Annotated in this window: 37 protein-coding genes (2 of these 37 cut by a window edge); 21 read left to right on the top strand and 16 right to left on the bottom strand. The window is 35.7% G+C overall.

Translation table 11 applies throughout. The features are described from left to right. The 4 genes from ACFSC2_RS01705 to ACFSC2_RS01690 all read left to right on the top strand — a co-directional run. On the top strand, window positions 1-368 hold the 3' end of the coding sequence (locus ACFSC2_RS01705) for an SGNH/GDSL hydrolase family protein (RefSeq protein ID WP_379817525.1). The gene continues 1,207 nt to the left of window position 1, outside the view; 368 of the gene's 1,575 nt are visible here — the last part of the coding sequence; its start codon lies beyond the left edge, outside the window; it ends in the stop codon at window positions 366-368. 236 nt (window positions 369-604) lie between these two features. Continuing rightward, window positions 605-2,116 carry a F0F1 ATP synthase subunit beta gene (atpD, locus tag ACFSC2_RS01700; RefSeq protein WP_379817524.1) on the top strand — a complete coding sequence of 504 codons (1,512 nt, stop codon included), beginning with the start codon at window positions 605-607 and terminating at the stop codon, window positions 2,114-2,116. Between the two features lie 92 nt (window positions 2,117-2,208). Further along, window positions 2,209-2,490, top strand: a complete 282-nt coding sequence (locus tag ACFSC2_RS01695; protein ID WP_379817523.1) for a FoF1 ATP synthase subunit delta/epsilon — start codon at window positions 2,209-2,211, stop codon at window positions 2,488-2,490. 191 nt (window positions 2,491-2,681) lie between these two features. Beyond that, window positions 2,682-3,320 carry an NAD(P)-dependent oxidoreductase gene (locus ACFSC2_RS01690; protein ID WP_379817522.1) on the top strand — a complete coding sequence of 213 codons (639 nt, stop codon included), beginning with the start codon at window positions 2,682-2,684 and terminating at the stop codon, window positions 3,318-3,320. A gap of 64 nt (window positions 3,321-3,384) precedes the next feature. Here the strand turns inward: ACFSC2_RS01690 and ACFSC2_RS01685 are convergent, their stop codons facing one another. Both ACFSC2_RS01685 and ACFSC2_RS01680 read right to left on the bottom strand, forming a co-directional pair. After that, the gene (locus tag ACFSC2_RS01685; protein WP_379817521.1) at window positions 3,385-3,597 is read right to left on the bottom strand and encodes a helix-turn-helix domain-containing protein; all 213 of its coding nucleotides are present in this window, start codon (window positions 3,595-3,597) and stop codon (window positions 3,385-3,387) included. A gap of 3 nt (window positions 3,598-3,600) precedes the next feature. Then, entirely contained in the window at window positions 3,601-4,428 is an 828-nt protein-coding gene (locus ACFSC2_RS01680; RefSeq protein ID WP_379817520.1) for a DUF2975 domain-containing protein, read from the bottom strand. A gap of 312 nt (window positions 4,429-4,740) precedes the next feature. On the opposite strand from ACFSC2_RS01680, the gene ACFSC2_RS01675 reads away from it, so the two are divergent. The 5 genes from ACFSC2_RS01675 to ACFSC2_RS01655 all read left to right on the top strand — a co-directional run bounded on the left by ACFSC2_RS01675 (window position 4,741) and on the right by ACFSC2_RS01655 (window position 7,000). Then, on the top strand, window positions 4,741-4,935 hold the full coding sequence (locus ACFSC2_RS01675; RefSeq protein ID WP_379817519.1) for a hypothetical protein: 195 nt from the start codon (window positions 4,741-4,743) through the stop codon (window positions 4,933-4,935). Between the two features lie 99 nt (window positions 4,936-5,034). Further along, complete coding sequence (locus tag ACFSC2_RS01670) at window positions 5,035-5,418, top strand: TraB/GumN family protein (RefSeq protein ID WP_379817518.1); 384 nt, start codon at window positions 5,035-5,037, stop codon at window positions 5,416-5,418. An 8-nt stretch (window positions 5,419-5,426) separates the two neighbouring features. After that, entirely contained in the window at window positions 5,427-5,882 is a 456-nt protein-coding gene (locus ACFSC2_RS01665) for a TraB/GumN family protein (RefSeq protein WP_379817517.1), read from the top strand. Between the two features lie 7 nt (window positions 5,883-5,889). After that, window positions 5,890-6,393, top strand: coding sequence for an RNA polymerase sigma factor (locus ACFSC2_RS01660; protein WP_379817516.1), 504 nt, complete (start codon window positions 5,890-5,892; stop codon window positions 6,391-6,393). Continuing rightward, complete coding sequence (locus tag ACFSC2_RS01655) at window positions 6,383-7,000, top strand: hypothetical protein (protein ID WP_379817515.1); 618 nt, start codon at window positions 6,383-6,385, stop codon at window positions 6,998-7,000. The genes ACFSC2_RS01660 and ACFSC2_RS01655 overlap by 11 nt, the downstream gene beginning before the upstream one ends. 80 nt (window positions 7,001-7,080) lie before the next feature. Here ACFSC2_RS01655 and ACFSC2_RS01650 read toward each other — a convergent pair whose 3' ends face one another. The 3 genes from ACFSC2_RS01650 to ACFSC2_RS01640 all read right to left on the bottom strand — a co-directional run bounded on the left by ACFSC2_RS01650 (window position 7,081) and on the right by ACFSC2_RS01640 (window position 15,527). After that, a complete protein-coding gene (locus ACFSC2_RS01650; protein WP_379817514.1) occupies window positions 7,081-10,149 on the bottom strand; it encodes a DUF7507 domain-containing protein in 3,069 nt (1,022 codons plus the stop codon). 152 nt (window positions 10,150-10,301) lie between these two features. Continuing rightward, on the bottom strand, window positions 10,302-14,645 hold the full coding sequence (locus tag ACFSC2_RS01645) for a T9SS sorting signal type C domain-containing protein (RefSeq protein ID WP_379817513.1): 4,344 nt from the start codon (window positions 14,643-14,645) through the stop codon (window positions 10,302-10,304). 405 nt (window positions 14,646-15,050) lie between these two features. Continuing rightward, window positions 15,051-15,527, bottom strand: a complete 477-nt coding sequence (locus tag ACFSC2_RS01640; RefSeq protein ID WP_379817512.1) for a regulatory protein RecX — start codon at window positions 15,525-15,527, stop codon at window positions 15,051-15,053. A gap of 264 nt (window positions 15,528-15,791) precedes the next feature. Here ACFSC2_RS01640 and ACFSC2_RS01635 point away from each other — a divergent pair, with 264 nt between their 5' ends. The 3 genes from ACFSC2_RS01635 to ACFSC2_RS01625 all read left to right on the top strand — a co-directional run bounded on the left by ACFSC2_RS01635 (window position 15,792) and on the right by ACFSC2_RS01625 (window position 32,422). Then, complete coding sequence (locus ACFSC2_RS01635) at window positions 15,792-21,032, top strand: T9SS sorting signal type C domain-containing protein (protein WP_379817511.1); 5,241 nt, start codon at window positions 15,792-15,794, stop codon at window positions 21,030-21,032. Window positions 21,033-21,185: 153 nt separating this feature from the next. After that, the gene (locus ACFSC2_RS01630) at window positions 21,186-25,046 is read left to right on the top strand and encodes a T9SS sorting signal type C domain-containing protein (protein WP_379817510.1); all 3,861 of its coding nucleotides are present in this window, start codon (window positions 21,186-21,188) and stop codon (window positions 25,044-25,046) included. A gap of 473 nt (window positions 25,047-25,519) precedes the next feature. Continuing rightward, window positions 25,520-32,422: a T9SS sorting signal type C domain-containing protein gene (locus tag ACFSC2_RS01625; RefSeq protein WP_379817509.1), complete on the top strand. Its 6,903-nt coding sequence runs from the start codon at window positions 25,520-25,522 to the stop codon at window positions 32,420-32,422. Window positions 32,423-32,488: 66 nt separating this feature from the next. Here the strand turns inward: ACFSC2_RS01625 and ACFSC2_RS01620 are convergent, their stop codons facing one another. The 4 genes from ACFSC2_RS01620 to ACFSC2_RS01605 all read right to left on the bottom strand — a co-directional run bounded on the left by ACFSC2_RS01620 (window position 32,489) and on the right by ACFSC2_RS01605 (window position 36,167). Then, window positions 32,489-33,343, bottom strand: a complete 855-nt coding sequence (locus tag ACFSC2_RS01620) for a cupin-like domain-containing protein (protein WP_379817508.1) — start codon at window positions 33,341-33,343, stop codon at window positions 32,489-32,491. An 80-nt stretch (window positions 33,344-33,423) separates the two neighbouring features. Then, window positions 33,424-34,512 carry a biotin synthase BioB gene (gene bioB, locus ACFSC2_RS01615; protein ID WP_379817507.1) on the bottom strand — a complete coding sequence of 363 codons (1,089 nt, stop codon included), beginning with the start codon at window positions 34,510-34,512 and terminating at the stop codon, window positions 33,424-33,426. Between the two features lie 169 nt (window positions 34,513-34,681). Continuing rightward, the gene (locus tag ACFSC2_RS01610; RefSeq protein WP_379817506.1) at window positions 34,682-35,119 is read right to left on the bottom strand and encodes a hypothetical protein; all 438 of its coding nucleotides are present in this window, start codon (window positions 35,117-35,119) and stop codon (window positions 34,682-34,684) included. Between the two features lie 115 nt (window positions 35,120-35,234). After that, the gene (locus ACFSC2_RS01605) at window positions 35,235-36,167 is read right to left on the bottom strand and encodes a bifunctional riboflavin kinase/FAD synthetase (RefSeq protein WP_379817505.1); all 933 of its coding nucleotides are present in this window, start codon (window positions 36,165-36,167) and stop codon (window positions 35,235-35,237) included. Window positions 36,168-36,360: 193 nt separating this feature from the next. Between ACFSC2_RS01605 and ACFSC2_RS01600 the strand changes: the two genes are divergently transcribed. After that, entirely contained in the window at window positions 36,361-39,039 is a 2,679-nt protein-coding gene (locus ACFSC2_RS01600) for a zinc-dependent metalloprotease (protein ID WP_379817504.1), read from the top strand. Window positions 39,040-39,121: 82 nt separating this feature from the next. Here the strand turns inward: ACFSC2_RS01600 and ACFSC2_RS01595 are convergent, their stop codons facing one another. Continuing rightward, on the bottom strand, window positions 39,122-39,739 hold the full coding sequence (locus tag ACFSC2_RS01595) for a ComF family protein (RefSeq protein ID WP_379817503.1): 618 nt from the start codon (window positions 39,737-39,739) through the stop codon (window positions 39,122-39,124). 161 nt (window positions 39,740-39,900) lie between these two features. Between ACFSC2_RS01595 and ACFSC2_RS01590 the strand changes: the two genes are divergently transcribed. From ACFSC2_RS01590 to ACFSC2_RS01570, 5 genes are all read left to right on the top strand, one after another. Then, window positions 39,901-41,439: a glycine--tRNA ligase gene (locus ACFSC2_RS01590; RefSeq protein ID WP_379817502.1), complete on the top strand. Its 1,539-nt coding sequence runs from the start codon at window positions 39,901-39,903 to the stop codon at window positions 41,437-41,439. A gap of 271 nt (window positions 41,440-41,710) precedes the next feature. Then, window positions 41,711-42,520 carry a LytR/AlgR family response regulator transcription factor gene (locus tag ACFSC2_RS01585; protein ID WP_379817501.1) on the top strand — a complete coding sequence of 270 codons (810 nt, stop codon included), beginning with the start codon at window positions 41,711-41,713 and terminating at the stop codon, window positions 42,518-42,520. 174 nt (window positions 42,521-42,694) lie between these two features. Further along, a complete protein-coding gene (locus tag ACFSC2_RS01580) occupies window positions 42,695-42,949 on the top strand; it encodes a hypothetical protein (protein ID WP_379817500.1) in 255 nt (84 codons plus the stop codon). A 94-nt stretch (window positions 42,950-43,043) separates the two neighbouring features. Beyond that, window positions 43,044-45,098 (top strand): tetratricopeptide repeat-containing sensor histidine kinase, encoded by a 2,055-nt coding sequence (locus tag ACFSC2_RS01575; protein ID WP_379817499.1) that lies wholly within the window; start codon window positions 43,044-43,046, stop codon window positions 45,096-45,098. Then, entirely contained in the window at window positions 45,088-45,783 is a 696-nt protein-coding gene (locus ACFSC2_RS01570) for a response regulator (protein ID WP_379817498.1), read from the top strand. The genes ACFSC2_RS01575 and ACFSC2_RS01570 overlap by 11 nt, the downstream gene beginning before the upstream one ends. Window positions 45,784-45,884: 101 nt before the next feature. Here the strand turns inward: ACFSC2_RS01570 and thiL are convergent, their stop codons facing one another. Then, window positions 45,885-46,931: a thiamine-phosphate kinase gene (gene thiL, locus ACFSC2_RS01565; RefSeq protein ID WP_379817497.1), complete on the bottom strand. Its 1,047-nt coding sequence runs from the start codon at window positions 46,929-46,931 to the stop codon at window positions 45,885-45,887. Between the two features lie 310 nt (window positions 46,932-47,241). After that, complete coding sequence (locus tag ACFSC2_RS01560; protein WP_379817496.1) at window positions 47,242-51,297, bottom strand: T9SS type B sorting domain-containing protein; 4,056 nt, start codon at window positions 51,295-51,297, stop codon at window positions 47,242-47,244. Between the two features lie 232 nt (window positions 51,298-51,529). Between ACFSC2_RS01560 and ACFSC2_RS01555 the strand changes: the two genes are divergently transcribed. Next, on the top strand, window positions 51,530-52,012 hold the full coding sequence (locus tag ACFSC2_RS01555; RefSeq protein ID WP_379817495.1) for a DinB family protein: 483 nt from the start codon (window positions 51,530-51,532) through the stop codon (window positions 52,010-52,012). Between the two features lie 53 nt (window positions 52,013-52,065). Continuing rightward, window positions 52,066-52,563, top strand: a complete 498-nt coding sequence (locus ACFSC2_RS01550) for a DinB family protein (protein ID WP_379817494.1) — start codon at window positions 52,066-52,068, stop codon at window positions 52,561-52,563. A gap of 34 nt (window positions 52,564-52,597) precedes the next feature. Here the strand turns inward: ACFSC2_RS01550 and ACFSC2_RS01545 are convergent, their stop codons facing one another. Together ACFSC2_RS01545 and lepA are read right to left on the bottom strand one after the other, a co-directional pair. Continuing rightward, a complete protein-coding gene (locus tag ACFSC2_RS01545) occupies window positions 52,598-53,560 on the bottom strand; it encodes a helix-turn-helix transcriptional regulator (RefSeq protein WP_379817493.1) in 963 nt (320 codons plus the stop codon). A 368-nt stretch (window positions 53,561-53,928) separates the two neighbouring features. Further along, window positions 53,929-55,725: a translation elongation factor 4 gene (gene lepA / locus ACFSC2_RS01540; RefSeq protein WP_379817492.1), complete on the bottom strand. Its 1,797-nt coding sequence runs from the start codon at window positions 55,723-55,725 to the stop codon at window positions 53,929-53,931. A gap of 469 nt (window positions 55,726-56,194) precedes the next feature. On the opposite strand from lepA, the gene ACFSC2_RS01535 reads away from it, so the two are divergent. Continuing rightward, the gene (locus ACFSC2_RS01535; RefSeq protein WP_379817491.1) at window positions 56,195-56,428 is read left to right on the top strand and encodes a hypothetical protein; all 234 of its coding nucleotides are present in this window, start codon (window positions 56,195-56,197) and stop codon (window positions 56,426-56,428) included. 41 nt (window positions 56,429-56,469) lie between these two features. Here ACFSC2_RS01535 and ACFSC2_RS01530 read toward each other — a convergent pair whose 3' ends face one another. Then, the gene (locus tag ACFSC2_RS01530) at window positions 56,470-57,168 is read right to left on the bottom strand and encodes an NUDIX hydrolase (protein WP_379817490.1); all 699 of its coding nucleotides are present in this window, start codon (window positions 57,166-57,168) and stop codon (window positions 56,470-56,472) included. Window positions 57,169-57,217: 49 nt separating this feature from the next. Then, on the bottom strand, window positions 57,218-57,671 hold the 3' portion of the coding sequence (locus tag ACFSC2_RS01525; RefSeq protein WP_379817489.1) for an NUDIX hydrolase. 263 nt of this gene lie beyond the right edge of the window; 454 of the gene's 717 nt are visible here — the last part of the coding sequence; its start codon lies beyond the right edge, outside the window; it ends in the stop codon at window positions 57,218-57,220.

Genomic DNA, 57,671 nt, shown 5'->3' with positions numbered 1-57,671 from the left:
GAATATCGTATCCGTTGCAAGATAAACATGTCTTAATTCCAACTGAAATTGACGAGATTAGAAAAGCAACTGATGCTTATAATGCAACAATCCAAGCCGTATCTAAAGAAAAAGGACTAGCATTTGTGGATACAAAAGCAACTTTGACACAATTGGCAAGCGGCGGAATTAGATTTGGAAATTTTACAATGAGTTCTTCTTTTGCAACTGGCGGAGCATTTTCTTTAGATGGAGTTCACCCAAGTGCAAGAGGTTATGGGTTGATTGCTAATATTTTTATAGATGCGATCAATGCACAATATGGTTCGACACTTCGTCATGTTGATTTAGGTTTGTACCCAATTCAATATCCAGCTACGCTTCAATAAAAAAAGATATTTTAACGTTATAAAAAACCGCTCATTTTCTAAAAATAAGCGGTTTTTTCTTTTCATAAAAAAATGCTGTTTTTGTTATTTTTTAGGCAAGTTTTATGAATCAAACAAAATCATGCTGTTTTTTATGAAAAAAAAGTTGATTTTATATTTTAAAAAATTATCTTTGCGCTCTGAAAAAAGAGGTATTTTCGATAAACCTAAATAGCTATTTAATAAATACATAAGTAATGTCAAAAGTAATAGGAAAAGTTGCTCAAATCATTGGACCAGTAGTTGACGTAGTTTTCAACGGTAAAGATGTTGAACTTCCAAAAATTTATGATTCTCTAGAAGTCAATAAAAAAGACGGAACTATCTTGGTTCTAGAAGTACAATCACATATTGGTGAAAACACTGTTCGTACCATTTCTATGGATTCAACAGATGGTTTAAGCAGAGGATATGAAGTAGTTGGTACTGGAAACCCAATCCAAATGCCAATCGGTCCAGATGTATATGGAAGATTATTTAATGTTGTAGGAGATGCAATTGATGGTTTAGGAAACTTGCCAAAAACTGGAGAAAATGGTCTGCCAATTCACAGACAAGCTCCTAAATTCGAAGATTTATCAACTTCATCTGAAGTTTTATTTACAGGTATTAAAGTAATCGATTTGATTGAGCCTTACGCAAAAGGAGGTAAAATTGGATTGTTTGGTGGTGCGGGTGTTGGTAAAACAGTATTGATTCAGGAGTTGATCAACAATATCGCAAAAGGTCACGGTGGACTTTCAGTATTCGCAGGAGTAGGTGAAAGAACACGTGAAGGAAATGACTTGCTTCGTGAGATGTTAGAGTCAGGAATTATTAAATACGGTGATGATTTCATGCACTCTATGGAAAATGGAGGATGGGATTTATCTAAAGTAGATATGCCAGGAATGAGAGAGTCTAAAGCTACTTTCGTTTTCGGACAAATGAATGAGCCACCTGGAGCTCGTGCACGTGTGGCACTTTCAGGATTATCTATCGCTGAGTATTTCCGTGATGGAGCTGGATCAGACCAAGGTAAAGATGTATTATTCTTCGTTGATAATATCTTCCGTTTTACACAAGCAGGTTCTGAGGTATCAGCACTTTTAGGACGTATGCCTTCTGCAGTAGGTTACCAGCCAACTCTAGCAACAGAGATGGGTGCTATGCAAGAGCGTATTACTTCTACAAACAAAGGATCTATTACATCTGTACAAGCGGTTTACGTTCCTGCGGATGACTTAACTGACCCGGCGCCGGCTACAACTTTCGCGCACTTAGATGCAACAACTGTATTGTCTCGTAAAATTGCTGAGTTAGGTATTTATCCTGCGGTTGACCCGTTAGATTCTACTTCAAGAATTTTGACTCCTCACATCTTAGGAGATGAGCACTACAACTGTGCACAAAGAGTAAAAGAAATTCTTCAAAAATACAAACAATTACAAGATATCATCGCTATCTTAGGTATGGAGGAGTTATCAGAAGATGATAAACTTGCAGTATCTAGAGCACGTCGTGTACAACGTTTCTTGTCTCAGCCATTCCACGTAGCAGAGCAGTTTACAGGTATTCCAGGTGTATTAGTTGATATTAAAGATACTATCAAAGGATTTAACATGATTATCGATGGTGAGTTAGATCACCTTCCAGAAGCTGCTTTCAACTTGAAAGGTTCTATTCAAGATGCAATCGAAGCTGGAGAGAAAATGTTAGCTGAAGCATAATCAAGCAAAGCTTGACAAACCTCAAAAAATAAAAATTCCAAATTCCAAAATTGGGATTTGGAATTTTATAATTTGAAATTTAAAAAGAAGATATGATTTTAGAAATAGTATCACCAGAAGCAAAATTATTTTCAGGAGAAGTAACTTCAGTTACTTTACCAGGAGTTGATGGAAGCTTTCAGATTTTGAATCATCACGCGCCGATTGTTTCTATTTTAGAAAAAGGAACAATTAAAATTGCAGCTCCAAGCTTCAGTTTTTCTAAAGAGGCAGGCGATAAGTTCACGAAAGTAAATGACCAAACTTATACTTTAGAGATTAAGTCAGGAACTATCGAGATGAAAAACAATAAAATAATTGTTTTAGTTGACTAAGACAATTTTAGAATAAGTTAAAAAGCCAGGCAGTATTTGTCTGGCTTTTTTTATTTGTCTATTTTTGGAGTATTAAAATCTCTTTGTAAAATATTGATACAGTGATAAAAGCTCAGTAAGCTTTTTTCTTTTCCGCTTTGTTTGTTTGATAAAGCGAGAGTTGTTTATGTCAAATTTTATGAAGAATATTTATGAAAAATAAATTAAAAATTGCCGTTCTTGGCGGTGGCGGAAAAACTGGAAATTATCTTGTAAACCAGTTATTAAAAGAAGGGTTCAGTATAAAACTTCTGCTTAGAAATCCTAAAAAATTCGAAATTCAAAATGATAAAATTGAAATCATCAAAGGTGATGCCCTCCATTTTGACAACATAAAAGCGTTATTAAAAGATTGTGATGCTGTCTTGAGTACTATTGGGCAACGAAAGGATGAGCCTTTGGTTGCAAGTGAGGTAACAAAGCATGTTTTGAAGGCGATGAATGAATGCAAAATTGAACGCTATGTTCTTTTGGCTGGACTTAATATTGATACTCCATTCGATAAGAAAAGCCCTAAAACAGTTATGGCAACAGATTGGATGAAAAGTACTTTTCCGTTAATTCAGGAAGATCGTCAAAAAGCCTATAAACTTTTAGAAGAAAGCGATGTGAATTGGACGCAGGTTCGGGTTCCTTTTATTGACTTTACAGATAATAGCTCTGAAATAGCGGTAAATCTGGAAGATTGTTTAGGAGATAAAATCACCGCTTTGGATATTTCAAAGTTTATGATTAAAGAGATGATTGAATCTAAATACAGCAGGCAATCGCCCTTTATTAGTAACTTGTAAAAACTAAGTTAGAACAGCGGATTAATTAATCCGCTGTTTGTCTTTTTATGATTAAATGAAGATTCTACTCTTCTTCCTTTTCATATTCCATAATGTCACCAGGCTGGCATTCCAGAATTTCACAGATCAGTTCTAAGGTTGAAAATCGAATCGCTTTTGCTTTTCCTGTTTTCAAAATAGAAAGATTTGCCGTTGTAATGCCGATCCGTTCTGCTAATTCATTGGATCGCATTTTTCTTTTAGCAAGCATTACATCAAGATTTACAATGATTGGCATAGTTTATATCGTTAATTCGTTTTCGTTTTGAAGATCATATCCATAGCTTAATAATTTTGCTAAAACTACTAAACATAAACCTAGAAAAAGTATTTGCCAGTTATATTCAATATAAATACCAAGGCTCATATATCGAAATTCTGAATTTTCGACTGTTGGAATGTAATGATAATAGCTTATAATTGATAAATGTTGTGTTATTATAATACTAATCAGCAAAGTAATAACTTGAAATGAGATTAGTGAATATCCAATATTTCGAATTCTTTTGTTGAGTATTTGATCAAAAGCAAAGTTTGTTCTTAATTGTTTAAACAGCTTCATAAGTTGATAGCTGACAAATAATACTAAAATTAATGACAAATATGTTTTTATTGCTAAAATAGCTTTAAAAAGGTAATTTTTAGGATTAATGATAATATTTAAATCTGATGGGGAGCTTTGCTTTACGTCATAAAATTCCTTTTTAATATCAGAATCTTTATTGTTGAAATTATAGATGTCAAAATTATTGATCTGGTACATTTTAGTAAGTTTTTTATCATTTTTTATTTCATTAAAACGCTTATTAAGTTCTTTGCTTTTTGATTTTGAAATTGAGCCAGATATGTTCGTTCCCTTGTAAAAAATTAATGTGTCAGAAATGCTAGATTGGATTCGGGCATTTATTTCATACCCTCTAGAATGATGCACTGTAGAACTATAGCCTCCTATTGTGCCATCTGGAATGCATTCAAAAATTAGGGCAAATAATAAAATGAGCTCGCAGGCTCGAAAACTTAATCGCGAGATAATATAAAGTACAGTAACTAATTTGTTGTTGTTTTTCATGACGATTTAAATATTTATTGAGTGTAAATATATTAAAATTATCGAAAAACAATAATAAATAATTAAAAAACAATATTTTTTTGTTGCGCTATTGAATAATTTGGGATTAGAAGTTCGATTAGAATAATTGATTAATACTTTCAAGAAATAGAATAATATTTGTCGGTTTTAGATTTTTTATGAATTAAAAAACAAAATTTTTTGTCTCGGAGGTATTGATTTTACTAGCTTTTTGAAAAAAGTTCAATTTTTTTTGTAACGTTTTGGTTGTTTGATTACTTACAAGTCGTAATCAAATAAACCAAAACAATTATGAAAACCCAATCAACTTCATTTAACGGAAAAAAATCCGATTTCTTATTTATCTTTTTGACCAGTCTAGGACTTGGATACACCTTGACAAATCACTTTATTTTAAGTAAACCAAACGAGAGTGCGGTTCTCACGATGATCTGTTTATTTTTTGTATCGATTGCTTCTTGGCAGCGAAAAAAGGAAGGTAAATAAATTTATCAATCATCAATCAAAATCAATCAATCAAAATCATCAATTAATTAATCGAAATCAATCAAACTTTTAACTTTAATCAATCAATCAATCAATCAAATGAAAAATATAATCAAATCAATCGTAGTTGTTGTCGCACTTTTTTTAAATGTAAATGTTGAAGCACAAAATGCCCCAAAACTAGAAAATTCATTGTTGTGGGAAGTTTCAGGAAACGGCTTGTCAAAACCTTCTTATTTGTACGGAACCGTTCATATGATTTGTTCGGGAGATTATTTTCTTACTGAAAAGACCAAAAAAGCATTTGAAACATCTTCTAAATTAGTTTTAGAAATCAATTTTGCTGATCCAAAAGAAACATTAGAAATGCAAAAGCTGGCAATGGGTAAAGAAACTTTAAGCAAAAAGTTAAATCCGGAGCAATTGGCTAAATTGGATGTGATTTTAAAAAGAACTTCGGGAATGACGGTACAGCAAGTCTAATGACAGTAATGAGTCTAATCGCCATGAAAAGTTTTGGCTGTACAGATTTGAAGTTTTATGAAATGGATTTTATTGAACAGGCAAAAAAGAAAAACATGACTTTTGGCGGTTTAGAAACTGTAAAATCCCAGTTTTCAATTTTAGAAGGTGCTTATTCTAATGAAGAAATGCTTACTATGCTGGAAGAATCCAGCAAAGAGGAAACTTCTAAATTGGTTTCAGAATATAAAAAGGAGAATATTGAAGCTGTGTACGATATTATTACAGATAAAAAAGTAACAAGCGAAAAGACCAAAAAAGAGATTCTAGATTATAGAAACTTAAATTGGATCAAAATTATGCCAGAATTGATGCAAAAAGAAAGTGTATTTTTTGCAGTTGGTTCAGGGCATTTAGGAGGAGAGTTTGGAGTGATTAATTTGTTAAGAAAAGCAGGATATAGTGTAAAACCAGTATTGAACTAAACTTATTTTGAAAGAGAAAGAACAAGAATTTTTAAAAAGAATAGAAAGTCATAAAGGGATTCTCTACAAAGTCTCGAAGATGTACATGGACAATCATGATGATCAGCAGGATTTGTTTCAGGAAATTGTCTGCCAGTTATGGAAATCATATGATACTTTTAGAAACGAAAGCCAATTTTCGACTTGGATGTATAGAGTGGCTGTAAACACGGCGATTGTCTTTTTGAAGAAAGAAAAAAGAAAGGTAGACAAATACGAAATAGCTTCAGAAAACATTAAAGATGATGAAGGCGATTCGGCAATAAAAGAAAGTCAGCTGGATCATTTTTATAAAGCGGTTCAGAAACTGGAAAAGATTGATAAGGCTATTATATTTTATCAGTTAGAGGGTTTTTCTCATAAAGAAATTGGCGAAAACCTTGGGATTTCCGAAGGTAACGCGAGGGTTAAGTTAAATAGAGCAAAAGAAAAATTAAAAGAAATTATTAAAAATCAAGGATATGGATTTTAACGATATACAAAACGCATGGAACAATGAAAATATAGAAAACGTTGTTCTTCCAAATAACTTAGAAAAAATTCAATCGGTAAATACTCCTTTGGAAAAAATTAGAAAAAATTTAAAAAGAGAAGTAATCGTTCAATTAGTTGCAATGATTTTTATAGGAATAGTTCCGCTTACTATTGATCTGAAATATAGTTTTTTAATTGCGTATTATTTGCTTTATGCCGTTTCAATAATAATTTCAATTTTTTTTACAATACGCTTGTATTTGTATTATAAGAACTTTACAGATGTTGCAGCAACAACGAAAGATAACCTTTATGAAATATATTACAATATAATGTTATTTATTGAATCCTATAAATCGTTTAGCTATGCTTTTTTTCCTTTTGGACTGTTTTATGGGTTTTTATTGCCTTTAGGTAAAAAATCTGGTAAGCTTTTAAATAAGGTTTTAAACGCAAATCCAGAAAATGTGGCCATAATAGTTGTATTAATAGTATTTGCATTTATGTTATTAATGTGGTTTATGACTGAAGGGCATACAAAATTATTTTACGGAAAATATGCTAAAGAAATTAGAAAAGTAATTGATGAGTTGAAAGAGGAATAAACTCAAACAAAAAACTAAAAAGAAAAAATCCATTCTGTTGTGAAACGGAATGGATTTTTTTATTTGAGAACTATTTAATCTTAGTGAAAGATTATTTTCTTAGTTACTGTGTGATCATTTTCTAAAGTCACTTTCACTAATAAAACTTGATTACTTGACTGTAGATTTTGAATGATTAATTCGGCGGTATTTACTTTCTTTTTGTTATATAACAAATGTCCACTAATATCATAAACGGAAACTTCTTTTATGTTTTCGTTTAACGAATTCACTTTAACAATCTTCTCTTTTACTGAAACCAAAAGAGCATTATCAGTACTTTCGAAATCCTCGTTTCCTAATGTTTTGTTGGTATAACGTAATACAAAACGATCTGTAAAAGTACCAATAGCACTAGAAAAAGTATAATTGGAAGTTCTTAAATCGTGAATTTTATCTAGGAGCTTGTCTTCAAGATATACTTCTTGTCCAGTAAAGAATCCGTCAGCATCATTGATAGAAATTGTGAAATCACTTGCAATGGTAGTTTTGTACCCTAACGGAATTGTTTCTGTATTATCAAAAGGCAATGCTCGTGCCTGAATAGTCAATTTCTTAGCATTACTGATACTGTAAAAATCAATATAACTATTCGCATTCATTGTTACAGCATCATAGTTGTCGTCGATATTATTGGTTGCACCATCCATGTAACCCAATAAAAGCTGTTTAAAAGCTCCTCCAGAATTGCTAAAGTTTAACCAGATACGATTTTTGCTTTCGGTATCTCCAGCAGTTTTAAAGAACTGTGTATTATTTCCAGTTCTTCTCATTGAGTTCGAGAATACAATTGGAGCAGCTGTACTAGATTTAACAAAGATTCCCTGCCCAGCGGCTATATAACCATTTGGACGGTCTGCTCCAGTAGTTGTTCCAGTACCGCCAGCTAAAGTATATGCGGCATAATCGTCACTTGTATAATTGTATTTTGCATCTCCGGCTACGGCATCATTTGGAGGTGAATTGTGAGTCCAGAAATACAATGCACCGAGATGAAGATTGCTGTTTATAAAAGCATCTGCTGATATCGCTGATGGATAAGGATTTCCGACTAAATGCCATTTTCCGATAGTTGTTGCAACAGAATAATTACCATTGTTTGGAACGCCGGTAAAAGTAGCCAGATAAGTTGCACCAGACGTAATGCTGTAAGTTTGCGGCGCACGTACACTATAGGCAATTCCTGGTTTCATAACCGTAATTCCGTTATAATCTATTTTCCAAGCACTAGTTGCTGAATCATAATAATAATATTTATCTGCCAGAGTTGCTGTAGATAATGTTTTTAGGGTATAAGAACTGCTGTAAATAGGAGATGACCAATAAGTGAAATCATAACGGCGTACTGGTTTTGAAATTCTTCTATAAACTATATTTCCTGTATTGGTTACATTGTTTGTTTGTACAAGACTTGAATTATTTTCGAAAGTTAAAGATCCAGTGCTGGAAACCGAAACTGCGTTTAATACATTCAATGTAACATTGGTTGGAACAACTAAGTTAACGCCTGCATTAACTGTAAGTGCACAAGCATTTATATCGCTGGTAATAGTATAAGGGCCAGAGAAAACAACATTCTTAGTAAGATCCGGTGTGCCTTGACTCCATGCAGTACCGTTCCACGTTGTAGAAGATTGGTCTGTAATATTAAAAGCTGCAGAAGAAGGTGATTTACATCCTGAACTGTTTGTTACTCTAAATGAATATGATGTACCAACTGGAATATTAGTAACGGTTGCAGTTGTTCCTGAACCTGTAGTTGTAACACCTCCAGGTGTTCTTTCTAAGGTCCAGTTTCCTGAAGGAAGATTATTTAGAACTACACTTCCTAACGAAGAGCAAGATGCATTTGTTATTGTTCCAATAGTTGGTGGTGCCAGTAAATCGATTACTGTAGCTATGTTATCGGTATATGTTTGTCCCGAAATATCTTCGACGATGTTTAAAGAAGGATCGGTTCCAGTAACTTTTGCCGTATTAGTTATTCTACCAGCAGCAACGTCTGCTGCAGTAATAGTATAAGTTCCAGTAAGAGTTCTAGAAGCACCAGCGGCTAAACTTGGAATAGAGTTGCCAGTAATTGTTAAACCAGGCATAAGATCGGTAACCGAAATATTAGTAATCGGCACCTCTCCAGTATTTTTGATATCAAAGGTATAGGTAACCGTGTCGCCTAATTTACCGCAAGAGGATATTGAAGCTCTTTTAATCATACTCAATTCGGCTATTTTTAAAGAGCTGGTGTTAAAAGCGATAAAAGCACAATCTGAGTTTCCTGAAAATGTTACCACAAAACGATCAACCTGAGCTGCGTTTGCAGGTGTAATACCAAATGATTTCGTTTCTATTCCCACTATTCGAATATCTCGTGTAGCAGCTGCTGTAAATGCCATTGCACCATTATCAGCTCTAAATAAATCTAGACTGTAGGTTCCAATTGCTGTTACAGACCCGAACGAAACTGATAGCTGATTACCAACTGTAGCTCCAGAAGCATCAACAAATTTAAATGAATCTGGTGTACCTCCCGGTTCAGCAACTTGAGTGACAATCAGATCGGGAATATTATCTTCAATACCTGAAATGGTCAAGTTATTAGTTCCGATTTTAAATTCGGCTGTACCTGCTTTTATGTTCGCAATACCAGTTCCAAGTGTAAGTCCGTTTACACCATCAGTAAGTCGCGAAGCAAGTTCGGGACCAGTTGAAGTTGTTCCCGTTAAAGGCGGGGTTAAGGTTGCAGTTGAATTGGATCCGTCTATCATAGCACCTTGAAGAAAATAGGTGCTGCCTGGATCAAGTCCTAGAGTTTGAATTTTTAGAGCTCTGTATTTTTGAGCATTAAAAGTAATCCCTCTGGTTGTAAGATTGGCATCATTTACACCTGTAGAATAGGTCGTTCCATTCCATAAAAAAGCAAGCAGATTGTTTTCTGTATTTGGACGATTTCCTACACCCGTTGTAGAGTTAGATGTCCAATATCCATTCCAGTCTGTATGAATTCTGGTAACGGCTGTCTGGCCTATAGTTTTAAAAGATATTAAGAAAAGAAGTAATCCTAAACCTTTTAAAAAGTAATTATGAAGATTCAAAATTGGTTTTGATAACATGGGGTTTGGCTGGGTTAAAGTTTCGTAATATTTCTTTTTCGTGTTTGAATATTAAATCAGTTATTTTAATGTTTAGATCGATTTGATTTACATTTGTTTGGAACGCACAAAATCCGACAATGTTGATTGTCGGATTTTTGATGCTTTATTATTTAGTGAAAAATGACTTTCTTGGTTACCGTATAACCATTTTCCATCGTGACCTTGGCAAGTAAAACTTGTTCACCAGATTGCAGATTAGAAATCTGATGTTCGCTGCTGTTTATTTTGTTTTTAATATAAAGCTGCTGACCTGCTATGTTGTAAATAAGTACTTCTTTTATATTTTCTTGCGAAGAAGTAATGTTGATTACTTTGTCTTTCACAGAAATTAAAACACTCTCATTGCTGGTTTCGAAATCGCCGGTTCCTAATGTTTTGTTAGTATATTTTAATACAAAACGATCTGTGAAAGTTCCAACTGCTGAAGTGAAAGTATAATTTCCTGCACGCAGATCCTGAATTTTACCAGTAGTTTTATCTTCTAAATAAACCGCTTGATCAGTAAATAAACCATCAACGTGATCAATTGCAATCGTAAAATCGCCAGCAACAGTAGTTTTGTATCCTAACGGAATTTCTTCAGTATCGGTAAAAGGCAAAGCACGAGCTTGAATAGTCAATTTTTTTGCATTGCTGATCGTATAGAAATCGACATAACTGTTACCGCTCATTGTAGTAGCATCATAGTTTAAATCAATTCCGTTTGTAGCACCTTCCATGTAACCAAGTAATGCTTGTTTGAACGCACCTTGTTCGCTGCTGAAATTTAACCATAAACGATTTTTCTCAGTATCGGCTGTTTTTTCAGTTCCAGTCTTAAAGAATTGACCGTTTTTACCGCCAACACGCATATTATTATTGAAAATGATAGACTTAGTTCCTGTTGGTTTTACAAAGAAAGCTTGACCAGAAGCAATAAATCCGTCTCCGACAACTGTGCTATTATGAGTTACAACATGCCCAGTAAGATTGAATACTGCATAATCATCACTAGTGTAATTGTACTTAGCATCTCCTGCAACAGCACTACTTGGTAATGATTTATGCGTCCAGAAATACAGTGCTCCAGTTTCAACACCATTTAAAGTAAAGTTTTGTTTGATAAAAGTCTCAGCATCAACAGCAGATGGATATGGATTTCCAATTAAGTTCCATTTTGCATTTGTTGTAGCGGCATCAATATCTCCATTATTTGGAACTCCTTTAAAAGTAGCAGTATAAGTCTGTCCAGAACCGTTAATATCATAGGTCTGTGGTGCTCTTACACTATAACCTTGTGCAAGTGCCATAGTCTTTCCTCCGTTATAATCTATTTTCCAAGCAGCAGTAGCAGCATCGTAGTAGTAATACTTGTCACCCAAAGTGTTTGGAGATAAATCTTTAAGCTTGTAATTAGATTCAAACGTAACAGGGGCTGACCAATAAGTAAAATCATAACGACGAACTGGTTGAGTAGTTCTCTTGTAAGTCATATTACCGCTGTTTGTCGCATTGGTAGTCTGAATTAAGCTTGCATTGTTTTCGAAAATTAATTCACCGTCACCTACAACTTTTACAGCATTTGTTACTTGTAATGTATTGCTGGAACCAACAGTCAGCGACCCTTTGTCATTAATAGTTAATGAATAAGCATAATAAGTTCCAGTATTTGCAGCCAGATTTGGTTTAACTGCCACGTTCGGAATTTCAACACAATCTGTTGAAGAAGGCACACCTGATGGAGTCCAGTTTGAAGGGGTATTCCAAGAAGTGTTCGTGCTTCCGTTCCATACTTTTCCTGTTGGGGTATTTATAACGACTACTGTAGCTGGAGAGATACATCCTGTACTAGTATTTTTAACAGTAACATTAAATGATCCTGCTGTAAGTCCTGAAAATACACCTGTTGTATTAGTATAATCGGTTCCATTTATACTGTATGTAAATCCAGTAGATGCAGCTGGGCTTGTAACTGTAATCGTTCCTGTATTATCACCACAGCTTGGTTGTTTTGTTGCAGAGGCAGTTGGTGCATTTGCAGCATCACCAGAAGCTGTTGAAGCAATAAAATTAACATTCATAAGAGCATCACCCGCATCTTCTTGTAAGCGTACTTCTATTTCAGAATCTGCTCCAAGATCGTAAGTTGTGTTGTTTACCGCAGTAGTATTATTATTAATGTTTCCACCTGCTGTGTAAATCAAAGTACCGTTACGGTATATTTGAAGGTTATCATCGCAGTTTGCTACGACAATTCTATATCTTCCACAAGGGAAACCTTTTCTTTTATAGCTGATCGTGAAATTATCCACAGGAACAGGTGCTCCACTCCATCCAGTTGCTGAAGAAGGTGAAACTGCTTTATTCCAAAAAGCGGTAGTAGCGATGTTAAGATTATTGTCTACATAACTTCCAGCGTAGCTGTATGGCGGAAGAGCAAGATTTGCAAGTGTATAACCGTAAACATTCCATTTGTCAATACCTGGAGGATTAGTTGATCCTAAAACAGTACTGATAATTCCGTAAGAGATTGAAACCCTTCCTGAACCTCCAATTTCAAAATATTCTAAAACAAAATCGTGTGCTCCTGCATTTAATGTTACCTGTGCTGCATAAGAGTTGTAGCCATGACCAGTGTATGAATTTGTTGGAGCTACATTTACTAAAGTACCATCAATATACAAACGTACACCATCATCGGCACCAATTGTAAAGTTATAAACTCCAGCAGCAGTTGTAGTTCTCATTTTATAGCGAACAAAGAAATTATCTGTTGGAGGAGTGTCACAGTTGATATTTCGTGTAACGCCATTTACGGCACCATTTCCAATATTTCGGTCAAACAAAGCGTTTTCCGTTACAGTTCCAATGTAAGTTGAAGTTGCAGAAATAGGAAGTGTACTTGGCGTAGCTGGATTCGGATTTGCACCAGTCCAATTATAAACATATCCAATCCATGAATTTGTTCCAAAAGTTGTCTGGTCACCTGCTGGCGTACATGCTACTATTTCGTCGGCACCCATGTAAGGTTTTACTCTTGCTTCTCCATCGATATCTGTAGTAACTATTGAAATCGATTGACCTGCTAGTGAATTGTTTGCTGTATTTGTTGTGTTTAAGTGAAAATCAGATAAGAATACTGGTGCTGAATTTACCGAATTAGCATCTTTTCCGGTATTTGTTTTCCAGTCAGCGAAAGATGTAGTAGCTTGACCAGAAATTTTTGCGTTAAAATGCGAGGTATTATTTGTTACGTAATGACAGTTATAGTTTAAGGTTGTAATCCCAACAGCTGAAAAGAGTGTGTACTGTGTACCAGATGATTGTGAATTGTAAAATATATTGTTTCTGATATTATAATTAGAACCTCCCTCTAAATATAGACATGATGAATATGCTCCTGCATTTGCATAATTCATTACAATAGTATTGTGATAAATATTATAACCTGTGCCCGATTTTATATAAACTCCCTGTCCTTTATTATGATAGTTATAATCATTATTATCAGTTGTAGTGTTATAAACATTACTGATGATATTGTTGTAAATTGATATGTTTGTGTTATTATCTATAAATATCCCTGCTGTAGAACTTCCGTTGTTAAATAAATTATTAACAATATCACTAATCTTATTGTTCGAAATTGTTCCCGAAGTACTTCCCAATATTGTAATTCCTGAAGCAGTTCTACTGTTGTAATTCGAATTTTTTCTAATTCCAGATATTACATTTTTATTAATTGTGTATCCATTGACATTATTCAAATAAATACCCAATGAAGGTTTTGTAGCATCTGCGGTAGAGCCAATTGTATTTTCTGAGATAGTCCAATTGGTTGTATTGTTGCTGTTTTGACCCTCAACAAAAACCGCTTGGCTCACATTTGTAAAAGTTACTTTAGAAATGGTGTTGTTAGAGTTATTACCGCTATTGCCTAAAGAATTTCCACCTGCAAAAACTCCAACAGTATAGACATCTTTTGTTGTATCAACAACGTTGAGCTGAATTGTCAAATTTCTGACAATATTATTATTAGCATTATCATAGAGAGAGATTCCCGCTTTAGTTGTTTCGGGACTTGCATTATAGGTATTGTAAATTCTTAATCTATTATCTGTCGTTGAATCGTTTCCATCTATAATTATATTATCAGCTCCATTGAAAGCTATCATGGCACCTGCAACAGAACCAGAAATAATTACAGTGCTACCCGAGGCAGGTTTAATTGTTAATGTGTTAGTCGCGCTTGTACCACTAAATTGATTGATAGTAATAGTTGAAGTAATATTTTGATCTTGATTTAATAAAAATACAACAGGTCCAGATACTCCTACTGAATTAATTCGGGTAATTGCATTTTGTAAAGTATTGAATGGTGCAGCATTTCCAGAATTAATAGTATAAGTTCCATTTAAGGCTTGAGCAAATCCAAAAAAGGGCAGCAATAAAAGTAAAAGTAAAGTTTTCTTCATGTTAAATGTTTTCTATCAGGTTGTTATGCTGGCATAGCATTTACGCGGCCGTCGCAAAGATAGATACATCTACGTAGTGCAAATAGTTAGGGTTTGGAGAACACCCATAAAATCGATGAAATGTTAAAAAAATCGACAAAATGCACGTCGAAATTTCACTTTTGGCGTTATTTCCTATAAAATGTTAAAATTTATTATAGGAATAATCTCAAATAATTACGGTTTTTAGGTTGTTTTTTTGAACTTATAGGAATAAAAACGCGAGTTCGGGTATAAAATTATCAAATTTCGACTAATTTATAACCAAAAGGAGTAAGTGGTTTTGTCGGTAATTTAATACGATATTGAATTTTAAGAGTTAAATTTGTTAAAAAACGAAAATTTATTAAAAAGTTAAACAAGAAATTAGCTCTTATTTTCTTCAAATTCTTTCATTTTTTCATAAATCAGGTTACTTTCGTATCCACGTCGGAGCAAATAATCACAAAATTTTTTACGTTTTTTAAGTTGATTTTTTTCTGACAAATTTTCCCAACATCGCTCGGCGAGATTTTCGAAAGTTTCAAAGTATTCTTCTGGAGAAATTTCTTTCAAAGCTAGATTGATATTTACAGCCGAAATTTTTCTGGCTTTAAGTTCATTCGTAATTCTCAGCTTTCCCCAGTGTTTTATGCGGTGTTTGCCTCTTGCGAAGCTGCAGGCAAAGCGCGTTTCGTTAAGAAAATTGCCCTCTATAAGCTTCACAATAATCAAATCGATTTCGTCAGAATTCATTTTCAAGCTGTATAATTTTGTCACCACTTCTTCATGACAACGCTCTTGGTAAGCACAAAAATTCTCTAATTTTTGTAAAGCTTCTTCTGGTGTGAAAATGTCTTTCATCGGCTTTTTCTTTCTTTTTAACGATTAAATGTGATTTATTGCATTTGGTAGCAAAAATATTCTAAAATTTGTTAATATTTGTAAAAAGAAAAAAGACAAATTTTTGGCTAACCACCGAACTGGATTTTTTTATTGTCAAATTTTAACAAATGTTCAAGAAAATTTCACGACAATCTTGAATCTTAAAATTAGCAATAAACTCTCTCATTTTCATTTTTTCTTTTTACGCCCAAAAACAAATTTATCATTAAATGCCACATGCCTATGAAACGAAAATTACTTTACTCGTTTTTCTTCTTTATTTTTTTGTATACTTCAAGTTTTGCACAAAAGATATGGACTGGTGCAACAAATTCCGATTGGAATACAGCAACCAATTGGAACACAACCGGAGTACCTGCTCTTGGAGATGCAGTTCAGATACCTTCAGTTACTACTTATCCAGTAGTTACCGCTACGACATCTTGTGCCTCTATTACCTTTACAGGTAATGTTGGAGCATTAAGCGTAAACAATGGTGTTACGCTTACCACGGGTGGAATCGTAGCAAATTCATCTAATAGTAGTTCCCGAAATGTTAGTATTTCAGGATTAGGAACACTTTCAGCAACATCTGTGGCGGTGGGGCTAACATCTACAAATCCAAGTTCTAATATTATAACAGTTTTAACATCAACAATATCGCGTTTTAATGTTTCTAATAATTTGACCTTAAATAGTAGAAGCAATAATAGCGGTAACAGAGCTAATAATGCAGGATTTTTACTAGAAAGTGGTACATTAGATATTAACGGTCAAATTATAACGTCCAATGAGCTTGGTAATAATACTTCTACTTTCAGTATGGATTCAGGTGCTGGATCAGCCACTTTACTTTTAGGAAATGCAACACCCTTTAATTTATCAGGAACTGGAAATAATACAATAGATTTAAATGGATCAGGATCAACTGTAAATTACGATAGAGCTGGAAATCAGTCAGTTTTGGGGACTGCCTATCGTAATATTATATCATCAGAAAGTGGTGATAAAACTCTAAGCGCTACTATTACAGTAAATAATGATTTATTTGTAAGTGCTAATACCCGACTAATTGATAACGCATATCAAATAACAGGAAATACGAATGGAAACCTTACTGTCGAGGGCAATGCTGCATTAGTATTAGGGAGAGCAGCACTTGTACCAGGGACAAATTTCCCAACAGGATACACTAAACTAAAAATTGATTTGCAGACCAATAGTAAAGTTTTATATACCGGTGGTAGTGGTACGCAAACTATTTCCTACGTTCCAGATTATTACGATGTAGAATGTCAATATCCTGCTGGAAAAGCAACTAGCGGGGCAGGAGTATTAAATATTAATGGTGATTTTACAACTGCTTCAAACCTTAACTTAGGTAACGCTACTGTTAATGTTGGAAAAGATTTTCGTCTTTTAGGTGCTGGAGCATCAGTTACTTTAACAAGTGGTGTTTTTTCTATAAAAGGAAACTTTAGTAGAGATACACAAGGTTTGGGAGGAACTATATCGCCAAATGGAGGAACGGTTGTTTTTAACGGAAGTGTTCCCCAATCTATAACTGGTGCTGGTTCGGTAGGAATTTCATTTTATAATTTAAATATAAATAATACTTCTGGAGGAGTTACTCTTGCTATTACTTCTGGTTTGTCTGATGATGTTACTGTAGCAAATTCCTTAACTTTAACTAGTGGAATTTTAACTACATCGACGACTAACTTGCTAGATGTAACAGCAAATGCCACAACTGCAATTAGTGGTGGATCTAGTACTTCATTTGTAAATGGTCCATTAAAATGGAGTGCTTCTACTGCAAGTACATATATTTTTCCAATGGGAAAAGGAAATGTCTATTTGCCATTTACATTAACAAATAGTGCTGCACCAACATCAACACCAACAGCTCAAGTAGAAGCTTTTTTAGGAGATTGTGGTGGAACTCCGAACGGTACCAGTTTGGCAAGTCTGAGCAACACAGAATATTGGTCATTAATTACTACAGGAAATTTTTCAAACACAAGAATATCTTTATCTAGACCAACGGCAATAAGTCCATTAGATGCTATTGGAGGAAGTACTGCTGTTGGAGGAACTTATAATTCGTTGGGAGGAACAGTTGGAACGAATGGAGTAACAAGTTCATCGAATATTGGAAGCAATAGATTTTTTGCTTTAGCAAGAATTCGTGATATCGTTATTACATCTGTAAATTCGCCTTTATGTGCTGGATCAAGTTTTTCAATTGCATATACTTTAAGAGGTCCCGTGCCTCCATACGTGACTGGAAATACTTTTACGGCTCAATTGTCTAATGCTTCGGGTAGCTTTGCGTCACCAACCAATATTGGCTCTGTAACATCTACTGCATCTGGATCAATATCAGTAACGATTCCTTCAGGAACCACTACAGGGACAGGGTATAAAATTCGTATTGTTAGTTCTAATCCTGTAATAACAGGTAGTGAGTATTCAAGTAACTTGACAATATATTCAACTTTTAATGCGGGAGCAATAAATACAGTTGGCGAGACTATTTGTTATAATGGTAATCCATCATTAATAGGTAATTCAATTACTCCAGCTGGAGGAGATAGTTCATATACTTATAAATGGCAAGCAAATGGTAGTGATATTCCAGGTTCAAATTCGTCGACCTATGATCCCCCGGCTGGATTAATAGCAACGACAGTTTATAGAAGATTCGTAAATGACGGAACTTGTAATACAACACCGAGCTTATCTACTGGGACATGGACTGTTACTGTAAATCCTATAGTAGGAACTCCAGCATTTTCAGCGGGTTCAACTTCTTCACGTTGTCAAGGAGCGGGTCCAGTAACTTATGGAGCCACTGCAACAAATTCTACGGGAATTGCTTATACTCTTGATGCAACATCAAGTGCTGCAGGAAATACAATTAATGCTTCTTCAGGAGCGGTTACTTATACAGCATCTTGGAGCGGAACATCAACAATTACAGCAACTGCAGCAGGATGTGGCGGACCATTATCTTCAACACATACAGTAACTACAGCTGCGACTATATCAGCTCCAATATTTGCAGCGGGTTCAACTTCTTCTCGTTGTCAAGGAACGGGTTCAGTAACTTATGGAGCTGCTGCAACAAATTCAACAGGAATTACTTATACTCTTGATGCAACATCAAGTGCTGCAGGAAATACAATTAATGCTTCTTCGGGAGCGGTTACTTATACAGCATCTTGGAGCGGTACATCAACAATTACAGCAACTGCGGCAGGATGTGGTGGCCCGTTGTCTGGAACACATACAGTAACGACAGCTGCGACTATATCAGCTCCACTATTTGCAGGGGGTTCAACTTCTTCACGTTGTCAAGGAGCAGGTTCAGTAACTTATGGGGCTTCTGCAACAAATGCAACAGGAATTAATTATTCTCTTGATGCAACATCAAGTGCGGCAGGAAATACAATTAATGCTTCTACAGGAGCGGTTAGTTATGTGGCTTCTTGGAGCGGAACATCAACAATCACGGTAACTGCGACAGGATGCGGCGGACCTTTGTCTTCAACGCACACTGTAACAGTAAACGTCAACCCATCAACCCCAATAGCCTCAGTTACAACACAACCAAATTGCGGCGTGCCAACAGGAACCATTACAGTTACAAGTCCAGCTCCTGCAGCAGGAATCAACTATAGTATCGACGGATCAAATTATACGAATGCAGATGGTATATTTACTGGAGTAACTCCAGGATCTTATACTGTATCGGTTAGAAATAGTTCGGGTTGTATTACTCCAATGGCAGCACCTTTAGCAGTAGCAATGACAGGTTCTAAAGTTTGGAGCGGTGCAACAGACACAAATTGGTCTACGGCTACAAACTGGACTCCAAATGGAGTTCCAAACGATGGCGACTGTGTAGTAATACCAGATTTAACGTCAATTACAAATAAACCAGCTATTTCAGGAACAGGCACAGTGGCTCATGCCTATACTCTTTTGGTTGCTGATAAAAGTTCTTTAACCGTGAACACTCTTTCTGTTTTAAAAGTAGAAAATGAAGTAACTGTGTTAGGAAATGGATCTTTAGTTTTTGAAGATAAATCAAGCTTAGTTCAGACATCAAATAATTCAAATACAGGAAACATTACATACAAACGCCGTTCAAGACCAGTTCGTCGTTACGATTTCACGTATTGGAGTGCACCAATTTATAATATAGATTATAAACTTAAAACTTTGTCACCAGCTACATTAGGAGATAAATACTATTATTACGATGTAGCAAACGCGGCTTGGAAAATAGATTATAATGGAATAAAAACTATGGACCTTGCACAAGGTTACAGTGTGAGAGCACCACAGACTTATGATATTAATGGTGCTGGTCAAGTGTATGATGCTGTGTTTACTGGTGTGCCAAATAATGGTACTATAAGTGCAGGAACGGTAAGTGGAAAATGGAATTTAATTGGAAATCCATATCCGTCAGCATTTGATGCAGAAGATTTCATCAAGTTAAACTTGACGCTAAATGGTGTTGAAACTGGAGCATTGTATTTCTGGACGCATAAAGCGCTTCCAAGTGGTGCAGTTGCTGGAGATGCCAAGTACAATTATACAAGTGACGATTATGCCGTATTCAATCTATCAGGAGGTACAGTTACAATTCCTAGTGCAGAGCCAGTAGATAGTTTTATCGGGTCGGGACAAGCTTTTTTCCTTAAACCGACAGGAACTAATTCTGTTACTTTTACAAATGCTATGCGTGATCAAAACAATTCGCAGTTTTTCAAAACAGCAAAAACGAGCAAAATTGAAAAGAATCGTTTGTGGTTAAACTTCACCAACGCTCAAGGTGCTTTCAAACAAGCATTGGTAGGCTATATTGAAGGAGCAACAAATAGTATCGATCTTAACTACGATGCAACTACAATGAGCGGTAATACTTATGTAGATTTCTATAGTATCAGTAATGCTAAAAAGCTAACGATTCAGGCGCGTGCATTACCATTTGATAATACAGAAACAATTCCGTTAGGATACAAAACAACAATTGCGGGAGACTTCACTATTGCAATTGATCACGCAGATGGTTTCTTTGCAGATCAAGCGGTTTACTTAGAAGATAAAACAACAAGCAAAATTGTAGATCTTCGTACAGGTAACTACACTTTTACATCTGCAATCGGTACGTTTACAGATCGTTTTGTCCTTAGATATACCGACAAAATATTAGGAACTGGAGATTTCGAAAATCTTGATAACACAGTGTTCGTTTCTGTAAAAGATAAAAGTATCAAAGTGACTTCATCACAAGAAAATATTAAAGAAGTATGGATCTACAATATTGGTGGTCAGGATGTTTACAATAAGAAGAAAGTAAATGCAACTGAATTGCAAATTACTAATTTTGGAGTTGCTGATCAGGTATTGTTAGTGAAAGTAACATTAGAAAATGGATATACTGTTACAAAGAAAATTGTATTTCATTAAAAATAAATAAACAGAAGATTCTGTTCTTAAAGCCCATTCTAATCTATAGAATGGGCTTTTTAATTTTAATTAAATATCCCTAAATCTTGGTATTGCTTGTTAATTTTTAGCGTTTTAATTTTAAAGTTAATTCTTACAATAAAAATTAACTAAATGCTTTCACCTTTTAAAATTAAAAGACGTTCTCAATTTACTCTATCTCTAATATTATTTTGCTCGATGCTTTTCGCACAGCAAGGTAAACTCGATCTTACTTTTAATACCGTAGATGATGGTCTTAGCGGAGATGGTTTTAATGATGCAGTGCGAACTCTTGTTTTACAACCCGATGGAAATTTAATTGTAGGCGGTGACTATTTAAGTTTGAACGGAGTACCCGTGGCCTACTTAACAAGATTAAAACCAGACGGAACTATTGATGAAACTTTCAATACAGGAACCGGCTTTAACGGTAAGATTTATAAAGTGCATTTGCAAGCCGATGGAAAGCTTTTGGTTGGAGGCAGTTTTACCAATTATGATGGTCATATTGCAGGAAGATTAATTCGATTGAATACAGATGGTTCTTTTGACGCTTCTTTTAGTACAAGTCTTGGTGCCACGACTGGTATCGTATATGATATAGCGGAGCAACCAGATGGTAAAATCGTCATAGTGGGAAGTTTTGCAAAATATAATAATGTAACCGTAAACAGGATTGTTCGTTTACTTCCAACAGGTTCTATAGATGCTTCCTTTGCTACTGGAAGTGGATCAACAGTTAATATAACCAGTGCCAAAATAGTAGCTTCAGGTAAAATTTTGATTGCGGGTAATTTTATTTCTTTTAACGGAACTTCGGCCAATCGAATGGCTAGGCTAAATAATAACGGAAGTATTGATAACAGTTTTACTATCGGAACAGGTTTTAATGATGATGTAAATGCAGTTTCGATTCAACCAAACGGCAAGATATTGGCAGGAGGCAATTATACAACCTTTAATGGATTTCAGGCAAACAGAATTATTCGGTTGAACGAAGATGGGACACCAGATCCTAGTTTTGTTTCTGGATCTGGTTTTACTAAAGAAGGAATACAAGTCATCAAAACGGACAGTTTTGGAAACATAATGGCTGGTGGTTCTTTTACAGGATTTTATAATGGAAATGATGTTAACAGAGTAGTTTTCTTAAATGAAGATGGAAGTTTAAAAACAGATTTTGATCTTGGCAGTGGTCCCGGTTCTGCATCAGTCTTAGCGTTAGAGACAGATCAAGATGGATCTTGGTTTATTGGAGGATCATTTTCTGTTTTTGATGGACAAAATCAAGGAAGACTGGCAAAAGTTTCGGATAAAGGCGAACACGATATTGCTTATTTAGCTGCCGGTGTAGGTTTTGATAATTCAGTTCTTAGTCTTCTTCCACTTGAAGATAAAAAGACAATTGTGGTGGGGAGTTTTACAAAATTTAATGGCGAACCCGCACGTCGAATTACGCGTCTTTTAGATAATGGATTGTTAGACTCGTCTTTCAATTCAGGAAAATTTGGAGCAGATAATTTAGTTAAAACTGCCGTACTTCAAGATGACGGAAAGATTATTTTGGGAGGTAATTTTACAAAATACAATGAGGTACAAAACTATCGCATAGTTAGAATTTTATCTGACGGTTCAATTGACGATTCATTTTCAACAGGAAAAGGATTTAATAGTCAAGTTTACGCCATGCAATTACAGTCTGACGGCCGTTTGATCGCTGCTGGGAATTTTGCAACTTATAATGGTTTGGCTTCGGGCAAAATAGTGAGAATTCTTCCCGACGGTTCAAAAGACAACACTTTTAATCCAGGTATCGGCGCAAATGGAATTATCGAAGCAATTGCTATACAACCCGACGGAAAAATTTTGGCAGCAGGAAGATTTACTTCTTTTAATGATGTTCCTTGTGCAAAATTGGTCCGTTTAAATCCAGACGGAAGCATTGATAATACATTTTCGATCGGCGATGGTTTTGATAAATACGTATATACTATTGCATTGCAGTCAGATGGAAAAATAGTTTTGGGAGGTTCTTTTTTGGCCTTTAATAAAACCAAACAAAATCGATTGGTACGTTTAAATAGTAATGGAAGTTTAGATACCTCTTTTCAATCAGGGACTGGTTTTAATAAAGGAGATGTACGAACTCTTTTGATACAGCCTGATAATCGAATTATTGTTGGAGGGACTTTCTCAGGAACATACAAAAATATAACCGCTCTTCGATTAATCAGACTTTTTGAAAACGGAGATTTTGACAATTCATTCTCGGCATCACTAAACGACAAACTTTTTGCGATTGCTATTGGAGCCGATTTTAGGTTGTTAATTGGCGGTAATTTTAATTCAGTTTCAGGAATTTCCAAACATCGAATAGCTCGATTAAAACTTTGTTTATATTCCACAATTTGGAATGGTATTTCGTGGTCAAGAGGATTTCCGTCAGGCGGAAAGGAAGTGACTTTTAAAGCCGATTTTAATCATTTAACGAATGCAAATGTTTGTAGCTGCACTATCGAAAATCAAAAAACGGTCACTTTATTAAATGATAATACACTCGGAATTGAGTTTGATTATTCAGGTACAGGAACCTTGGTACTAGAAGAGGCGTCGAGTTTATATCAATCTGATGATGATATTATTAATACAGGAATTATACATCTGAAAAGAAAAACGCAGCCCATATTAAAATTTGATTTTACGTATTGGTCATCTCCAGTAGATCATCAAAAATTGATAGACCTCTCGCCAGAAACACTTTCAGATAAATATTATTCGTATAATGATCTTTTGAAGAATTGGAAAATCGAACAGCCTTCAGCAGTAATGCAGCTTGGAAAAGGATATACTATTCGAGGACCGCAAAGTTTTTCAACTACAGACAGAGCCATTTTTGAAGCTGTTTTCAAAGGAATCCCAAATAATGGTAAGGTAGAAATAGCTTTTGAAAAGGCAAATAACTTCAGCTTGATCGGAAACCCTTATCCTTCAGCAGTAGATGCTTCTCTTTTTTTAAAGAAAAATGCTCCTCAAACTAAAGGAGCGCTTTATTTCTGGACTCACAATACACCGATTACAAATCTTAATTATACAGCCGATGATTATGCGGTTTATAACTTATTGGGAGACACAGCAACAAGGCCGGCTTTATCAGTTGGGTCGAATAATTATAGACCAGATGGAACAATTACTTCTGGACAAGCCTTTTTTATAAAAAGCAATGCTGCAGGGACAATTGTATTTGATAATAGTATGCGTATTCCCAAACGAAATAATGTTTTTTTTAAATCGGCTGCAGATGATGAAAATCAAGAAGAAGAAAAACATAGACTTTGGCTGAATATAACTAATAGTGAAGGACTTTTTAAGCAGATTTTAGTTGGTTATGCAACAGAAGCTTCAAATGATTTTGATTTACTGTACGATGCAGAATATATGAGTGGGAGTCAAACAGTAGATTTTTATAGTTTGTGTAATAATACCAAATTAGTAATTCAAGGACGAGCTTTGCCGTTTTCTGATTCAGATACCGTAAAACTTGGCTTTAAAACAATTACCGCAGGTTCTTTTGTCGTCCAAATTGATCATGCAGATGAAAAATTGGCAGATAAAGGCATTTTTTTAGAAGATAAAGAAAACCAGCAAATGTTCGATCTTACAAAAGCAGATTATAAGTTTACTTCGCGCGAAGGAACATTTAACGATCGCTTTGTATTGCATTTTAATAATCAGACCTTAGGAATTTCTACTGTAGAAAATAAAGAGCAAAAAGTATATGTTGCAGTACACCATAAAATCATAAAGGTTTTTTCTTCTCAAAGCAATCTTCAAGACGTTTCAATTTATGATGTTTCAGGAAAATTGCTGTACGATAAGAAACAGATTAAGAATAAATCATTACAAATTTCAAATCTTCAATCGACAGATCAAGTGCTCTTTGTAAAAACAATCCTCGAAAATGATCAAAAATTTAACTCTAAAATCATTTTTTAACATAAAAATGATTCTGGTAGGAAAAAAAATCTATGAGATAATCCCATGTTTTCTGGATCAGTATTTTCTTAAACTTTTTTTAATTTTTTAAGAATTAACAAAACAGTCATACTTACGATGAATATTATTTATGTTAAAAAAATGTTTTTTATTTAAAATGCTGATTTATAAAATAATACATAAAAATTAACAGTTTTTTCTTATAATATGTTAAAATCGATTTTTCGCTGTTAAAGTTTGAATTAAATCAATTCACATTTTAACACAATGTAAATAAAATCGTACCTTGTAGTAAGCTTTGATCGACAAAAGTCTTATAAAGCCGTTTAAAAGCACACTCTAAGCCTTGCGTATATTTTCTTTTTTATTCAAAAATTCAGAGCTGAAATCCCAAGTTTCAGTTTTTTTATCCACCTAAATTTCAAAAATTTTCATGTAAGCCATAATCTGATTTTTAATTAAAATACCACAAAATGAAAAAAAAATTACTTTCGACGCCCCGTATTTTTCAACATTTTAATGGATCTTTAATAGCTTCTCAATTGAATTACCGGAAAGCTATATCTTATAAAATATTTCTTCCAATCTTCCTGTTCTTTATTTCTACTTTTATGTATGGACAGGCTGCAATCACTCACACATTTGACACAAACAATTCAGTCATAGTTCCAAATGGTCTGACTTTGATGAATATTCAGGCTTGGGGAGGTGGTGGATCTGGAGGAGGAGCTACGAACTTGCCCGCACTTCAAGGACGATCTGGATCTGGAGGTGGAGCAGGAGCACGTGCCACAGCTACTATTACGGTTACTCCAGGAGCTACTATATCTGCCTTAGTTGCGACTGCCGTTTCTGGATCGTCAGGAGGAGATGGTACTGCAGGAAATTTTTCAACGATTTCAGGATTTCAGTCATTTATTTATGCGTCTGGTGGTGCAGGAGGTTTAGCCAATACAGCAGGAAACGCCAGCTATTTAGGAGGAGCGGGTGGATCGACAGGTGCAGGTACAGTAACTGCTGGAGGAAATGGAGGACAAGGATTTACATCTGCATTAGCTGTAACATTTACATCTGGAGCAGGAGGAAATTCACCTGGCTTTACTAACGGAGGAGCAAGTCATACTAGTGTACTTGGGGGAGTAAACCAGAATGGAAACCCAGGTGGAGCAGCAGGCGGAGGCGGAAGTGGTGGAATAATTACTAATCAAGGAGAAGTTAGGGCAGGAGGCGCTGGTGGCGCTGGCCGCGTTATTATTGGCTATACATGTCCAACTTACGGTTTTACTTCTATAAGTGCTGCTCCAGCTTGTGTGACATCGGGAACAACCGTGGTGACATTGACAGGACCAGCAGTCAATCTGCCAGTTGGATCTTATGATATTACTTATAACCGTGCTAATCCAGCTGGTTCAAATCTTCCTGCGACCCTCACGGTAACTACTGCTGGAACAGGAACTTTTACCGCTTCAGGTTTTAATGTAGTGGGGACTAATAGTACAGTAACAGTAACTTCTATAAAGTCACAAGCTTGTACATCGACCATAAGTTCGGGTAATACATCTCCTGCCTTTGTGGTTTCGGCTGCAAGTGTGGGAGGTACCATTGCAGGTTCAAGTACAATTTGCAGCGGTGCTAATAGTGGTAATTTAACATTATCCGGACAGGTAGGTACGGTTCAAAAATGGCAGTATTCATTAACTCCTTTTACAAGTTGGGTAGATATTGCAAATACGGCAGGAACGGGTTTTGTTTTTGGACCATTAACACAGACAGTGCATTTTAGAGCTATTGTAACTAACGGAGCTTGTGCTGAGGCGATTTCATCGGTAGCAATTGTAACAGTAAATCCACTTCCACAAGGAAGTTTAACAGCCAGCGGACCGTTTTGTGTTACAGGTGCCGGCCAGCTGACTTTCACGGCAACTGCAGGAACGGGACCTTACACAGTAGTTTATAATGATGGAACCGCAGACCGTACCGTCACAGGTGTTGTGAGCGGTACACCTTTTAATACCTTTGCAACTCCGGTTACAGCTACAACGACCTATACACTGGTTTCAGTAACGGGAGCAAATACCTGTGTTAGGACTACAGGTTTTACAGGGCCTACAGCGACAATTACCGTAAATCCACTGCCGCAGGGGAGTTTGACCGCCAACGGACCATTTTGTGAAACAGGTGCCGGCCAGCTGACTTTCACTGCAAGTGCAGGAACCGGGCCGTACACAGTAGTTTATAATGACGGAACAGCCAATCGCACTGCTACAGGTGTTGTGAGCGGAACTCCATTCAATACCTTTACAACTCCGGTTACAGCTACTACGACTTACACATTAGTTTCAGTAACAGGATCAAATACCTGTGTTAGGACTACAAGTTTTACGGGAGCATCGGCAACAATTACCGTAAATCCACTTCCGCAGGGAAGTTTGACCGCCAACGGACCATTTTGTGCAACAGGCGCGGGTCAGCTAACTTTCACGGCAAGTGCAGGAACGGGTCCTTATACAGTAGTTTACAATGACGGAACCGCAGATCGTACGGCTACAGGTGTTGTAAGCGGTACTCCATTCAATACCTTTACAACTCCGGTTACAGCTACGACTACTTATACACTGGTCTCAGTAACGGGATCAAATACCTGTGTTAGAACTACAGGTTTTACAGGAGCTTCAGCAACAATTACGGTCAATCCTTTACCGCAGGGAAGTTTGACCGCCAACGGACCGTTTTGTGTAACAGGTGCCGGCCAGCTGACTTTCACGGCAAGTGCAGGAACGGGTCCTTATACAGTAGTTTATAATGACGGAACAGCCAATCGAACAGCATCTAATGTTACAAGCGGTACGCCATTTGCTGTGTTCACAACGCCAGTTACAGCTACAACAACTTATACATTAGTTTCAGTGACAGGAGTAAATACATGTGTTAGAACTACAGGTTTTACAGGAGCATCAGCAACGATTACTGTAAATCCACTTCCTCAGGGAAGTTTGACCGCCAACGGACCATTTTGTGCAACAGGCGCGGGTCAGCTGACCTTTACTGCAAGTGCCGGAACGGGACCTTATACAGTAGTTTATAATGATGGAACCGCAGATCGTACTGCTACAGGCGTTGTAAGCGGTACACCATTCAATACCTTTACAACTCCGGTTACAGGTACGACAACCTATACACTGGTTTCGGTAACGGGAGCAAATACCTGTGTTAGGACTACAGGTTTTACAGGAGCTTCAGCAACAATTACTGTAAATCCACTGCCGCAGGGAACTCTGACCGCCAACGGACCATTTTGTGTTACAGGCGCCGGACAGCTGACTTTCACGGCAAGTGCAGGAACAGGTCCTTTTACAGTAGTTTATAATGACGGAACAGCCAATCGAACTGCATCGAATGTTACAAGCGGTACGCCATTTGCTGTGTTCACAACTCCAGTTACAACTACAACAACTTATACATTAGTTTCGGTAACGGGAGCAAATACCTGTGTTAGAACTACAGGTTTTACAGGAGCTTCAGCAACAATTACCGTGAATCCACTGCCGCAGGGAAGTTTGACCGCCAACGGACCGTTTTGTGTGACTGGTGCCGGCCAGCTGACTTTCACGGCAACTGCAGGAACGGGACCTTACACAGTAGTTTATAATGATGGAACTGCAGACCGCACTGCCACAGGCGTTGTGAGCGGCACGCCATTCAATACCTTTACAACTCCGGTTACAGCTACGACCACATATACACTGGTTTCGGTGACAGGAGCAAATACCTGTGTTAGAACTACAGGTTTTACGGGAGCATCGGCAACAATTACTGTAAATCCGCTGCCACAGGGAACTTTAACCGCCAACGGACCATTTTGTGCAACAGGTGCCGGACAGCTGACTTTCACAGCAAGTGCAGGAACGGGACCTTATACAATAGTTTATAATGACGGAACCGCAGATCGTACGGCTACAGGTGTTGTTAGCGGCACGCCATTCAATACCTTTACAACTCCTGTTACAGGTACGACAACTTATACACTGGTTTCGGTGACAGGAGCAAATACTTGTGTTAGAACTACAGGTTTTACAGGAGCGTCGGCAACGATTACTGTAAATCCACTTCCTCAGGGAACTTTAACCGCCAACGGACCATTTTGTGTTACAGGTGCCGGCCAGCTGACTTTCACGGCAAGTGCAGGAACAGGTCCTTTTACAGTAGTTTATAATGACGGAACAGCCAATCGAACTGCATCGAATGTTACGAGCGGTACGCCATTTGCTGTGTTCACGACTCCAGTTACGGGTACAACGACATATACATTAGTTTCAGTTACGGGAGCAAATAGCTGTGTTAGAACTACAGGTTTTACAGCAGCATCGGCAACCATTACTGTGAATCCTTTACCGCAGGGAACTTTGACTGCCAACGGACCATTTTGTGCAACGGGTGCCGGTCAGCTGACTTTCACGGCAAGTGCAGGAACGGGACCTTATACAGTAGTTTATAATGACGGAACTGCCAATCGAACAGCATCGAATGTTATAAGCGGTACGTCATTCGCTGTATTTACGACTCCAGTTACAAGTACAACCACTTATACATTAGTTTCAGTTACGGGAGCAAATACCTGTGTTAGGACTACAGGTTTTACAGGAGCATCTGCAACCATTACTGTTAATCCTCTTCCTCAGGGAAGTTTGACCGCCAACGGACCATTTTGTGCAACGGGTGCCGGCCAGCTGACTTTCACGGCAAGTGCAGGAACGGGCCCTTATACAGTAGTTTATAATGACGGAACAGCCAACCGAACAGCATCGAATGTTACGAGCGGTACGCCATTCAATACCTTTACAACTCCGGTTACAGGTACGACTACTTATACATTAGTTTCGGTAACAGGAGCAAATACTTGTGTTAGAACTACAGGTTTTACAGGAGCTTCGGCAACAATCACTATAAATCCAACTCCTGCACCATCTTTTACCACGCAACCAGGATCTTCGGTTTGTGTGAATACATTTGTGACTTATACTACACAGGCGGGGCAGACCAATTATATTTGGACAGTGTCCGGAACCTTAGGAGCTGACTATAATGTCGTTTCAGGCAGTCTCGCTAATACAAGTAACTCTGTAACTTTGGAATGGTTTACACTTGGAAATAAAACAGTTACTGTTGGATATACTTCTCTCGGTTGTCCATCAAGTGTAAGCGCATCAAATACTACTGATGTAATTAGAACAGTGAGAGGAGTAGTTAATGGAGGTACACTGATTTGTAGTGGCAGTCCAAGTCCGCTGCTGACTTTGAACGGCTATACCGGTACTATTGTCAGATGGGAATATGCAGAAGCTATTCCGTACGTGTGGCAACCTATCAGCCACACTGGAAATACCTATCAGCCGGGAATTTTAACTACTAGTACCAGTTATCGTGCAGTAGTTAAAAATGGCTCTTGTACAGAAGAAGGTGCCATTGAAACCAGAATAGATATTGAACCAAAACCATCTACACCTAGTTTTGGAACGATTTTGCAGCCAACTTGTGTTACTGGAGTTGGAAGTGTTGTTTTAACAGGCCTGCCGTCAGCTTCTAATTGGACTATTACACAAACGGGAACTGTTAATCAGACTTATACATCTTCTGGAACGAGTTATACTATAAATAATCTTGCTCCGGGGAATTATACTTTTACTGTTTATAATATTGCAATTTGCAATTCTGATCCTACACCAAATCTTGAAATTATTGCTCCTATTACCAATATCTGGAACGGAACAAGCTGGTCAAAAGGTAGTGCACCTACTATTACTGATGCAATTCGATTTTCTGGAAATTATTCAACTACTGGAAATTTAAACGGTTGCTCTGTTGTTGTAGATCCTGGCGTAACCGTTACTGTAAACTCTAATCATACTTTAACAATTACGAATTCGGTGACCAATAGCGGCGGAAATTTCATATTCGAAAACAACGCAAGTTTGTACCAGACAACCGATGCTGTAAATACAGGGAACATTGTTTATAAGCGAAAAACAAACCCAGTTCGACGTTACGATTTTACTTATTGGTCTTCACCTGTTACACGTACACCAGGCTTTACTTTGAAAAATTTATCGCCGGCAACATTAGGAGATAAATATTATAAATACAATGCGTTAAGTGGTTGGGTAATATCGTACAATGGAATAGATGTTATGGGGAAAGGAATTGGATATTCTGTTAGAGCACCACAAACTTTTGATATAAATACACCTTCTGTTTATGATGCAGAATTTATAGGTATTCCTAACAACGGTCCAGCAAGCGTGCCTTTAATGGCAGCAGAGAAATGGTCTCTTATCGGAAATCCTTATCCTTCGGCTGTTTATGCAGATCAGTTTATTGTTGATAATCAAACTAATTTGTATGGAACCCTTTACTTCTGGACACATAATTCTCTTCCTACCACTGGGGTTCCAGGAGATGCACAATATAATTACACAGAAAGTGATTATGCCATTTATAATTTATCTGGAAGTACAGTTCCTGGCAACATGGAAGGAGACGGAGCCACAACACCCGGAAACCAAGCAGAACCTTTAGGCTATATAGCGGCCGGTCAGTCCTTTTTTGCAAAATCCAAAACAGCAGGATCAGCAGTATTTACGAACACGATGCGAGTTGCAGGAAATAACAGTCAATTTTACAAACCAGGAGCTGTTATAGAGCGACACAGAGTCTGGCTTAATTTACTGAATACGCAAGGAGCATTTAAACAGCTTTTAATTGGTTATGTTGAAGGAGCAACTAATTTTTGGGATAATAATTATGACGCTGTTACTATGGATGCCAATAAGTATCTGGATTTTTACAGTATTAATGAAAATAGAAAATTAGTAATTCAAGGACGTGCACTTCCATTCAATAATGAAGATATTATTCCGTTAGGATATAGAAGTGCCATTGTAGGTGAATTCAATATCGAAATCGATCATGCTGACGGACTTTTGAATAGTACTCCTATTTATCTAGAAGATAAAAAAATGGGCGTAGTACATAACCTGCAAAAAAGCAGTTACACATTTAAGACCGAAATAGGAACTTTTACTGATCGTTTTTTACTTCGCTTTGGCAGTGAAACTTTAGGAGAAGAAGAGTTTGAGAAAACAGGAAATAATGTTTATGTTTCTGTAAAAGACAATACCATTACGGTCAGCTCTGAAACCTTAAACGAAAATCTTAGAGATATTATGGTTTATGATGTTTCAGGAAAACTATTGTTTACAAAGAAAGCTATCGGAGAGACTCAGTTTTCGATAGAAAATTTTCAAGTAGCCAATCAGGTTTTGATACTTAAAATTATTTTGGAAAACGGAAGTATAAAAACAACCAAAGTCATATTCTAAAAAGAAAAAACCGCTGTAAATTTAATTTACAGCGGTTTTTTAAATTCATAAAATCTTTGATCAGATTTATAAATATTGATGCGTATTTGCCATTGCTTTTTCGTTTTTATAATCAATCCATTTCTGGCCTTTTATCTTTCGCATCATAATATCAAAATGACGCATAATAAAAACATTATAAGCGGCCTTAGATAAATTCGTAATGTTTTTAGGAAAAGAACGCAGACTCATAGAAAAACCAGGAGTCAAATATTTCATATAATGCCAATAACCTTCTGGCATATACATCATTTCACCATGTTTTAAATTGGTGATGTAACCTTGAACATTTTTAAGAGCCGGAAATTTCTCGTAATCCGGATTATCAAAGTCAATGTCTTCTCTAGATATCAAAGCATGCGGTACCTTGTACATAAACTTGGTTTGATCTGGAGCAAAAATCATACATTGTTTTTCTCCATGAAAATGAAAATGCAGTATGTTCGAATAATCAATATCATAATGCATGAAAACTTTCGAATTTTCTCCTCCGAAAAAAATCATCGGTAATTGCTTTACTAATTTCAAACCAATATCAGGCCATAAAAAATCGTTTTTAAGCGATGGCACCTGTTTCATTAAATTGTAAAGGAAAATGCGATAATTGGTTGGCTTTTCTTCTAATAGATCAATATAATCACTCATTTTCATTTGAGTATGAGCTTCATTAAAACCATCTTCGTGATTAACTGGACGATCATCGTACAAAGGAACAATAGCATGACCTGCTATTTCTTTCATATAAGATAATTTCCATTTGTTATAGGCCGGCCAATCTTCGGTCAACTCTTCAATAACAACTGGAGTTTGAGTTTTGACATATCGGGAAACAAAATCAGCTTTAGAGATTTTTTTTACCCTTTCTATTTGTTTTAAATTCATTTCTATAAATAAAAAATTGCTTATAGCATTGTGCTACAAGCAATTTAATACTGTTTCGTGAAACGAATGAACTCATTTGCTTAAATTTTTGACTTCATCGATGCTTCGATATTTCTTTCTATCGTATGTGCGGGTCTTGACCATTTTGGTTTTTCGCCTAAAGAAGAAAACTCAGAATCTATTGCTTCAACTGTTTTGGGCTGCGAAATTTTGATAAACGGTTTTTGCGGAATCAATCCTAACATTTCAAACATTTTCATATCTTCATTTACATCTGGATTTGGTGTAGTGAGTAGTTTGTCTCCTGCAAAAATAGAATTTGCTCCTGCAAAAAAGCACATTGCTTGTCCTTCTCGGCTCATGTTAGTTCTTCCGGCCGATAATCGAACTTGAGTTTCAGGCATTACAATTCGAGTTGTAGCAACCATTCGAATCATTTCCCAGATTTCAACTGGTTTTTCATCTTCCATCGGAGTTCCTTCAACTGCAACTAAAGCATTTATAGGCACCGATTCTGGCTGTGGATTTAAGGTTGAAAGTGCTACAAGCATTCCAGCTCTGTCTTCGATACTTTCGCCCATTCCGATAATTCCCCCGCTGCAAACCGTAACATTTGTTTTGCGAACATTTTCAATAGTTTCAAGACGATCTTCAAAACCGCGGGTAGAAATCACATCTTTATAATACTCTTCAGAAGTATCTAAGTTGTGGTTATAAGCGTACAAACCTGCTTCTGCCAAACGCTGTGCCTGGTTTTCAGTCAGCATTCCGAGTGTGCAGCAAACTTCCATGTCCAGTTTATTGATGGTACGAACCATTTCTAAAACCTGATCAAATTCTGCTCCGTCTTTTACGTTTCGCCAAGCGGCGCCCATGCACACGCGTGAAGATCCGCTGGATTTGGCTCGCAATGCCTGAGCTTTCACCTGACTTACAGTCATTAAATCATTTCCTTCGACTCCAGTATTGTATCTTGCCGCTTGCGGGCAATAACCACAATCTTCTGGGCATCCTCCTGTTTTGATTGATAAAAGCGTAGAAACCTGTACGACATTCGGATCGTGTTTTTCTCTATGAATAGTTGCTGCCTCATAAAGCAGATCCATTAAAGGCTTATTGTAAATTCCGATTATTTCGTCTTTTGTCCAGTTGTGTTTTGTCTTACTCATTAAATGTTGTTTTTTGGAAGATTAAAAGTAAGTAAATTATTATAATGGATGCTGCTGAAGTATATAAATGAATATTTCGAAATGTTTTTCAAAAAAGAAGCGCTCTAAAATCAAAGAATATTTATTTTCTCTGATTTTAGAGCGCTAAAATTTTAGTTTTATTGAAAGATTAATCAGCCGCGTATTTATTGTTCCAGTACAGCATCATCATTAAAGTGACAATAACCGAAGAAGCAATTCCTTCAAATAATAAACAAATACAGTAAGTGGGCACCGAAGGATTTCCTCCAAACATAAAAGTTTCTGATAATGTTCTTACGTAAGCGTCGCCGCCTCGTGCGTAGCTGTAAACCAATAATCCGAAAACACTCATTGATACACCGACTACAGAAGTCGTCATAGCGGAGACTGCGTTGAATACAAAATTGCTTTCACCTTCATGAAGGTTCATCTGCATAGTCCTGTTAACCCCGTAAAATATAAAAAACACATTGAGTGTTCTTAGATAAAACAAATCTGCTAAACCCAAGACATTCATCAATAAAAAATAAATGCCAATTCCGAGAAAGATCAGGAAACCGTTGGTAATTTCTTTAGGTAGTTTCATAGTGGTTATTTTTAAAGAAGTTAATAGTATATGTTTGAAAAACAGATCTCTATCAAATTTACTAAAAAAAGAACTACGATGATTTAAAAATGCAGAAAACTAGTTTACAGTTAGTTTAAGAAAGTTGGCCAATAAAAGATAATGCATCTAATTTATCCTGATTTAATTGACTTTTTAACAATTCTACAGAACCAAATTTTTGTTCCTCACGAAGATAATGAAGTAATGAAACTTCTATTTTTTCATCATAAATATCTTCATCAAAATCAAAAAGATGAATTTCGATGCTTTGTTTTTCGCCATTTACAGTTGGATTAAAACCGATATTCATCATTCCAAATACTTCTCGGTTTTTAATCAAAGCTTTTGCAGCATAAACGCCGTTTTTTGGAATAAGTTTATAATCCTCTTCAATTTGAATATTCGCTGTAGGAAAACCGATTGTTCTTCCTAACTGCTTTCCTTTAACAACGTTACCCGTTAAAAAATAATTATAACCAAGATATTCATTAGCGAGATTCATATTTCCTTCGTTCAAAGCATTTCTGATTTTAGTCGAACTAACGGAAACGTCCTGAATTTCTTGTGCTGTAATTTGTTCTACTTCAAATCCGTATTCGGCGCCAAATGCAATGAGATGATCAATATTAGCTGTTCTGTTTCTGCCGAAACGATGATCGTGGCCAATAATTATTTTATGAATATGAAACTGATCTACCAATATAGAATGAACAAATTCTTCGGCAGTTAATCTTGAGAAATTTTCGTTAAACGGATGAATAACAAGATTTTCGATTCCAGTATTTTCGAGAAGTTTTGTTTTTTCAGAGATAGTATTTAGTAACTTTATTTCTGATTTTTCCTGAAGCACCATTCTCGGATGCGGAAAAAACGTAAGTACTAAACTTTCATATTTTCCGTTTTCAGTCTGCTGTGTAATGCGTTCTAGAATTTTTTTATGGCCAATATGAACGCCGTCAAAGGTACCAAGAGTTAAAATGGTCTTTTTATCGGAATGAAAATCGTTTATAGAATGAAAGAGCTTCAAAACAAATTATTTAAAGATGCTGCAAATTTATACTATTCTATTTTAAATTTAATGTTAATGCGTTACTGAATTTTAAGCAAATCTTACATCTCTTTGTGAAAAATGACTGACTCGTCGATAAAAAAGCATTAATTGTCGTATAAATGTAAGAATTAAATTAAATTGAACTAATTTTGAAATTCAATCCCCAGATATGAGAAAAAAAATACTTTACATATTTTTTAGCCTTTGCTGTACAGTAGGTTATGCACAGAAAGAAGTTTTATGGAAACAAGTTAATGCTGTTTCAGTTTCAAGCAAAAAAGCAGAGACAACGGGTTCTGAGAAGTTGTATTTTACTTTGAATTCGGATTTACTGACTGCAAAACTGGGCGCGGTTTTAGATAAAACAACTTCTGTAAATGCAGTAGAAATTACGTTCCCAAATTCCGAAGGAGTTTTAGAACGTTTTTCGGTTTGGGAATCTTCTAATTTTGAACCAGAACTTCAAGCCAAATATCCTGAAATTAGATCGTATGAAGGAAAAGGGATAGATGATAAAGCGGCAAAAATACATTTTAGTGTTGCTCCAATCGGAGTACAGACAATGGTCTTTCGTCCAGAAAAACCAACCGAATATATTGAACAAAATACAGAAAATAAATCACAGTACGTTTTTTTCAAGTCAACAGATAATGCAGAATCAAAAATGCTTTTAGAATGTAAAACAGCAAATTTGATTTCAGAAAGTACTTCAAATTCTAAAACTGCTAAAACGGCTGCCAATACAAAACAGTTTCGAACATTTCGCTTGGCCTTATCTTGTACAGCTGAATATACCACTTACTTTGGAGGAACAAAAGCAGCTGCTTTGGCAGGAATGAATGCGACAATGACACGTGTTAATGGCGTTTTTAATAAAGACCTTGCTCTAAAATTGGTATTGATTGCAAATAATGATGCTGTTATTTATACAGATGCTTCTACAGATCCGTATTCTGTTGCTTCGACAGGAGCAAATGGGGCTTGGGGGCAAGAACTTCAGACAACTCTAACCAATACAATTGGAAATGCTAATTATGATATTGGCCATTTGTTTGGTGCTGCTGGCGGCGGTGGAAATGCTAATTGCATTGGCTGTGTTTGTGTTAACCCGACTACGAGTGTTCCTTTAGGGAAAGGTTCTGCTTTTACTTCACCCTCAAACCAAAGACCTCAAGGAGATACTTTTGATATTGATTATGTTGCACACGAAATGGGACATCAATTGGGCGCAACGCATACCTTCTCGTACGATTTGGAAGGATCAGGAACAAACGTTGAACCAGGAAGTGGTTCTACGATTATGGCATATGCCGGCGTTACTAGAAATTATGATGTACAAAGTAACTCGGATGATTATTTTGCATATGCCAGCATCATTCAAATTCAAAATAATCTGGCCAACAAGTCTTGTGCAGTTATTACATCTACTGTAAATAACCCGCCAGTTATAGATGCAGGTTTAAATTATACAATTCCAATCAGTACACCTTTTATTTTAACGGGAACTGGTTCAGATCCAGAAGGAAATACAATAACCTATACTTGGGAACAATACGATAATGCTACATCAACTTCTGGAGCAAACAGTATAGCTTATGCTACAAAGCCAAATGGACCGTTGTTTCGGTCTTTTGCACCAACAACATCTCCCGTTCGTTATATGCCAGCTTTGAGTTCGGTGCTTAATAACACGCTGACTACAAGATGGGAATCGGTTTCGTCTATTGCAAAAACAATGAATTTTACTTTGACAGGAAGAGATAATGCTGCAGACGGTACAGCGCAAACTCAAACAGACGCTATGATTGTAACTGTTAATGCTAGTGCAGGACCTTTTGCAGTAACATCACAAAATACAGAAAATATTGGCTGGGATAAAGGTTCGTCTCAAACCATAACTTGGAGCGTTAATAATACAACGAGTTTGTCTGGATCTGCTAATGTAAATATTAAGCTTTCAACAGACGGAGGTTTGACTTTTCCGATTATTTTAGCGGCTAACACGCCAAATGACGGTTCAGAAACAATTACAGTTCCGACAAGTGTTGATGTTTCAACAAACTGCCGCATTTGGATACAGCCGACAGATAATATTTATTATGCTGTAAACAGTAAACCTTTTGCAATCGGATATACTGTAACAACCAACTGTAATAGTTATAGTTTTGCAAGTTCATTTACCATACCATCCAGCAGTACATATGGAACACGAACAGTTTCAGTACCGGCTTCAACAGGAACAGTATCAGATGTAAATGTCTCAGTGAATGTTACACATGATCGAATGTCAGATGTTGATATACAGATTTTAAGCCCAAGCGGCACTATAGTTCAATTATTCAATAAAAACTGCAGCGGTAGTTCTAACACCAATTTAGTACTTCAGTACGATGATGATGGAGTTGCTTTAGACTGCAGCAAAACAACAACTCAAATTATAGTTCCAGTAGATTATTTGAGTGCTTTTATTGGGCAGAATCCACAAGGAACTTGGACTTTAAGAGCACGAGATACTGAAACAGGTCAATTCGGAACCATCAATTCAGCCTCAATAAATATCTGTAATAAAACCACTACACTCGGAACAGCTGATTTTGAAAATGTTGCTTTTGTGCTGTACCCAAACCCAAATCAAGGAAGTTTTACTATTTCTTTTGAAAGTGAATCTCAAAAAGGAGTACAGATTGTTGTGCATGATATTTTGGGCAAAAGAGTTTACGATAAGACTTTTGAAAACACGGGAACTTTTAATCAAAATATACAACTCCAAAATGCAGCTTCAGGAATTTACTTGGTAACTGTAATTGACGGAGAAAGAAGAACGGTAAAAAAAGTAGTAGTTAACTAAAGGGATTTTTTGATTTTTGATTTTAGAATTCAGATTTTAGATTTTAAAGTTTGGAATTTGGAATTTTAAAAATTGGAATTTACTAATGTGCCATCGCTATACAAACGATACTAATTTTTGCGCCTGGAATTTTCAATAAAGCACGAGAACAAGCTTCAAGGGTAGAGCCGGTCGTAAGAACATCATCAACAAGAAGATAATGTTTGTTGTGATCGGCTTCATCAAAATCAACATCAAAAATACGTTCAATATTTTCGGATCTTCCTAGTAGATTTTTTTTGGATTGTGTTTTAGAATACACTTTTCGAATTAATATTTTTTCGTTAAACGAAATAGTAAGCTCCGATGCAATAGCTTTTCCGAAATGGCTAACCTGGTTATAACCGCGTTCTCTAAGTTTACGCTTATGAAGCGGTACGGGAATAACAACATCAAACGGAATTTCTAATTGCAGTTCTTTTAATTCTTCGGCCTGCCAGCTTCCTAAAACGGTACCGATTTCTTCATGACCTTTGTATTTTAAGTTATGAATCAGCTCCTGAACCATTCCTTTTTTATTGAAATAAAGCAGTGTAGAAACATGCAGGGTATCAATTCGTCCATAAAACTTTTTGGAAGCTTCATTTTTAGGATCCAAATAATATTGAGTAAGAGGCATTTCGTGTCGACAGCTGGTGCAAAAAACAACTTCGTTTGACATTAAAATTACCCGACAGCCACTACAGACGTTTGGGAAAAAGAGGTTAATTAAAGATTTAATCACAAAACACAAGAATTTATTTACAAAAATAACAAAATAGGGATCTCAATCTTTATTATTTTTCTTTTTTTTACAGGTACTTTTTATATTTTTGCATCACTATGGCAAAACAAGAAGATATATTTAAGAATGTGGTTTCGCACGCAAAAGAGTACGGATTTATTTTTCCGTCAAGCGAAGTTTACGATGGATTGAGTGCAGTTTATGATTATGCACAAAATGGAGTCGAATTAAAAAAGAATATCCGTGAATATTGGTGGAAATCAATGGTTCAGATGAATGAAAATATTGTCGGCCTTGATGCTGCAATATTGATGCATCCAACAACTTGGAAAGCTTCTGGACACGTTGATGCTTTTAACGATCCATTAATTGATAATAAAGATTCTAAAAAAAGATATAGAGCCGACGTTTTGGTTGAAGATTATGCTGAAAAGTTAAATCAGAAAGCAGAAAAAGAAATCGAAAAAGCAAAAGCTCGTTTTGGTGATGCATTCAATAGAGAAGAATTTGTTACAACAAATGCTCGTGTTGTAGAATATCTTTCAAAAAAGAAAGAAATTTTAGAAAGACTTGCAAAAGGTATGAGCGAAGATCTTCAAGATGTAAAAGCTTTAATCGAAGAATTAGGAATTGCTGATCCAGAAACAGGTTCTAAAAACTGGACTGATGTTAAGCAATTCAACTTAATGTTTGGAACTAAATTAGGAGCATCTGCAGAATCTGCAATGGATTTATATTTACGTCCAGAAACGGCTCAAGGTATTTTTGTGAACTTCTTAAACGTTCAGAAATCAGGTCGTATGAAAGTTCCTTTTGGAATTGCTCAAACGGGTAAAGCGTTCAGAAACGAAATTGTTGCAAGACAATTTATTTTCCGTATGCGTGAATTCGAACAAATGGAAATGCAGTTTTTTGTACGTCCTGGAGAAGAAATGCAATGGTACCACCATTGGAAAGAAACACGTCTTAAATGGCATTTATCTTTAGGATTAGGAAAAGAAAATTACCGTTTCCATGATCACGAAAAATTAGCACATTACGCAAACGCAGCTGCAGATATCGAATTTAATTTCCCATTCGGTTTCAAAGAATTAGAAGGGATTCACTCGCGTACTGATTTTGACTTAAAAGCACATGAACAATATTCTGGAAGAAAATTACAATATTTCGATCCAGAATTAAACGAAAACTATGTTCCTTATGTAGTAGAAACTTCAGTTGGTTTAGATCGTATGTTCTTGGCTGTTTTTGCAACTTCATTACAAGAAGAAACATTAGAAGACGGTTCAGAAAGAACAGTTTTAAAATTGCCAGCAGTTTTAGCGCCGACAAAAGCAGCAGTTTTACCATTAATTAAAAGAGATGGATTGCCAGAGCTTTCTAAAAAAATCATCGAAGATTTGAAATGGGACTTTAATGTGGCTTATGATGAGAAAGATGCAGTAGGACGTCGTTACAGAAGACAAGATGCTCTTGGAACGCCTTTCTGTATTACTGTAGACCATCAAACGCTTGAAGACGAAACAGTAACCATTCGTCATAGAGATACAATGAAACAAGATCGTGTAAAAATTACTGAATTAAGAGGTATTATCGAAAACGAAGTTTCGATGAAAAACTGGTTAATGAAGATGTAATAATTTACAACTTATACTATAAATCCCAAATTCCGAAAAGGAGTTTGGGATTTTTGATTTTTAAAAATATGTAGTTTGTCGATGTTTATTGCATTTTGTCTGTATGTATCAACATTTTAGGTTAATGTGTTAACAATGAAATATTTGGAAAATTAAAATCCGTAATTTTAATTGCAGTCAAATACCAATACCAATTTTTTTCTATATTACGTCAAATAAAAGCTATTTTTTAGTTATTATCGCGTAGTGAGAAAAGCAATAAAAACAAAAATTGAAAAAGTATTCGTATATAATAATTGATGATGATCCAGCAAGTATTTTGAAAACCAAAACCACTGCCGAGTCTTTTTCTGAATTGTCTTTTATGGCCGAAACTTCTAGTTTTAACGAAGCACTTGATTTGGTTTTAGAACAAAAACCAGCTTTAATTTTTCTAGAAATCGATCCGAAAGACAAGAAAAGTCAACTATCATTACATTTTATCAGCGAACTGCATCGGTTTCTAACAGAGATTCCGAAAATTATAATTACAACTTCAAAAAAAGAACTCGCTTTTGAAGCTATTAAATATGGTGTTTTTGATTATATTTTAAAACCACTTTCTACAGCCGATTTACGCAAAACTATTCTTCGTCTTAATAAGACTGTTTCGGTAAAAAATCTCATTATTGACAGTGAAGAAATACAGCCCGCAATTATTAAGGAAACAATTATGCCTTTTCAGGTAGAAGATCCGTTAATTATCTGTATTAAATCGTATGGTGATTATCGTTATATTAACGCTTCCGACATCTCTTATTTTCAAGCCGATAATAATTCGACCGATATTTATTTGAACTCGGGTGAAATGATTACCGCTTTTAAAACGTTAAAGCATTTTGAGGTGCTTTTATCTTATCCTTTTATTCGAATTCATAACAGTTATGTAATCAATAGAAATTACATTTCGAGAATTCATAGCGGAAACTCAATATGTTACATAAAAAACTCTTCAAAAAAGATTCCTTTTTCTAAAACCTACAAAGCAAATGTCGATCTGATTATTGCCGATTTTGCTGCAGGAAATTACTTAGAAGTCTAAGAATTAAACGTTTACATTAATTTGCTATCCATTGACTATCAATTGGGTACGATCTACCACAAACCTATTTTTTCGTATAAATTTTTTCTGATTCTCGTATTAGTTTTACACCATGATTCACAACAAAGTGATGATGTCCCAAAAAAATAAATTAATATAAAAAAACCTCAGATCATGAAAAAAACAGCTTTGACAATCGGATTATTTTCTTTAGTAGTAGTAGCAACTTCTTTTGCATCAACAGAAACTCCAAAATATTTGGCAGCTAATGATTCTATTAAAGTTTTACCTATAGATGGTGGTGCAGCAGGAGGAGTTATCAAAAAACAAGATTTTCACGGATCTAATACTGAATCATTCCAGACAAATAGTAATGCAAACTTTGCAAGTGTTAATCAAGCTTTCGGACACGATAAAAAGGTAGACTAAACTGCAATAAAATTATATAATTAAAGCTGTCAATTTTTGACAGCTTTTTTTGTGTCTATAGTTTTACTATTTTTGGTAAAACTCGTGGGCACAATTGAAAAATAACAATAATAAAATACTATTGCTTTTATTCTTTGTTTTATTGGCATGTACCAAGAAAACAGAAGATATAGCAGTGACTTCTTCTATAGACAGCCTTCCTACTTATCTTACATTAGCAAATGAAGATAATCTGCCATTACAGATTAAACAAAACTACAATCAGAAAGCGTTAAATCTCATTTTAGAACAAAAAGATGACTCGCTTAATAAAGTAAATCTTTTTAAGGTTGCAAATCGTTATTATAACATGAGCGATTGGAAATCCTATCTTAAGACTACTAAATTAATTTTAGAAAGAGCTCAAGCATCTAAGGATTCTGTTCATATGGCAAAAGCCTATACATATTTAGGAGATTATTATTTGTCTCAATCTATTTCTGATAGCGCTTTTATGAATTATTTTAAAGCAGAAAAGACATATCTTAAAATTAATGATGAATTAAATCTGGCTAAAACCTTTTTGAACAAAGCAAATCTTCAATACAACGAAGGTGATTTTTTTGAAAGTGAAATAGCTGTTTTTAAGGCTTTAAGCATTCTAAAAAAAGAGAAAGATGTAGACGAACTGCTTTATGAAAGTTATAATTTGCTGGGAATCTTGTATAATGAAAGAGAGGAATTTACTAAAGCTTTGGAATTTCAGACTAAGGCACTAAATATATTGAAGGATAAAAAAATTGCAACACAGTTGCAATATACTGCGGCTTCTCTAAATAACCTGGGGTTCATATACATGCATATGGGGAGTTATAAAAGGGCAAAAGTTTTTTTTGAAGAAGGATTAAAACAAGAGAATCTTTTTGTAGACAGATCAAGTTTGTACGCAATTTTGCTCGATAATTTGGGGTACGCTAAGTTTAAACTAAATGAATCAGATCAGTTGCCTGATTTGTTTTACGAATCTTTACGAATCAGAGATAGTCTTGATCTTGTATCTGGAGTGGTATCAAGTAAAATACATTTGTCAGAGTATTATGCTTTTAAAAAAGATACCTTTAAAGCAGCCCAATTTTCAAAACAAGCCTTGACACTTTCTCGTACGACACAAAAGTTTGTGAATACTTTGGAAGCTCTCAAGCAGACAGCAGTAGTTGATCCTAAAAATGCTTCTAAATATTCTAAGGAATATATTAAGCTTAACGAAAAAATGCTGAAAGCAGAGCGTAAAATGGGAGAAAAATTCTCTCGTATCGAATATGAAACAAACGAAATAAAAGACCAAAACTCCAATTTACAGGAAAAAAATAAAACCTTAGTTTACGTTTTCAGTATTTGTACTTTGATCGGACTCTTTTTTTATGTTTATAAAACCCAGCAGGCAAAAAATCGCGAATTACTTTTTAAACAACAACAGCAAGTTGCCAACGAAGATATTTACAATCTGATGATTTCGCAGCAAAACGAAATTGAACTCACTCGTATAAAAGAAAAGAAAAAAGTAGCGCAGGAATTGCACGATGGGGTTTTGGGAAGAATGTTTGGAATCCGGATCAGTTTGGACAGTTTGGATAAGCTGGATGAAGCCGAAGCTGCAGATAAGCGAAAAAAATATCTTACCGAGCTCAAAAACATAGAACAAGACATTAGAGAAATTTCCCATGATTTAAATAGAGAAAAGTCAGAATTAATTAATAATTTTGTTGTTATTCTCAATAAATTATTTGAAGATCAGCGAAATACATTTAGTTCTAAATTAATTGTTTCTTTTGATCCTAATATTAAATGGGATTTAGTAAGTAATATGGTCAAGATTAATCTGTACCGAATTATTCAGGAAGGACTGCAGAATTGTAATAAATATGCTAAGGCAGACATCATAAAAATTGCCTTTGAAAGTAAAGGAGACAATCTGGTTTTAACTATTGAAGATGACGGAACTGGATTTAATACCACGAGAACTAAAAACGGTATCGGATTGCATAATATCGAGTACCGAGTGTCAGAATGTAATGGTACACTTACGATAAAATCAGCCAATGGAGAAGGAACAATTCTCTTTATAAAAGTCCCAATAGCCCCAAATAACCTGCCCAATAATGACATTTGATTTAACCCCAACACCAGAATTGAAAAAGCAAAATATACTTATTGTAGATGATCATCCGTTTATTATTGAAGGATATAAAAATGCGATAACGCGATATAATCCGATGCAATATGAATTTTTGATATCACAAGCGCACGACTGCAGATCGGGATATGATTTGATCGAAGACAATAATGCGCCTCAATTTGATATTGCCTTTTTAGATATCAGTATGCCTCCGTACGAAGAAAAAGAAATTTTTTCGGGCGTAGATTTAGCAAAACTAATCCTGAAAAAAACACCTTCGTGCAAGATTGTACTTTTAACAATGTATACTGAGTTGTTAAAAATAAAAACCATCATCCGTACCATTCAGCCAAACGGACTGATTATTAAAAACGATCTTACATTTGACGAACTTCTTTTTGCGTTTGATCAAGTAATGAAAAATGAAAAATATTACAGCCAGTCTGTTGTCAAAATGCTTAATCAGTCGACGCATAATGCAATAGAAATTGATCAATACGATAAACAAATACTGCATCATTTATCCCAAGGAACAACCGTACATGAAATGCCGCAACATATTCCGATTTCTTTAAACGCAATCGAAAAACGAAAAAGTCATTTAAAAGATCTTTTGAAAATAAGAAGCAGTTCTGACGAAGATTTGGTGAAAGAAGCCAAAAGCAAAGGACTTTTTTAGAAACAAATTCCAAAATCAAAAAAATCCAAATTCCAAAACTTTGTTGTGTTCGGAATTTGGATTTTTTTTATTGAGATTTTTGATATTGGAATTTTAAAAGTTTATTCGCTTAAAGCATCCCATCCGCGTGCTTTTAAGGCGATTTTTGTGTTTGCACGGGTTATAAGATGTATTCCTTCACTTTCTTGCGTCATATGACCTATAACAGAGAAATTCGGGTTTCCTTTTATCTTGTCGAAGTCGTTAATATCAATTGTAAACAAAAGTTCATAATCTTCTCCTCCGTTTATAGCAACCGTTGTGCTGTCGATATTAAATTCTTCGCAAGTTGAAATGAATTGTGGATCAAGCGGTAATTTGTCTTCATATAAATTACAACCCACTTTAGACTGCTTGCAGATATGAATAATTTCCGAAGATAATCCATCCGAAATATCAATCATTGCAGTTGGTTTTATTTCTAAAGCATGCAATAAAGTACGGACATCTTTTCTGGCTTCAGGTTTTAATTGGCGTTCTACTAAGTAAGTATACGGATCTAAATCTGGCTGGTTGTTTGGGTTAACTTGAAAAACTTGCTTCTCACGTTCTAAAACCTGTAATCCCATATAAGCAGCGCCAAGATCGCCCGTTACTACTAATAGATCGGTTTTTTGAGCGCCATTTCTGTAAACCAATTCATTTTCGTCAGCTTCACCAATAGCAGTAATGCTTATGATTAAGCCTTTTTGAGATGAGGTGGTGTCGCCTCCAATAACATCTACTTTATATTCTTTTGCTGCGTGCGTTATTCCTTCAAATAACTCGTCTAATGCCTCAAGAGGAAAACGATTAGAAACCGCTACCGAAACCGTAATTTGTGTTGGTTTTGCATTCATCGCACAAATATCAGATACATTTACGACAACCGATTTGTATCCTAAATGTTTCAATGGCATGTAAGCAAGATCAAAATGAACGCCTTCAATTAGTAAATCAGTAGAAATAACTACTTTTTTGTCTTTAAAATCCAGAACTGCAGCATCGTCTCCAATACTTTTTAATGTCGATTCTTGAGAAACATCAAAGTTTCTGGTTAAATGTTCAATTAAACCAAATTCGCCCAACTGCGCTATACTTGTTCTTTGTTGATTTTTATCTTCAATCATTTCTTTAAGGTGCAAAGGTTTTTAAGGTGCAAAGGTACAAAGGATTTTTTTAAAGATGCTAAGATTCTGAGATGCTATACCGATAGCTGTCGGAATTAAGTTTTTTCAGCGCGTTTATTCTGTAGAGAGGCACTGTAGTACATCTACAAGACTACTAATCTCAATTTGCAAAAATGTTCTTGTGAGACCGCGTGAAGGATGGGAGCAAGTTACCGAAGTAACGCGGACAGCCTGACAGCATCCCGATAAGAGGGCGAATAACCGCAATCTAAAGTGGCCCTCTTATCGGGGTGGTGGCACGCCCAGAAAATTATCGTATCATACTAAAATGAGCTTTAAATTCTTGAATTATGCCATTTTGAGTATAGGTGGCTCGAAACCAGTAATCTGTAGAAGGAAGTTCAGCACCATCATAATTACCATCCCAGCCGGCACCCGAAGGTTTAATCGTTTTTAGGAGTTTGCCATACCGATCATAAATAGTGATAACTGCATCTGGCTGGTAGGCAAGATCTGGAATGTTCCAAGTATCGTTGTAACCATCATTGTTTGGAGTGAAAAATTTGGGATATTTAAGCACTTTGGCAAATAAAATAAGATCGTCGCAATTGGCTTTTGTATCTCTTATCGTAATAGCGTGTTCGCCAGAATCTACATTCTGAAATATATTGTTTGTTTGAAAATCGCCGTCATCCAACTGGTATTCATAAGTTCCGAAACCATTGGTGACGTTTACTGTAATATCAACGGATTCTTCGAAATCGCCAGATACAGAAACCGTTGCAACAGCCTGACTGGATTTTTCGACCGTAACATTGGCCGAATTATAACCACAGTCGTTGCCAATATCAGGTACGTTTTTGACGGGTACAACGGTGTAAATTCCTTCTTGAGTTGCGTTGTAAGTAGGACCTGTACTTATTTTGGTTCCTCCAAAATACCACTCAACAGTATAATCAGGTGAATTTATTCCAGAATTTAATTGAACCGAATGCTGTAAAGTTCCCGTTTGATAATCGACGCAGATGATTCCGTTTGCAATCGATAAATTTTTAAGAGGATAAATGGTAATATTAAAGTCATCCTGAGCAAAACAACTCGAATTTGTTGCCGCAGCTGTATAGATATACATTTTTTGACTCGCAGTTATTTTTTGACCCGCCGCATATTGGGTCCCAGCTGCGTTAGGTTCGCTGTAATAATTTCCAACGGCTAAAGGAGGTAAAGTATAGCTTTCGCAAATTGCAACATCGGGAGTACTGGCCAATACAGGAGTAGGGGAAATAGTAACCATGAAACTCTTTTCGCTGACACAAGTTAGACGTGTACCGACAACAGCATACACATATATTGTCTGCGATTTGGTAATAACAGTTCCAGGCGGAATAACGGCACCTTTTCCACCAGGCTGTGCATAATAATTTCCTAATTGCAAAGGCGGTAAAGTATAACTGTCACAAACGTTTATATTGCTAAAATTACCAACATCTATTCCGTTATAATTTACTTTAAAAAAGGTTTCATTACTGCAAGACGTAAGATCTGGCCATTCGTTATAAATGTAAATAGTTTGGGTGGTGTTAATGATTGTTCCTTCTGCAAGCTGGGTTCCCAAACCTTTTGGGCCTCCTGTTGCGGTGTAATATTTTCCATTTTTCAATTTTGGAAGTTTAAATTCATTACAGGTTACCACATCCGTAAAACTGTCAACTGGAGGCAGCGGTCTGATTTCGACAGTAAAACTATGTTCATTTGTACATAATGGCCCTACGGCATAAACGTAAAGAACTTGTGTTGAAGTGATAACATCGCCAGCTTTTAATGGTGTTCCTCCACCCTTGGTTTTTGTAAAATAATTACCATTTACCAATGGCGGTAATACATAACGGTTACATTCTAATCTGTTGGCAGGTGTATCTACCAATGGAAGCGGATTTATTGTGATAACGTATTTAAGATTTTCGGTGCAATTGGGCGAAGTTGTAGTGGCAGCATAATAATAAACGGTTTGCGAATTGGTAATAACAGTTTCAGCGGGGATATTTTTACCCTGACCACCGGGACTTTCATAATAACCCCCAATAGCTACTTTAGGTAAAGTAAAACTTCCGCATCGCGTGATGGGAACAAAAATGGGAGAATTAACAATGTCGATTTTAAAAGAATGTTCATTTGTACATCTTCCATCATTTGCAAAAATAAAAACGGTTTGGCTTGAAGTTATTCGATCTCCAGCTTTCAGCGCTCTGCCTAATCCTCCTGATAAAGTAAAATAATTTCCGTTTGTTAAAGGCGGCAGTGTGTAAGAATCACAAGTTACGACATTCGAAGGCTGATCTGCCAATGGTAAAGGATAAACCGTAAATGGTACCGCTTCGTCACGGCAAACCGAACCGTTGATTACGGCATAATAATAAATAGTTTGGCTGGTTGTAAATGGTGTTCCTTCTGGAATAGCATCTCCTCGTCCTCCTGCCTCTGTAAAAAAACCACCCGCAGGCACTCGAGGAACTGTATATTGACCGCAGGCTTCTTTTTTAAAACCAATTTCGTAAATCAACGTTACGTTAAAGCTGGTCTCGTTGGTGCAGCTGTTTGTTGTGGGACCTCTGTAGATATAGTAAGTACCACTTTTGGTAACCACATATCCAGGATTTAGTTTCGTTCCGGTGCCATTTGTCGACGTGTAATATTCGCCATTTGTAATTGGCGGGAGCGTATAACTACTACAGGCAATAACATTCGGAATTTGATCTACTGCTGGAAGTGTGTTAATTATGACATTGAAATTAACTGTTGTGTAACAAGCCGCACTCGAAATATTTTCAATTCGAACCCAAATTGTTTTTGGTGATTGAGATAAAGATGTAATGAATGCTTTTGGATTTGAAATGTTGTTTCTCGCACTATTTGCATCTGTTTCGCTGTTATAATATCTTATTCTATATTCGGTCGGATTTAATCCATTTAAGATTATAGTTTCCTGAACAGTTAAATCAACAGATACATTTCTAGAACTAGTATCACAAGCATTTAAGTCTGGCGGTTTTACAACGCTGATTGGCTGCGTTACCAATAAATTAAATGAAACGATATTGTTACAAAAGAAAGTTTTATCATAAACAGGCACCGCTTTGATGTATATGGTTTGATTACCAGAACTTGTGTAAGATTTTAATTGGTTTTCGGGTATTATTGGTCCATTGGCGTTAGCTGCAGCTAAAGAATCAAAATAGTAAATAGCATATTTAGCAGGATCAATTCCTAATAACGCTGGGTTATTAATGGTCAAATCATATTGATAAGTGCCGCTTGTGTTATAACAGGCAGTTAAATTTTGAGGAGATTTTATAATCAAATTTTCAATAACAACTTCATCTTTAATGACACAGCCTGAAAGTGTTGCTGTTACTCCGTAAGTTCCCGCTTGATCAACTGTCAAAGAATTACTGGTTTCATTCGGAATTACTGTTCCGTTTAATGTCCATATATAACTAAAATTGCCCACAAGATCAGATTTAAGCGTGATTTTTTCGCCTTCGCAAATCGTTCTGTCGGGGCCCAAACTCATCGTAGTCATAAAACTGCCTCCTTTTATAAATACGGCTGAATCATAATTACTGTCATTGTAATCGCCAATCGCCAATTTTATGCGATAGGTTCTGTTAGGAATAACTGTTGATGCCGCCGTTAAAACTTTGGTTTCGCCTCTCATATTAAGAGGCGACTGAGCGGGATTGGCAACATTGTAGCGGTCAAATAAATTGGCATTGGCAGATAAACAAGACGAATTATATTGTTGATCTCTAATGTTTTTGACGGAAACTGGAGTAGTTGTTCCTGGCACTACGGCAAGATTTGTAGCAATTTGTGTAGTTAAATCAGTCAGTATAAAAGCAAAAACATCACTGAAGCCGCATTGAAATTCACCATATTCATTGGAAGCAAAAAGAAAATCAAAGCTAAAATTACTAGACAAAGGAGTAAAATCAAATTCAAGAAAGCTGACATCTGTTACGGGCACAATTTGTCCGTTGTTATCGCTGATATTCTGCAGATCACTGTCTGTAGCGTTGTTCAGTTTACTGCTTTCGTTGATGCCGGTGTATGGGCCTTCGGTGTATTTGGCAACCCCGTTTCTTATAATGATTCCGCTCGATATGGGAAAGTTTGGATTGGTGTTTGTGAACTTTCCAATACCTCGATGTGAGGAGAATTTGAAATTACTTTCGTTAGAACAGCCATTTTGCATCAATTCCGTTCGTACAAGTTCAGGTATGCTCAAAGTTGTAGTGTCGACTGCAATTCCTTGTGATGAAGATAGCGTCGAATATAATAATAAAAGTAGCAGCAGAGCAAGTCTCATATTTCATTTTCATTAGTTGCTAACTTAAAGTTACGAATTGTTTTAGTTTAATTTTTTTATTGTCAGTATTTTATGATTTTTTAGCATTATTTGAACAAAAATCGAAAACAGCTCTAATTTTTGTTAAAGTGTAAAATTTAAGAAGTAAATGAAAAAATATTTTTCCTGCTGACAAACTGTTGTCACCAGCCCAATTTAATTTTGACGTATAGAAATTTAAAACCTTACAATCATGAAAACATTAGAAGCACAACAGGTAATTACTTCAGAAGATTTATTAAAACACTGGCAAGGACACCGCGCACTTACGCGTCGTTTAATTGAGATGTTTCCTGAAAAAGATTTCTTCGAATTTTCAATTGGCGGTATGCGTCCTTTTGCAAAATTAGTTGATGAACTTTTAGCGATTGCAGCTCCAGCATTAAAAGGAATCGTAAATCGCGAAGCGCAGCCTTATACTGAAGGAACAGAAAAACTGATTTTTAAAGCGCAATATCTAGCTAAATGGGATGAAGCTACAGAAGAAATCAATAAATATTGGGAACAATTAACTATTGAAGATTTTAGTGAAACTTTTAATCTATTCGGTCAGTATGAATTTCCAATCATTCAAAACATTCTCTATTTTATAGATAATGAAGTACACCACCGAGGGCAGGCTTATGTATATTTAAGAGCTTTAAATATTGAACCGCCGTTTTTCTGGGAAAGATAATACTCTGATTTTAAAGTTATAACTTTATAAAACTAATCTAAAATCTAACCGTTATGAGTTTAAAGAGTATAATGTCAAATTATTCAGATTACAATTTATGGGTAAATCAGCAATTTGTGAATTGGCTTTCGCCGAAATCTGATGAATTGCTTTATGCAGAAGTGCCTTCGAGTTTTTCTACTATTATGAAAACACTGGATCATATTTGGTCCACTGAAGGATATTGGTTTTCTGTAATTTCAGGAATACCGATGACAGAAAAAGAAAGTTTCGACAATCTGTCTAAAGAAGAAATATTTGCCGGTTTACTGAATTCGTCTACAAAATTGAAACATCTTATTAACTCAATGTCAGAAGAAGATTTAGTAAAAGAAGTCAAAATTACAAATCCGTGGTTTGAGTGCGAACTTCCAATTGCCGATTACTTAATTCAGGTTGTTAATCACGGAACTTATCACAGAGGCCAGATCGTAACAATAGGAAGAAATGTCGGAATTACCGATGCCTCAAATACCGATTATAATTTTTATAATGTTGTGAAACAGAAATAAACAAAAAACTCCTGAAAATCTTCAGGAGTTTTTTTTATAAAAGCCTTTGTTTATTAATTTCTAATAACTCTAAAACTCTCGTTTTTAGAGATTCTGGTTCTAGGATTTTGGCATAATCGCCAAACATTAAAAACCAGCGCGGAAATCCATCTTGCAAACTATGAGACATAAAAGTCATTTCGATTTCGTCGCCTATTTCTTTTTGAGAAACAAAACCATGATACTTTCTTTCGTGAGCTAAATATCTTGCGATTTTTTTCTGCACCAAAAGACGGACTTTTGTTGTTGGAATCGTTTTTTCATTTTCAGCCAAATAAGTTTCCAGAGAATCATGTTCGATGGTAAAATCGACATCTGTTTTTTTAATTCCTTGAATTCTGTCAGTTCTAAATTGACGGTAATCTTTTCTAAGATGGCAATATCCTAAAAAATACCAATTGTTATTATCGTGAAAAACACCTACAGGTTCCAGATTTCGTTGCGTCGTTTCTTCTTTATCAAAAGTTTTATACGTTAAAAGAATCTGTTTTTTTTCGGCAATTCCTTCAAAAAGAACGGCTAATGTATTTGGAGAATTATCGTTAAACATTGGTTCAGCATCCTGCATTAGAATTCTCGATTCGATGTTCGAAAGATAATCTTTGTCGTTACTTTTTAAAACAGACTTGAGTTTGTACATTGCCGATGCGTAATGTGTTCCCAAAGAAGGATCGGTAAATTTTTGCATCAGTTTTTCGGCAGCAATAAAACTGCTTACTTCTTCGCGCGTAAACATAACAGGAGGTAATCTGTAGCCGTCCATCAAAGCATATCCAACACCAGCTTCACTATAAATGGGAACTCCCGAAGCTTCAAGAGTTCGAATATCTCTGTAAATAGTTCTCAAACTGCATTCAAAACGATCTGCCAATTCCTGAGCTTTTACAATTTTTTTAGATTGCAATTGAATCAGAATGGCAACAATTCGGTCAAATCGTTTTGGGGTTTCGTCGAGCATTTTTTAGGTTCTAAGGTTCTGAGTTGATGAGGTACTAAGATTCAAAGATACAAAGCTTGGTTATTTATGGAAATAAAATGCTGTTCCAAATTGGGACAGATTTTTGTTTTGAATTAATTAATGCTATACTTTGCGTAAGACGCACTGCTGTGCGTCTCTACAGATGCAGATTGTGTGTAAAAGATTGAAGATATATTTATTTTGAATAAAATTTGAAATCATATTCACGACACAGAATTGTAGAGGCGCACAGCAGTGCGTCTCACGTAAAGAGATATTGTTATAAAATAAAACAAAAAACCCAACAACTTTAAGTCATTGGGTTAGTCTATATTCTATGTTCTTTTTTCTATTTTCTAAAAAAAAATCTAGTCGTTAAGTTTCAAAACAGCCATAAATGCCTCTTGCGGAATCTCAACGTTTCCTACTTGACGCATACGTTTTTTACCTTTTTTCTGTTTTTCAAGAAGTTTACGCTTACGCGAAATATCTCCACCATAACATTTTGCAGTAACGTCTTTACGAAGTGCTTTAATCGTTTCACGAGCAATAATCTTAGCTCCAATTGCAGCCTGAATCGGAATATCAAATTGCTGTCTTGGGATTAGTTCACGTAATTTTTCGGTCATTTTTTTACCGATATTATAAGCGTTGTCTTCGTGAATCAAGGCAGAAAGAGCATCTACAGTTTGAGCATTCAAAAGAACGTCTAGCTTAACCAATTTAGAAGTTCTCATTCCGATTGGAGAATAATCGAAAGAAGCATAACCTTTAGAAACTGTTTTTAGACGATCGTAAAAATCGAATACAATTTCTGCCAAAGGCATATCAAAATTCAACTCAACTCTTTCAGTTGTTAAATACGTCTGATTCGTAATTAAACCACGTTTTTCGATACATAAGCTCATTACGTTTCCTACGAAATCAGCTTTTGTAATAATAGTAGCTTTTATAAAAGGCTCTTCAACTCTATCAAGTTTTGAAGGTTCTGGTAAATCTGAAGGATTGTTTACTACTAATGCAGTTTCTGGATGTTTTTTTGTATAAGCCAAATACGAAACGTTAGGTACAGTTGTAATTACCGTCATGTCAAACTCACGTTCTAAACGTTCTTGGATAATTTCCATATGAAGCATTCCTAAGAATCCGCAACGGAAACCAAAACCTAAAGCGGCAGAACTTTCTGGAGCAAAAACTAATGAAGCATCGTTCAATTGTAATTTTTCCATTGACGAACGCAAATCTTCATAGTCTTCTGTATCAACTGGATAAATTCCAGCAAATACCATAGGTTTTACGTCCTCAAAACCAGTAATCATATTCGTTGTCGGCACTTTGGCATCTGTAATTGTATCACCAACTTTTACTTCGCGTGCTTCTTTAATTCCAGAAATCAAATAACCAACATCTCCTGCCGAAACTACATTTTTAGGAACCTGATTTAATTTTAAAGTTCCAATTTCGTCAGCAAAATATTCATTATCAGTAGCCATAAATTTAATTTTCTGGCCTTTTTTAATTTCACCATTTACAACTCTAAAAATAACCTCGATTCCACGGAACGGATTATAAACAGAGTCAAAAATTAAAGCTTGTAACGGCTCTTCTGGATCTCCTTTTGGAGCTGGAATTTTTTCGATAATGGCAGCTAAGATGTTTTCAACACCAAAACCAGTTTTTCCAGAAGCATGAATAATGTCTTCTAGTTTACAGCCTAATAAATCGATAATATCATCACTAACTTCTTCTGGATTTGCACTTGGTAAATCTACTTTATTTAAAACTGGAATAATTTCCAAGTCATTTTCTAAAGCTAAATACAAGTTAGAAATAGTCTGAGCTTGAATACTCTGCGCAGCATCAACAATTAAAAGTGCTCCTTCGCAGGCGGCAATAGATCGAGAAACTTCGTATGAAAAGTCAACGTGACCCGGAGTGTCAATTAAATTTAAAATATATTCTTCTCCCTTATAAGTATATTCCATCTGAATGGCATGACTCTTAATGGTAATTCCACGCTCGCGCTCCAAGTCCATGTTGTCAAGCAATTGTGCTTTCTCTTCACGAGCTGTAACGGTTTGTGTAGCGCCCAAAAGCCTGTCTGCCAATGTGCTTTTACCGTGGTCAATGTGTGCAATAATGCAAAAATTACGTATCTTCTTCATTTTAATATATCAGTTCTCTAAATGAGTTTTAGTATTTTTTGGGAACAATTCGTGATAAAACAATTGCTTTAAAACGTCTTGTTAAGGCGCAAAGATAGCGCAAAGTTTTGGATTCTGGAATTTACTTTATCGATTTTGAATACAGAAGTCAAAAACCTGTTTTTCAGTCGGTAAAGATTTTGCATCAATATGGTTTTTTGAGCTAAAAATTGAAGAATACTTTTTAGATTAAGATTAACGGAAATAAAGTTTAAGGAATAAATGCCCAAACCGAGATTTGGATGAAATAAATGTATTTTTTGTACGAATAATTGTCGCTTAAGATTAATTTGATTAAACTTGTAGTCATTTTAACCATAAGATTAATCTGCTTTTGGTTTTTAACTGTTTTTTTGAAATATCTGTGTACAAGATAATCAGCTAGAAAGTAGTTATAGTGTTTTTATTTACTAATTAAACCCAAGAAATTATGCAAAAAGAAACAATGAAGCTTGTTCTGAAATATGAAAAGCTTACAAAAGAAGAAATGAAAAGTATCGGTGGAGGAACTTTAGGAACTGTCTGCGGACCGAGAAATGGAGTGCCAACTTCAATGTGCCCGAGTGGAAAAGGAGTTGCCGCTAATTCGGGAACAGAAGACCCAACTAAGTTTCCGGGAATTGTGGGAGGTTTTTGCAATGTGATAATCCTTTGTATTCCGTAAAAAAATAAAAAACGGCCTAAAGATTTCTTTAGGCCGTTTTGTTAATACTCAAAATTGAATCCTTTTTGAGTTAGTTTTTTATACATTTCATCATCAAACTTGTAAAGTTTAGCTGCTCTGTGCGAAACGTCTTTTTGTTTTTCATCCAATTCTGTGAGCAGTTTCATGTGCAGAATTTTTCTTCTAAAATTCGATTTATCCATTTCGATTCCGAGAATTTCTTCATACAAATGCATTAACTGCAATAAAGTAAATTTTTCTGGCAGCAAATTAAATCCAATTGGAGCCTGACGTACGCGATTACGCAGCTGCATTAAGCTGACATTCAGAATTTCGTTATGATCAAAAATCAAATCCGGAATCTCGTTTATTTTGTACCATTTGGCTTCAATAACTCGTAAACTGGCTTTAATATTATAATCTTCCCGATTAACCAAAGTATAATATCCGATAGTCACAACGCGTCTTTCTAATACACGTTTCGGATTTGTAAATGCTTGTAATTGTTCCAGATAAATATCTTCAAGACCAGTAAGTTCCTGTAAAATTCGCTGTGCGGCATCATCGGCACTTTCGTCTCTTTGAAGCCAGCCGCCCAGAAGTCCCCATTTACCCATACTTTCGCCTTGAGCATGCTGTACTAAAAGCACTTCAAGGCTTTCTTTATTGAATCCGAAAAACACACAATCGATTGTGATTCCGTCTACTGCTGTTTTGCTATGCTGATTTTTTTCTGCCAATTTCTGATAATATTAGAATAACGAAATTTTTTTTTTCGGTTCAGACGAATTAGAATTCGAAATTAAAACCTTTCTCTGTAAGTTTTTGGTAGATCGCAGGATCAAATTTATACAATTGTGCCGCTCTATGAGAAACATCTTGCTGCTTTTCGTCTAAAGCTACTAACAATTTCATATGCAGAATTTTACGCCTAAAATTCGATTTGTCCATTTCGACTCCTAATATTTCTTCGTAAAGCTGCATCAACTGCAATAAAGTAAATTTTTCTGGCAGCAGATTAAAACCAAGCGGCGCCTGACGAACACGGCTTCTAAGATGTTTTATACTATAAGCCAGAATTTCGTTATGATCATAAATTAAATCCGGAATACTATCAATTTTATACCATTGTGCATCGGATGCTGTAAAACCAGCTTTAATATTATAATCTTCTCTTTTTACCAAAGCATAATACCCGATTGTAATTACACGTCGGAGCGGGAAACGATCTGGATCTCCAAAA

Source organism: Flavobacterium artemisiae, assembly GCF_042678225.1.
Classification (GTDB): domain Bacteria; phylum Bacteroidota; class Bacteroidia; order Flavobacteriales; family Flavobacteriaceae; genus Flavobacterium; species Flavobacterium artemisiae.
Note: the sequence above shows the minus strand (reverse complement) of the source record. Positions and strands in the feature narration are given on the sequence as shown.

Bases quoted from the DNA above. Each gene is read 5' to 3' on its own strand.
- ACFSC2_RS01690 (WP_379817522.1), top strand. From the start codon at position 2,682: ATGAAAAATAAATTAAAAATTGCCGTTCTTGGCGGTGGCGGAAAAACT.
- ACFSC2_RS01560 (WP_379817496.1), bottom strand. From the start codon at position 51,297: ATGAGACTTGCTCTGCTGCTACTTTTATTATTATATTCGACGCTATCT.
- ACFSC2_RS01630 (WP_379817510.1), top strand. From the start codon at position 21,186: ATGCTTTCACCTTTTAAAATTAAAAGACGTTCTCAATTTACTCTATCT.
- ACFSC2_RS01695 (WP_379817523.1), top strand. From the start codon at position 2,209: ATGATTTTAGAAATAGTATCACCAGAAGCAAAATTATTTTCAGGAGAA.
- ACFSC2_RS01595 (WP_379817503.1), bottom strand. From the start codon at position 39,739: ATGTCAAACGAAGTTGTTTTTTGCACCAGCTGTCGACACGAAATGCCT.
- bioB (WP_379817507.1), bottom strand. From the start codon at position 34,512: ATGAGTAAGACAAAACACAACTGGACAAAAGACGAAATAATCGGAATT.
- ACFSC2_RS01580 (WP_379817500.1), top strand. From the start codon at position 42,695: ATGAAAAAAACAGCTTTGACAATCGGATTATTTTCTTTAGTAGTAGTA.
- ACFSC2_RS01570 (WP_379817498.1), top strand. From the start codon at position 45,088: ATGACATTTGATTTAACCCCAACACCAGAATTGAAAAAGCAAAATATA.
- ACFSC2_RS01555 (WP_379817495.1), top strand. From the start codon at position 51,530: ATGAAAACATTAGAAGCACAACAGGTAATTACTTCAGAAGATTTATTA.
- ACFSC2_RS01620 (WP_379817508.1), bottom strand. From the start codon at position 33,343: ATGAATTTAAAACAAATAGAAAGGGTAAAAAAAATCTCTAAAGCTGAT.
- ACFSC2_RS01550 (WP_379817494.1), top strand. From the start codon at position 52,066: ATGAGTTTAAAGAGTATAATGTCAAATTATTCAGATTACAATTTATGG.
- ACFSC2_RS01535 (WP_379817491.1), top strand. From the start codon at position 56,195: ATGCAAAAAGAAACAATGAAGCTTGTTCTGAAATATGAAAAGCTTACA.
- ACFSC2_RS01670 (WP_379817518.1), top strand. From the start codon at position 5,035: ATGAAAAATATAATCAAATCAATCGTAGTTGTTGTCGCACTTTTTTTA.
- ACFSC2_RS01545 (WP_379817493.1), bottom strand. From the start codon at position 53,560: ATGCTCGACGAAACCCCAAAACGATTTGACCGAATTGTTGCCATTCTG.
- ACFSC2_RS01635 (WP_379817511.1), top strand. From the start codon at position 15,792: ATGAAACGAAAATTACTTTACTCGTTTTTCTTCTTTATTTTTTTGTAT.
- ACFSC2_RS01655 (WP_379817515.1), top strand. From the start codon at position 6,383: ATGGATTTTAACGATATACAAAACGCATGGAACAATGAAAATATAGAA.
- ACFSC2_RS01590 (WP_379817502.1), top strand. From the start codon at position 39,901: ATGGCAAAACAAGAAGATATATTTAAGAATGTGGTTTCGCACGCAAAA.
- lepA (WP_379817492.1), bottom strand. From the start codon at position 55,725: ATGAAGAAGATACGTAATTTTTGCATTATTGCACACATTGACCACGGT.
- ACFSC2_RS01665 (WP_379817517.1), top strand. From the start codon at position 5,427: ATGAGTCTAATCGCCATGAAAAGTTTTGGCTGTACAGATTTGAAGTTT.
- ACFSC2_RS01675 (WP_379817519.1), top strand. From the start codon at position 4,741: ATGAAAACCCAATCAACTTCATTTAACGGAAAAAAATCCGATTTCTTA.
- ACFSC2_RS01645 (WP_379817513.1), bottom strand. From the start codon at position 14,645: ATGAAGAAAACTTTACTTTTACTTTTATTGCTGCCCTTTTTTGGATTT.
- ACFSC2_RS01685 (WP_379817521.1), bottom strand. From the start codon at position 3,597: ATGCCAATCATTGTAAATCTTGATGTAATGCTTGCTAAAAGAAAAATG.
- atpD (WP_379817524.1), top strand. From the start codon at position 605: ATGTCAAAAGTAATAGGAAAAGTTGCTCAAATCATTGGACCAGTAGTT.
- ACFSC2_RS01650 (WP_379817514.1), bottom strand. From the start codon at position 10,149: ATGTTATCAAAACCAATTTTGAATCTTCATAATTACTTTTTAAAAGGT.
- ACFSC2_RS01610 (WP_379817506.1), bottom strand. From the start codon at position 35,119: ATGAAACTACCTAAAGAAATTACCAACGGTTTCCTGATCTTTCTCGGA.
- ACFSC2_RS01625 (WP_379817509.1), top strand. From the start codon at position 25,520: ATGAAAAAAAAATTACTTTCGACGCCCCGTATTTTTCAACATTTTAAT.
- ACFSC2_RS01640 (WP_379817512.1), bottom strand. From the start codon at position 15,527: ATGAAAGACATTTTCACACCAGAAGAAGCTTTACAAAAATTAGAGAAT.
- ACFSC2_RS01600 (WP_379817504.1), top strand. From the start codon at position 36,361: ATGAGAAAAAAAATACTTTACATATTTTTTAGCCTTTGCTGTACAGTA.
- ACFSC2_RS01680 (WP_379817520.1), bottom strand. From the start codon at position 4,428: ATGAAAAACAACAACAAATTAGTTACTGTACTTTATATTATCTCGCGA.
- thiL (WP_379817497.1), bottom strand. From the start codon at position 46,931: ATGATTGAAGATAAAAATCAACAAAGAACAAGTATAGCGCAGTTGGGC.